The 57,671-nt window shown below is 73.0% G+C and carries 46 protein-coding genes and 1 pseudogene (1 of these 47 running past the window's edge); 30 read left to right on the top strand and 17 right to left on the bottom strand.

Features of this window, described 5'->3' with window-relative positions:
- The 7 genes from CUT44_RS23025 to CUT44_RS22995 all read left to right on the top strand — a co-directional run.
- Positions 1-394, top strand: partial view of an NADPH:quinone reductase gene (locus tag CUT44_RS23025; protein ID WP_100203846.1) — the 3' end only. 593 nt of this gene lie to the left of the window's left edge; 394 of the gene's 987 nt are visible here — the last part of the coding sequence; its start codon lies beyond the left edge, outside the window; its stop codon occupies positions 392-394.
- Positions 395-463: 69 nt separating this feature from the next.
- Positions 464-1,006 carry an SRPBCC family protein gene (locus tag CUT44_RS23020; protein ID WP_100203845.1) on the top strand — a complete coding sequence of 181 codons (543 nt, stop codon included), beginning with the start codon at positions 464-466 and terminating at the stop codon, positions 1,004-1,006.
- A gap of 37 nt (positions 1,007-1,043) precedes the next feature.
- On the top strand, positions 1,044-2,615 hold the full coding sequence (locus CUT44_RS23015; protein WP_100203844.1) for a class I adenylate-forming enzyme family protein: 1,572 nt from the start codon (positions 1,044-1,046) through the stop codon (positions 2,613-2,615).
- Between the two features lie 115 nt (positions 2,616-2,730).
- Positions 2,731-4,104: an MFS transporter gene (locus CUT44_RS23010; RefSeq protein ID WP_100203843.1), complete on the top strand. Its 1,374-nt coding sequence runs from the start codon at positions 2,731-2,733 to the stop codon at positions 4,102-4,104.
- Positions 4,097-6,229, top strand: coding sequence for a molybdopterin oxidoreductase family protein (locus CUT44_RS23005; protein WP_408646779.1), 2,133 nt, complete (start codon positions 4,097-4,099; stop codon positions 6,227-6,229). The genes CUT44_RS23010 and CUT44_RS23005 overlap by 8 nt, the downstream gene beginning before the upstream one ends.
- Positions 6,226-7,632: an NAD(P)/FAD-dependent oxidoreductase gene (locus CUT44_RS23000; RefSeq protein WP_100203842.1), complete on the top strand. Its 1,407-nt coding sequence runs from the start codon at positions 6,226-6,228 to the stop codon at positions 7,630-7,632. The genes CUT44_RS23005 and CUT44_RS23000 overlap by 4 nt, the downstream gene beginning before the upstream one ends.
- 81 nt (positions 7,633-7,713) lie before the next feature.
- Positions 7,714-8,982 carry an NAD(P)/FAD-dependent oxidoreductase gene (locus tag CUT44_RS22995; protein WP_100203841.1) on the top strand — a complete coding sequence of 423 codons (1,269 nt, stop codon included), beginning with the start codon at positions 7,714-7,716 and terminating at the stop codon, positions 8,980-8,982.
- On the opposite strand, the gene CUT44_RS22990 is transcribed toward CUT44_RS22995, so the two are convergent.
- On the bottom strand, positions 8,868-9,638 hold the full coding sequence (locus CUT44_RS22990; RefSeq protein WP_146252289.1) for a DsbA family oxidoreductase: 771 nt from the start codon (positions 9,636-9,638) through the stop codon (positions 8,868-8,870). The genes CUT44_RS22995 and CUT44_RS22990 overlap by 115 nt on opposite strands.
- 283 nt (positions 9,639-9,921) lie before the next feature.
- Here CUT44_RS22990 and CUT44_RS22985 point away from each other — a divergent pair, with 283 nt between their 5' ends.
- The 8 genes from CUT44_RS22985 to CUT44_RS22950 all read left to right on the top strand — a co-directional run bounded on the left by CUT44_RS22985 (position 9,922) and on the right by CUT44_RS22950 (position 20,135).
- A complete protein-coding gene (locus CUT44_RS22985; RefSeq protein WP_100203840.1) occupies positions 9,922-11,526 on the top strand; it encodes a carboxylesterase/lipase family protein in 1,605 nt (534 codons plus the stop codon).
- Between the two features lie 113 nt (positions 11,527-11,639).
- Positions 11,640-13,496 (top strand): asparagine synthase (glutamine-hydrolyzing), encoded by a 1,857-nt coding sequence (gene asnB, locus CUT44_RS22980; protein WP_100203839.1) that lies wholly within the window; start codon positions 11,640-11,642, stop codon positions 13,494-13,496.
- A 57-nt stretch (positions 13,497-13,553) separates the two neighbouring features.
- Positions 13,554-14,408 carry an arylamine N-acetyltransferase family protein gene (locus tag CUT44_RS22975; protein WP_100203838.1) on the top strand — a complete coding sequence of 285 codons (855 nt, stop codon included), beginning with the start codon at positions 13,554-13,556 and terminating at the stop codon, positions 14,406-14,408.
- A gap of 440 nt (positions 14,409-14,848) precedes the next feature.
- On the top strand, positions 14,849-16,021 hold the full coding sequence (locus CUT44_RS22970; RefSeq protein ID WP_100203837.1) for a 3-deoxy-7-phosphoheptulonate synthase: 1,173 nt from the start codon (positions 14,849-14,851) through the stop codon (positions 16,019-16,021).
- A gap of 99 nt (positions 16,022-16,120) precedes the next feature.
- Positions 16,121-16,891, top strand: a complete 771-nt coding sequence (locus tag CUT44_RS22965) for a 2,3-dihydro-2,3-dihydroxybenzoate dehydrogenase (protein WP_100203836.1) — start codon at positions 16,121-16,123, stop codon at positions 16,889-16,891.
- A gap of 149 nt (positions 16,892-17,040) precedes the next feature.
- The gene (locus tag CUT44_RS22960) at positions 17,041-17,664 is read left to right on the top strand and encodes an isochorismatase family protein (RefSeq protein ID WP_100203835.1); all 624 of its coding nucleotides are present in this window, start codon (positions 17,041-17,043) and stop codon (positions 17,662-17,664) included.
- Complete coding sequence (locus CUT44_RS22955) at positions 17,661-19,553, top strand: anthranilate synthase family protein (RefSeq protein WP_100203834.1); 1,893 nt, start codon at positions 17,661-17,663, stop codon at positions 19,551-19,553. The genes CUT44_RS22960 and CUT44_RS22955 overlap by 4 nt, the downstream gene beginning before the upstream one ends.
- Positions 19,554-19,634: 81 nt before the next feature.
- Positions 19,635-20,135 carry an RrF2 family transcriptional regulator gene (locus tag CUT44_RS22950; protein ID WP_100203873.1) on the top strand — a complete coding sequence of 167 codons (501 nt, stop codon included), beginning with the start codon at positions 19,635-19,637 and terminating at the stop codon, positions 20,133-20,135.
- 64 nt (positions 20,136-20,199) lie between these two features.
- Here the strand turns inward: CUT44_RS22950 and CUT44_RS22945 are convergent, their stop codons facing one another.
- Positions 20,200-22,890 (bottom strand): ATP-binding protein, encoded by a 2,691-nt coding sequence (locus CUT44_RS22945; protein ID WP_100203833.1) that lies wholly within the window; start codon positions 22,888-22,890, stop codon positions 20,200-20,202.
- Between the two features lie 156 nt (positions 22,891-23,046).
- On the opposite strand from CUT44_RS22945, the gene CUT44_RS22940 reads away from it, so the two are divergent.
- The 4 genes from CUT44_RS22940 (at position 23,047) to CUT44_RS22925 (ending at position 29,088) form a co-directional block, all read left to right on the top strand.
- Entirely contained in the window at positions 23,047-24,120 is a 1,074-nt protein-coding gene (locus tag CUT44_RS22940; protein ID WP_100203832.1) for an alkene reductase, read from the top strand.
- 49 nt (positions 24,121-24,169) lie between these two features.
- Entirely contained in the window at positions 24,170-25,402 is a 1,233-nt protein-coding gene (locus CUT44_RS22935; RefSeq protein ID WP_100203831.1) for an MFS transporter, read from the top strand.
- Between the two features lie 135 nt (positions 25,403-25,537).
- Positions 25,538-26,662, top strand: coding sequence for a transaldolase family protein (locus tag CUT44_RS22930; RefSeq protein ID WP_100203830.1), 1,125 nt, complete (start codon positions 25,538-25,540; stop codon positions 26,660-26,662).
- A 485-nt stretch (positions 26,663-27,147) separates the two neighbouring features.
- Positions 27,148-29,088, top strand: a complete 1,941-nt coding sequence (locus tag CUT44_RS22925; protein ID WP_233221588.1) for a helix-turn-helix domain-containing protein — start codon at positions 27,148-27,150, stop codon at positions 29,086-29,088.
- A 28-nt stretch (positions 29,089-29,116) separates the two neighbouring features.
- Here CUT44_RS22925 and CUT44_RS22920 read toward each other — a convergent pair whose 3' ends face one another.
- Positions 29,117-30,331, bottom strand: coding sequence for an IS701 family transposase (locus tag CUT44_RS22920; RefSeq protein ID WP_233221587.1), 1,215 nt, complete (start codon positions 30,329-30,331; stop codon positions 29,117-29,119).
- A gap of 457 nt (positions 30,332-30,788) precedes the next feature.
- On the opposite strand from CUT44_RS22920, the gene CUT44_RS22915 reads away from it, so the two are divergent.
- The 6 genes from CUT44_RS22915 (at position 30,789) to CUT44_RS22890 (ending at position 39,970) form a co-directional block, all read left to right on the top strand.
- Positions 30,789-31,886 carry a glycoside hydrolase family 5 protein gene (locus tag CUT44_RS22915; RefSeq protein ID WP_199185804.1) on the top strand — a complete coding sequence of 366 codons (1,098 nt, stop codon included), beginning with the start codon at positions 30,789-30,791 and terminating at the stop codon, positions 31,884-31,886.
- Between the two features lie 145 nt (positions 31,887-32,031).
- The gene (locus CUT44_RS22910; protein ID WP_100203871.1) at positions 32,032-32,853 is read left to right on the top strand and encodes an SDR family NAD(P)-dependent oxidoreductase; all 822 of its coding nucleotides are present in this window, start codon (positions 32,032-32,034) and stop codon (positions 32,851-32,853) included.
- 164 nt (positions 32,854-33,017) lie between these two features.
- Positions 33,018-33,434, top strand: a complete 417-nt coding sequence (locus CUT44_RS22905) for a CU044_2847 family protein (protein WP_100203827.1) — start codon at positions 33,018-33,020, stop codon at positions 33,432-33,434.
- A 386-nt stretch (positions 33,435-33,820) separates the two neighbouring features.
- Positions 33,821-35,584 carry a VMAP-C domain-containing protein gene (locus CUT44_RS22900; protein WP_332888285.1) on the top strand — a complete coding sequence of 588 codons (1,764 nt, stop codon included), beginning with the start codon at positions 33,821-33,823 and terminating at the stop codon, positions 35,582-35,584.
- Positions 35,581-36,528, top strand: coding sequence for an AAA family ATPase (locus CUT44_RS22895; RefSeq protein ID WP_100203826.1), 948 nt, complete (start codon positions 35,581-35,583; stop codon positions 36,526-36,528). The genes CUT44_RS22900 and CUT44_RS22895 overlap by 4 nt, the downstream gene beginning before the upstream one ends.
- Positions 36,464-39,970 (top strand): SAV_2336 N-terminal domain-related protein, encoded by a 3,507-nt coding sequence (locus CUT44_RS22890; RefSeq protein WP_332888284.1) that lies wholly within the window; start codon positions 36,464-36,466, stop codon positions 39,968-39,970. The genes CUT44_RS22895 and CUT44_RS22890 overlap by 65 nt, the downstream gene beginning before the upstream one ends.
- Positions 39,971-40,124: 154 nt before the next feature.
- On the opposite strand, the gene CUT44_RS22885 is transcribed toward CUT44_RS22890, so the two are convergent.
- The 3 genes from CUT44_RS22885 to CUT44_RS22875 are packed head-to-tail and all read right to left on the bottom strand — an operon-like array spanning position 40,125 to position 43,946.
- Positions 40,125-42,332 (bottom strand): xanthine dehydrogenase family protein molybdopterin-binding subunit, encoded by a 2,208-nt coding sequence (locus CUT44_RS22885; RefSeq protein WP_233221586.1) that lies wholly within the window; start codon positions 42,330-42,332, stop codon positions 40,125-40,127.
- Between the two features lies 1 nt (position 42,333).
- A complete protein-coding gene (locus CUT44_RS22880; RefSeq protein WP_100203824.1) occupies positions 42,334-43,302 on the bottom strand; it encodes an FAD binding domain-containing protein in 969 nt (322 codons plus the stop codon).
- On the bottom strand, positions 43,299-43,946 hold the full coding sequence (locus CUT44_RS22875) for a (2Fe-2S)-binding protein (protein WP_100203823.1): 648 nt from the start codon (positions 43,944-43,946) through the stop codon (positions 43,299-43,301). The genes CUT44_RS22880 and CUT44_RS22875 overlap by 4 nt, the downstream gene beginning before the upstream one ends.
- A 283-nt stretch (positions 43,947-44,229) precedes the next feature.
- On the opposite strand from CUT44_RS22875, the gene CUT44_RS34200 reads away from it, so the two are divergent.
- From CUT44_RS34200 to CUT44_RS34920, 3 genes and pseudogenes are all read left to right on the top strand, one after another.
- Entirely contained in the window at positions 44,230-45,282 is a 1,053-nt protein-coding gene (locus CUT44_RS34200; protein ID WP_233221585.1) for an NAD(P)/FAD-dependent oxidoreductase, read from the top strand.
- A gap of 144 nt (positions 45,283-45,426) precedes the next feature.
- Positions 45,427-45,660, top strand: a pseudogene (locus CUT44_RS34925) (class I SAM-dependent methyltransferase); the annotation flags it as partial.
- Between the two features lie 63 nt (positions 45,661-45,723).
- A complete protein-coding gene (locus CUT44_RS34920) occupies positions 45,724-45,888 on the top strand; it encodes a hypothetical protein (RefSeq protein ID WP_408646777.1) in 165 nt (54 codons plus the stop codon).
- Between the two features lie 122 nt (positions 45,889-46,010).
- Here CUT44_RS34920 and CUT44_RS22865 read toward each other — a convergent pair whose 3' ends face one another.
- The 7 genes from CUT44_RS22865 to CUT44_RS22835 form a co-directional block, all read right to left on the bottom strand.
- The gene (locus CUT44_RS22865; protein WP_100203822.1) at positions 46,011-46,439 is read right to left on the bottom strand and encodes an OsmC family protein; all 429 of its coding nucleotides are present in this window, start codon (positions 46,437-46,439) and stop codon (positions 46,011-46,013) included.
- 186 nt (positions 46,440-46,625) lie between these two features.
- The gene (locus CUT44_RS22860) at positions 46,626-47,363 is read right to left on the bottom strand and encodes a class I SAM-dependent methyltransferase (protein ID WP_100203821.1); all 738 of its coding nucleotides are present in this window, start codon (positions 47,361-47,363) and stop codon (positions 46,626-46,628) included.
- Between the two features lie 51 nt (positions 47,364-47,414).
- Positions 47,415-49,919, bottom strand: a complete 2,505-nt coding sequence (locus tag CUT44_RS22855) for a discoidin domain-containing protein (protein WP_233221584.1) — start codon at positions 49,917-49,919, stop codon at positions 47,415-47,417.
- A 246-nt stretch (positions 49,920-50,165) separates the two neighbouring features.
- Complete coding sequence (locus CUT44_RS22850) at positions 50,166-50,705, bottom strand: DUF6069 family protein (RefSeq protein WP_199185803.1); 540 nt, start codon at positions 50,703-50,705, stop codon at positions 50,166-50,168.
- A gap of 46 nt (positions 50,706-50,751) precedes the next feature.
- The gene (locus CUT44_RS22845) at positions 50,752-51,066 is read right to left on the bottom strand and encodes a hypothetical protein (protein ID WP_146252287.1); all 315 of its coding nucleotides are present in this window, start codon (positions 51,064-51,066) and stop codon (positions 50,752-50,754) included.
- Positions 51,047-51,493, bottom strand: a complete 447-nt coding sequence (locus CUT44_RS22840; RefSeq protein WP_100203819.1) for a MerR family transcriptional regulator — start codon at positions 51,491-51,493, stop codon at positions 51,047-51,049. The genes CUT44_RS22845 and CUT44_RS22840 overlap by 20 nt, the downstream gene beginning before the upstream one ends.
- Positions 51,490-51,825: a hypothetical protein gene (locus tag CUT44_RS22835; protein WP_100203818.1), complete on the bottom strand. Its 336-nt coding sequence runs from the start codon at positions 51,823-51,825 to the stop codon at positions 51,490-51,492. Before CUT44_RS22835 ends, CUT44_RS22840 begins: the two co-directional genes overlap by 4 nt.
- 272 nt (positions 51,826-52,097) lie before the next feature.
- Here CUT44_RS22835 and CUT44_RS22830 point away from each other — a divergent pair, with 272 nt between their 5' ends.
- Positions 52,098-52,706, top strand: a complete 609-nt coding sequence (locus tag CUT44_RS22830) for a VanZ family protein (protein WP_233221583.1) — start codon at positions 52,098-52,100, stop codon at positions 52,704-52,706.
- A 278-nt stretch (positions 52,707-52,984) separates the two neighbouring features.
- On the opposite strand, the gene CUT44_RS22825 is transcribed toward CUT44_RS22830, so the two are convergent.
- The 4 genes from CUT44_RS22825 to CUT44_RS33200 all read right to left on the bottom strand — a co-directional run bounded on the left by CUT44_RS22825 (position 52,985) and on the right by CUT44_RS33200 (position 56,121).
- A complete protein-coding gene (locus tag CUT44_RS22825) occupies positions 52,985-53,542 on the bottom strand; it encodes a hypothetical protein (RefSeq protein ID WP_100203817.1) in 558 nt (185 codons plus the stop codon).
- 4 nt (positions 53,543-53,546) lie between these two features.
- Positions 53,547-53,924, bottom strand: coding sequence for a hypothetical protein (locus CUT44_RS22820; RefSeq protein ID WP_100203816.1), 378 nt, complete (start codon positions 53,922-53,924; stop codon positions 53,547-53,549).
- A 594-nt stretch (positions 53,925-54,518) separates the two neighbouring features.
- Positions 54,519-55,913, bottom strand: coding sequence for a helix-turn-helix domain-containing protein (locus CUT44_RS22815; protein ID WP_233221582.1), 1,395 nt, complete (start codon positions 55,911-55,913; stop codon positions 54,519-54,521).
- Positions 55,914-55,971: 58 nt separating this feature from the next.
- Positions 55,972-56,121: a hypothetical protein gene (locus CUT44_RS33200; protein ID WP_158239649.1), complete on the bottom strand. Its 150-nt coding sequence runs from the start codon at positions 56,119-56,121 to the stop codon at positions 55,972-55,974.
- A gap of 603 nt (positions 56,122-56,724) precedes the next feature.
- Here CUT44_RS33200 and CUT44_RS22810 point away from each other — a divergent pair.
- A complete protein-coding gene (locus CUT44_RS22810) occupies positions 56,725-57,612 on the top strand; it encodes a CPBP family intramembrane glutamic endopeptidase (RefSeq protein WP_100203814.1) in 888 nt (295 codons plus the stop codon).
- Positions 57,613-57,671: the final 59 nt, after the last annotated feature.

Here is a 57,671-nt window from a genome sequence, read left to right as displayed (position 1 = left end):
CGGCGTCCTCAAGCGCCTGCGGGAGGCGTGCCCGCACGGCGCGGACCTCTACGTCGACACCTCCGCCGGGAACGACCTGGAGGGCGCGGTCGACCTGCTGGCGCGGCGCGGGCGGGTGGTGCTCCTGGCCGGAATGCGGACCCGGCCGGTGCTGCCCGCCGGGCCGCTCTACCTCAAGGACTGCTCGGTCGTCGGTTTCGCCATCTCCCAGGCCACGGTCACCGAACTGGCGGACGCGGCCGCGGCGATCAACCGGCTGCTCGCCGAGGGGGCGCTGCGCCCGCCGGCCGTCGAGCCGCTTCCGCTGAGCGCCGCCGCCGAGGCGCACCGCCGGCTGGAGACGGGCGCGGTGCGCGGGAAAATCGTTCTCCGCGTGACCGGGGCGGAGGACTGAGGATGACGACTTGACGGACCATTACGGCGCCCGTTGACCGGCCCCGGTGATTCTCGCAGCATTTTCAGCATGAGCGAATCAATCATCGACACCTCTCCTCTTTTCGAACTCCGCGCCGATATCCATGTGCCCGCCTCACCGCTGGAGGTCTACGAGGTCGTCAGCGATCTCGGCCGCAGCGGTGAATGGAGCCCGGAATGCCGGGGCGGTGAGTGGATTTCCGGCGAACCCCGCACGGTGGGGGCCGTCTTCCGCGGCGAGAACCTCCGCGGCGAGGACGTGGTCGGCTGGGCGCCGCTGGTCCGCGGCACCTGGTACACCGAGGCCAGGGTGGTGGCGGCCGAGCCGGGCCGTACCTTCCGCTGGATGATGCTCTCGCACGCCCGCGAGGACCAGGAGAGCGTCTGGGGCTTCGACATGGCGCCCGCGGCCGGCGGCTGCGTACTGACCCACCATTTCCGCATGGGCCGGGCCACCGCCGGAATTCACAAGATAGTGGCCGACCTGGACGAGACGGACCGCAAGAAGTTCGTCCAGGACTGGACGGAGAAGCTCGAAAAGGATCTCGACGAGACCCTCAAGCGCATCAAGGGCGTCATCGAGAAGCAGTGAGAAGGAAACTCCCGCCGGACGCACGAGAGAGCGAAAAATGCTTCTGCAGCGTATAGGAAACCGGGGAATCCGACTGGGCACTCTCTTCGACCGGGCGGCGGCGCGCCACCCGGCGAGCCCGGTGATCCTCGACCACGATCTCGACATCGCCCCCGAGCGCGGCCGCCGGCTGACCCTGACCGAGGTCGCCGATCTGGTCGACGACTTCGCGTCCCGGCTGTGGGCCGCCGGGATCCGGCCCGGCGAGTACGTCGTGGTCCACAAGACCGACGGTTTCGACATCTCCCTGCTGGCCTGTGCCGCGGCGCGGATCGGCGCGATCCCCGCGCTGCTGTCGCCCAAGCTGGACGGCGGGACCGTCGCCGAGCTGGTGCGCCGCGTGAACCGGCCGTACCTGGTGACCGACCAGGCCAAGCTGGACGGCGAACTGCCGGAGAAGGTCTTCGAGCTGTCCGAGCGGGTGCTCCTGACCTCCGGCGACCACCCGCGGGCCACCCCGCTCGCGGAGTTCGCCGGCGTCCGGCGGGTCTCCCCGGTGCGGATGGCGCCGGACCATCCGACCCTGATCACGCACACCTCCGGGACCACCGGCACGCCGAAGCTGGCCGTCCACACCGGTTTCACCTTCCAGTCCCGCTACCGGCCGCAGGCGACCGTGGTCCTCTCCGCCGTCCGCAGGCGCGAGCCGGTCGCGATCCACGTGTCCTTCGTGCACTCGCGGATGTTCACCGCCATGCCCATCTCGGTGCTCCAGGGGCACCCGCTGCTCATCCTGCGGGACGACGACCCGGAGAGCGTGGGCACGCTGTTCGCCCAGTGCCCGCCGGGGCTGATCGAGGCGCACCCCAACACCTTCCTGCGCTGGGAGGTGCTGGCCGACGACCCGCGCGAGCCGCTGGCCAACGTGAAGTACTTCTCCAGCACCTTCGACGCCATCCACCCCCGGACGGTGCACCGGCTGCTGGGCGCCTCGCGGCGCCGGATGCCGCTGTTCGCCCAGGCGTACGGGCAGAGCGAGGTCGGCCCGATCGCGGCCCGCACCTACACCCGCAGGCGCGGCGCCGAAGCCGACGGCCGGTGCGTGGGCGCCCCCTTCCCCGGCATGACGGACGTGCGGGTGGTCAGCCGCGACGGCAAGCCGCCCACCAAGGAGAACCCCGGGTACATCGAGGTCCGCAGCGACGGGCGGATCGTCACCTACCTCGGGGAGCACGAGCGCTGGAAGAAGCAGGTCAACGACGGCTGGTGGCGCATGGGCGATCTGGGCTACCGCACCAGGTGGGGCTGTCTGCACCTGCTGGACCGCGAGGTCGACCGGATTCCCGGCGTCGACAGCACGCTGGAGATCGAGGACAAGCTCTTCGCGCGGCTGCCGGAGCTGGTGGAGGTCATCATCGTCCCCGACGCCGACCGCCGCCCCGTGCCCGTGGTGTGCACCCGGGACGACAAGCCGCTGGACCCGGTCGCCTGGCAGGCCGCCACGGTGGGTCTGCCGGCGATGGCCGAGCCCGTCCACTGGCGGCTGGAGGACCTGCCGCAGACCGCCACGACGAAGATCAAGCGGCTCGAGCTCGCCCGCCTGCTGACCGCGGGAGGCGATCGGGCGTGAGCCGCGTCCGCCGTGTGGTCCGCCGGCCCGGTGCGCGGTGGACCGCGAGGGGAGTCCGCCGGGACCTGCCGCCGTGCGGGTCCGGCGGCCTCCCGCCGCTCCGGGTGGTGCGGCCGTGACCGTACGACGCACCTCCCGCTGGCTCACCGGCTGGGATCCGGAGGACGAGGAAGCGTGGCGGCGGGGCGGCCGGCGCGTCGCCCTGCGCAATCTGGCCCTGTCGGTCCTCGCCGAGCACATCGGGTTCTCGGTGTGGACGATGTGGTCGGTCCTGGTGCTGTTCCTGTCCCCGGAGATCGGCTTCGCCTTCGGTCCGGACGAGAAGTTCCTGCTGGTGGTGGTCCCGACCCTGGTCGGCGCGGCGCTGCGGCTGCCGTACAGCCGGGCGGTGACCCGGTTCGGCGGCCGGAACTGGACCGTGTTCTCCTGCCTGGTGCTGTTCGTGCCCACCCTGCTGACGCTGTGGGCCGTGCGGCGGCCGGGCACCCCGCTGTGGGTGTTCCTGCTGATCGGCGCGGCGGCCGGGGTCGGCGGCGGCAACTTCGCCTCCTCGATGACCAACATCGCCGCGTTCTTCCCTCGGCGGCACCAGGGCTGGGCCCTCGGGCTCAACGCGGGAGGCGGCAACCTGGGGGTCGCCGCGGTCCAGCTCGTCGGGCTGCTGGTCATCGCCACGGCGGGCGACACCCACCCGTCGTACGTGGTGGCGGCCTACCTGCCGCTGATCGCCCTGGCCGCGCTGCTGGCCGCGTGGAAGATGGACAACGTGGACGCCGTGCGCGCCGGCCCCGGCACCCTGCGCCGGGCCGTCGCGTGCGCCGACACCTGGTGGATCTCACTGCTGTACGTCGGCACCTTCGGTTCCTTCATCGGCTACGGCTTCGCCTTCGGCCTGGTGCTGCAGACCCAGTTCGGCGCCACCCCCCTGGAGGCGGCCGGCCACACCTTCCTGGGGCCGCTGCTGGGCTCGCTCTCCCGCCCGCTGGGCGGCTGGCTCGCGGACCGCTTCGGCGCGGGCCGGGTGACCCTGTGGAACTTCGCCGGGATGGCGGCGGGCACCGTGGTGCTGCTGGTGGCCGCCGGACAGAACTCCCTGCCCCTGTTCACGGCCGGCTTCACGGCGCTGTTCGTGCTCAGCGGGCTCGGCAACGGCTCGACGTACAAGATGATCCCGGTGGCCTTCGCCCGGCGTGCCGAGGAGGCCGTCACCGCCGGGCACGACGCGGCCACTGCCTTCGCCGAGGCGCGCCGGCTCGCCGGTGCCGCGATCGCCGTCGCCGGGGCGGTCGGCACGCTCGGCGGGGTGGCCGTCAACCTGGCGTTCCGCGCCGCGTACGGCGACGGATCCGGGTCCGGGGAGCCGGCCTTCGTCGCCTTCCTGTGCTACTACGCGCTGTGCGTACCGATGGTCCTGGCCCTCCGGCCGCGGCGCGGGCGGTCCGGTGCCGCCCCGGCCGCACCCGTACGGCGGGAGGTCACCCGTGTCTGAGACGACCGCCGGGGCCACCGCGCCGGGGGCGGACCGGGCGACGGCACCGGCGACGGCGCGGGTGGCGACGCACTGCCCGTACTGCGCCCTGCAGTGCGGCACGCTGCTGGGCCGCGAGCACGGCGCGGTGACGGTTCGTCCGTCCGCCTTCCCGGTCAACTCCGGGCGTCTGTGCCAGAAGGGCTGGACCGCCCCGTCGGTCCTGAGCGCCCCGGACCGGCTGCGCGCCCCGCGGGTGCGCGACGGTGACGGCCGGCCGCGGCCGGCGGGCTGGGACGAGGCACTGGACCTGGTGGCGGAGCGGCTGCGCGCCGTCCGGGCCGAGCACGGCGCGGACGCCGTCGCCGTCTTCGGCGGCGGCGGGCTGACGAACGAGAAGGCGTATCTGCTGGGCAAGTTCGCCCGGCTGGCGCTGGGCACCTCGCAGATCGACTACAACGGCCGGTTCTGCATGTCCTCGGCCGCCGCCGCGGCCAACGCCGCCTTCGGCGTGGACCGGGGGCTGCCGTTCCCCGTCACCGACCTCGGCGCGGCCGAGGTGATCCTGCTGGCGGGCGCCAACCCGGCCGAGACCATGCCGCCGCTGATGCGCCACCTGGACCACGCCGACCTGGTGGTCGTCGACCCGCGCCGCACCCGCACCGCCGAGCGGGCCGCCCTCCACCTGCAGCCCGCGCCCGGCACCGACCTGGCCCTCGCCCTGGGCCTGTTGCACATCGCGGTCGCCGAAGGCCACCTCGACAAGGAGTACGTGGCCGAGCGCACCACCGGCTTCGACGCCGTCTGGAGCCGGGCCGCGGCCTGGTGGCCCGAACGCGCCGAGCGCGTCACGGGCGTGCCGGCCGCGGAGCAGTACGAGGCGGTGCGCGCACTCGCCCGGGCCCGGCGGGCGTACGTGCTCACCGGCCGGGGCGTCGAGCAGCACAGCAAGGGCACCGACACCGCGGCCGCCTTCGTCAACCTGGCCCTGGCACTGGGCCTGCCGGGCCGCCGGGGCAGCGGCTACGGCACCCTGACCGGGCAGGGCAACGGACAGGGCGGCCGCGAGCACGGCCAGAAGACCGACCAACTGCCCGGCTACCGCAGCATCACCGACCCGGAGGCGCGGGCCCGGGTGGCGAAGGTGTGGGGCGTGGACCCCGGCTCGCTGCCCGGTCCCGGTCGCAGCGCCTACGAGCTCCTCGACGCGCTCGGCACCGAGGGCGGCCCGCGCGCGCTGCTGGTCTTCGGCTCCAACCCCGTGGTCTCCGCGCCCCGCGCCGCCCACGTCACCGAGCGGCTGGCCGCCCTGGACCTGCTGGTGGTGGCCGACTTCGTGCCCTCCGAGACGGCCGCCATGGCCGATGTGGTGCTTCCCGTGGCCCAGTGGGCCGAGGAGGAGGGCACGATGACCAGCCTGGAGGGACGGGTGCTGCGCCGCAGGGCACTGCTGCCGCCCCCCGCCGGGGTCCGCACCGACCTGGAGGTCCTGCACGGCCTGGCCGTCCGCCTGGGCGAACCCGGCCACCGCTACCCCACCGATCCCCGGGCGGTCTTCGACGAGCTGCGTGCCGCCTCCGCCGGCGGCCGGGCCGACTACTCGGGCATCACCTACGACCGGCTGGAGGCGGGCGAGGCCCTGCACTGGCCGTGCCCGCGGACGTCCGGCGCCCCGCACCCGGGCACCCCGCGGCTGTTCCTGGACCGCTTCGCCCACCCCGACGGGCGGGCCCGGTTCGCCGCGGTGGACCACCGCGAGCCCGCGGAGCCGGTCACGGCGGACCGTCCCCTGTACGCCACCACCGGACGCGTCCTGGCCCAGTACCAGTCCGGTGCCCAGACCCGGCGGGTGCCGGAGCTGAACGAGGCCGCCGGCGAGGTCTTCGTCCAGGTGCACCCCGACACCGCCGAACGCTTCGGCCTGGAGGAGGGACAGCTCGCGCTGGTGTCCTCGGCGCGCGGCGGCACCGTCGCGCGGGTGCGCCTGGACGGGACGCTGCGTACCGACACCGTCTTCCTGCCGTTCCACTTCCCGGGGCGGGGGCGGGCCAACCTGCTGACCCGTCCCGCGCTGGACCCGGTCAGCCGGATGCCGGAGTTCAAGGTGTGCGCCGTGCGCGTCGAGCCCTGGGCGGAGCCGTCGTGAGCGGCGTCCTGGTCGTCGGTTACGGACCGGCCGCGCACCGGCTGGTGGAGCGGCTGCGCCACCACGGCCACCACGGTCCGGTCACGGTCCTCGGTGCGGAGCCGGCCTGCCACCGCCCCCTGCTGACCTCCGTGCTCGCGGGCGAGCTGCCGCCGGAGGCGGCCGTGCCGCCGCCTCCTCCCGGGGACACCCGGGTGCTGCTGGGGGTGCGGGCCGTCCGCGTCGACCGGCGGGCCCGCGCGGTGCACACCGACGACGGGAGCGTCCACCCGTACGACACACTGGTGCTGGCCACCGGGGCCCGCCCGGACGTCCCCCGGCTGCCGGGCGTCCCGGGCGAGGGGGTGCGCACGGTGCGGTCCCCGGCCGATGTCACCGGCCTCGCCGACGGTCCGCGCAGTGGTCCCGGTGGCGGTCCCGGTGGCGGGCCCGGTGGCGGGCCCGGTGCGGGCCCGGTGGCCGTGCTGGGCGGCGGAGTCCTCGGCGTGGAGACCGCGTTCGCGCTGCGCCGCGCCGGACGCGAGGTCACCCTCGTCCATCCCGGCCCGCACCCGATGGACCACCTGCTGGACGCCCGGGCCGGGGCCCTGCTCGCGGCCCGGCTGGCGGAGTACGGCGTCCGGCTGTGCCCCGGGCGGCGGGCGGTGGAGTACGCGCCCGGGAAACTGACCCTGACGGACGGCCGGATGGTCGGGGCCGACACGCTGCTGCTGTGCACCGGGGTGGTCCCCGACACCCGGCTCGCCCGGCAGGCCGGCCTGCCGGTGCGCCGGGGCGTGGTCGTCGACGACCGGCTGCGCACCGGCGATCCCCGTATCCACGCGATCGGGGACTGCGCCGAGCACGCCGGACAGGTGCCGGGGCTGCTCTCCTGCGCCTGGGAGCAGGCCGAGACCCTCGCCCGGCTACTGGCCGGACAACGGGTCCGCCACCGGCCGGCCAGGACCGTCGTCCGGCTCCGGGCCCCCGGGACCGACCTGGCCGTCCTCGGTCCGCCCGGCGCCCCGGGCGACGAGTCGGTGACCCTGTCCGACCCGTCCCGCGGCCGCTACGCCGCGCTGACGCTCGACGGGGACCGGATCACGGGCGGGGTGCTGATCGGTCTGCCCCGGGCCATCGCCGCCGTCAGCCGGCTCCACGACCGCGACCTGCCGGTGCCCGCCGGACGGCTCGCCCTCCTGCTGGGCAGCGCCGCGCCCGGGCCCGGCCGGGTCGAACTGCCGGACGACACGGTGCTCTGCTTCTGCAACAACGTCACCAGGGCCGCGCTCGCCGCGGCCTGGCGCGCCGGTGCCCGCGACCTGCCCGCACTGGCCGCCGCGACCCGGGCGACCACCGGCTGCGGCACCTGCGCCGACGACGTCCGGCGCCTGTGCGAGACGCTGCCGGCCGCCGCGCGGTGACGTCCGGGACGCACGCCCCGGCGGACCGCCGCGGACCGGGGAACGCGAGAGAACGCGAGGAATCCGGAAGGACCGCCACCCATGACCCGCACACTCGTCGTCGTCGGCCACGGCATGGTGGGCCACCACCTCGTCCAGCACCTGCGGGCCCGTGACCCGGCCGGCACCTGGCGCGTCACCGTCCTGGCCGAGGAACCCCGCCCCGCCTACGACCGGACCCGGCTCTCCTCCTGGCTGGCCGGCCAGGGCGACCACGGTACCGGCGGCGCCGCCGGGCCCGCGCCGGCCGGACCGGACCCGGCGGCGGACCCGCGGGTGGAACTGCGGCTGGCCACCCCGGTCACCACCGTCGACCGGCACCACCGCGCGGTGCGCACCGCGCACGGCGACCTCGTCGGCTACGACGCGCTGGTGCTCGCCACCGGCTCGCGCCCCCTCGTACCGCCGGTCCCCGGCCGCGAACTGCCCGGCTGCTTCGTCTACCGCACCGTCGAGGACCTCGAGGCCGTCCGCGCCGCGGCCGTCCCCGGCCGTCCCGGTGTCGTCGTCGGCGGCGGCCTGCTGGGCCTGGAGGCCGCCGGGGCGCTGCGGCGGCTGGGCATGCGCCCGCACGTCGTGGAGCTGGCGCCGCACCTGATGCCGGCGCAGCTCGACGGGGCCGCCGGGCGGCTGCTGGCCGGGTACGTCACCGAACTGGGCCTGACGGTGCGCTGCGGTACGGCCCTCCGGTCCGTCGAGGCGGGTCCCGGCGGCCGGGTGCGCGCGGTGGTCCTCGGCGACGGCACCGAACTGGAGGCCGATCTGGTGGTGTTCTCCACCGGGATCCGGCCACGTGACGAACTGGCCGCGCCGGCGGGCCTGGAGACGGGCCCGCGCGGCGGCTTCCTGGTGGACCGGCGCTGCCGCACCGCCGATCCGCACGTCTGGGCGATCGGCGAGTGCGCGGCCGTGGAGGGCCGCTGCTACGGGCTGGTGTCGCCCGGCTACCGGATGGCGGAAGCCGTCGCCGACCAGTTGCTGGGCCTGCGCGACGCGTCCTTCCCCGGCGCGGACCTGTCCACCCGCCTGAAGCTGCTCGGCGTGGACGTCGCCAGTTTCGGCGACGCCCACGCCTCGGCACAGGGGGCGATGGAACTGGTCTACGCCGACCGGGCCGCCCGGACGTACGCCAAGCTGGTGCTCGCCCCCGACGCGGGCACCCTGCTGGGCGGGATACTGGCCGGGGACGCCGGTGCCTATCCCGTGCTGCGCTCGCTGGTCGGGCGGGAGCTGCCCGCCTCCCCGGAGCGGCTGCTGTCCTCGGCGCGGTGCAGCCGCCGCAGCAGTTCCCCGGCCCACTCGGGGCGGTAGTCGTCCAGCCGCGGGAAGCCGTCGCCCTTCAGCGGGTCGCCGTGCCAGGCGTACACCGCCCCGGGGTTGTGCGCGCGGTAGCCGCCGGGGGCGAACAGGTGCGGGCTGCCCTGGATCTCCGGTCCCCGCGCGGTGCGCCACTGCTCGTACACCTCGGCCCGCCCGGCGCCCCGGGCCAGTGCCTCGGCCAGCCTCCCGGCGTCCACGTGCGGGCACTGCCCGGCGACGTCCAGGATCACCGCGTGCATGCTGACGCACCGGCTGTCGGTGTAGTACGCCCGGCGCAGCGCGGCGTCCAGCTCGTCGCTGCCGCGCAGGCCGCCGATCTCCGGGTCCTTGGCGGCCTGGACGGCCTCCATGGCGGGCAGCAGGGTCACCGGGTAGGTCCACTCCGGCGCCGACCAGCGCCGCCAGCCCAGTTCGGGCAGCCGGCCGGCGATCACCGCCACCTCGGCGTCGACGATGTACTTCGGGTTGGGCACGCCGTTGAACAGCTCCAGCGGGAAGGCCCGGTGGTCCACCAGCACCGGCAGCGCCAGGCGCTCGGCGGCGCGGTGCAGCGTGTGCAGGGCGAGCGTCGCCCAGGGGCAGCTGATGTCCGACCAGACGGTCACCACCGGCGTGCCGTCGTCCCGCGCGGTCCCCAGGACGGTCATGGTGTGCGGTCTTCCTCTCTGCTCCTCCGGGCGGACCCCGGCGGGCCCGCCCGGTGACGGACACGGTCGTCGTGCCACGGCACCGTACGTCACCCGATGCGGCCCCGCCGTCCCGACCTGACACAGTGCCGCCGCGACCTGACACAGATGCCGCGCTGTGTTGGAGGCCGCCGCGGCACCGGTTGCACGATCGTTGCGGTCCCCCGACCGTCACGGCGCCCGCCGCCGACGCGTCCACCGTCGCACCGTCCCCGTCGCAACACGCTGAAGCGAGGATCGGCGAATGTCCCGACGAGAGCAACACCCACCGCGTGCCTCCTCCTCCGCGGCGGCGGGGCGGGGCGGCACGGTGGTCACCGAGACCACCGCCGGCCGGATCGCCGGAGTGCGCACCGGCCGGGTCACCGTCTTCCGGGGGGTGCCCTACGCCGCGCCCCCGGTGGGGCGGCTGCGCTTCGCCTCGCCGCGCCCTCCCGAACCGTGGGGCGGAGTGCGCGAGACCACCGCGTTCGCCCCGCCGTCCCTGCAGGGCGACTACCTGCCCGGCAGCGCCGAGGACAGTCTGTACGCCAACGTCTGGACCCCCGGTGTCCGGGGCCGCCGCCCGGTCCTGGTCTACGTCCACGGCGGCGGCTGGCTGCTGGGGGCGGGAAGCGAGCCGGACTACGACGGCGCCCGCACCGCGGAACGCGGCGACCTGGTCGTGGTCACCTTCAACTACCGCCTGGGCGCCTTCGGCTGGGGACTGCACGAGGACCTCGCGGACCCCGCCACCGGCTCCTTCGCCAACTGGGGCCTGCAGGACCAGGCGGCGCTGCTGCGCTGGGTGCGGGACAACGCCGAGGCGTTCGGGGGCGACCCCGGCAACATCACGCTCGCCGGCACCTCCGCGGGCGGTTCCAGCGCCTGGCAGCTGAGCCTGCTGCCCGAACTGCGCGGCATCGTGCGGCGGATCGTCGCCGTCAGCACCAAGCACGTGTGGGCGCCGGCGAGTTCGACCACGCCCGAGGAGTCCCGCGCCGTCTTCGAACGGCTGGCACGGCGGTTCGGCACGACGGTGCCGGGTCTGCGCCGGGTACCGGCCGCCGCGCTCCGCGACGCCTGGGACGGGACGTTCTCCGGTGATCCTGCCGGGCGCGCGGTGGAGGGCTGGCGCGAGTACCGGGGCCCGGTGGTGGACGGGCGGTGGATGCGCGGGTACGACCACGCGCTGCCCACCCCCGCCGTGCCGGTGATGTGCGTCTTCGCCCGCACCGAGGGGTCGTTCTTCACCACCGGTCCGGGCTACCCCTTCGACGGCCCGCTCCCGGCCGACGAGGCAGGGCTGCGCGCCGCGGTGCGCGCCGTGCTGGACAAGTGCGCCGCCAAGGTCGGCGACGAGCAGGTCGGCGAGTGCCTCGCCCACTACCGGGAGGCCCTGCCGGCCGCGGGCCGGGCCGCCGACCCGGTGTCGCTGTGGACCGAGGTGTGGGGCGACGCGCTGTTCCGGTACCAGATCGTCCGGCTGGCCGAGCGGCACGCGCGGGAGGGGAGGTCGCCGCAGTACGTCATGGAGTTCGCCCACCCGGTGCGCCCGCCGTACGCCGGCACGCCGCACGAGGCCACCTCGAAGTTCCTCTTCGGCACCCACCGGCTGCCGGTCCACGCCCCGGTGTACGGGGACGGGCCGCTGGAGCGGCGGATCTCCGACACCCTGATCGACCTGGTGGCCTCCTTCGCCCGGAACGGCAGACCCACCAGCCGGCACGCCCCCGCGTGGCCGGTCTTCGATCCCACGGAACCCACCGCGATGATCCTCGGCGGCGCCCCGGTGGCACGGACCGGCCGGCTCTCCGCCCTGCCCCAGCTGCGGTACTGGGACACCGCCGGCCTGGTGCCCCGGACCTGAGCGCCCGGGCCCGCGGCGGACACCGCCACAAGCCGCCGGGGACCGCCGGGGACCGCCCCCCTCTTCCCGTCGCTCGCCCTCACCCCCTCTCATCGGAAAGGAGCCCACCTCCCATGTGCGGACTCGCAGGCTGGGTCGGCTACGACCGCGACCTGACACGGCACACCGACACGGTGTCGGCCATGGCGCGGACCCTGGAGTGCCGGGGGCCGGACGACCACGGCACCTGGGTGTCGCCCCACGCCGCCCTCGGGCACCGCCGGCTGTCGGTCATCGACCTGGCGGGTGGCCGGCAGCCGATGCACGTCACCGGCGCGGACGACGGCCTGCCGGTGATCGTCTACACCGGCGAGGTCTACAACTACCGCGAGCTGCGCCGGGAACTGACCGGACTCGGACACACCTTCCGCACCACCAGCGACACCGAGGTCGTCCTGCACGCCTACCTGGAGTGGGGGCAGGAGTTCACCGAACGCCTCAACGGCATGTACGCGCTGGCCGTCTGGGACCCGCGCGTCGAGGAGCTGCTGCTGGTGCGCGACCGCATGGGCGTCAAGCCGCTGTTCTACTACCCCACCCGGGACGGGGTGCTGTTCGGCTCCGAGGCCAAGGCGATCCTGGCCCACCCCGAGGCCCGGGCGGCGGTCGACCGCGAGGGGCTGGCGGAGATCTTCGCCATCATCAACACCCCCGGCCACGCGGTCTTCAAGGGCATGCACGAGGTGGTGCCCGGCACCGTCGTCCGCTTCACCCGCGGCGGCCGCACCACCCGGACGTACTGGGAGCTGCGGGCCCGCCCGCACACCGACGACCTCGACACCACCGTCGCCCGGGTCCGCGAGCTGCTGGAGGACATCGTCGAGCGCCAGCTCGTCGCCGACGTGAAGGTCGGCACCCTGCTCTCCGGCGGCCTGGACTCCAGCGCCATCACCGCGCTCGCGGCGAAGGCGCTCCGGGACCAGGGCGCCGAGGAGCGCATCAAGGCGTTCTCCGTCGACTTCCGCGACAACGAGCGGGACTTCAAGGACAACGGCATCTGGCTGGACCCCGACACCCCGTACGCCGTGGAGGTCGCCCGGCACTGCGGGGCCGAGCACATCGTCGTCGAGCTGGAGAACTCCGACGTCCTGGACGAGGACGTGCGCCGGCGCGTGCTGCTCGCCCAGGACCTGCCGGTCTCCACCGGCGACATGGAGCACTCGCTCTACCACCTGTGCAGGGCGCTCAAGGAGCGGGTGACGGTCGCTCTGTCCGGTGAGACCTCCGACGAGCTGTTCGGCGGCTACAACTGGTTCTTCGACCGGGAGGCGGTGGAGGGCGACACCTTCCCCTGGTACGACGCCTGGCGCCGGCTCGGCGGCCTGGCCGCCGTCCGGGAGATCGGCCTGTGGGACCGGCTGGGAATGGAGGAGTACGTCAAGCAGCGGTACGCCGAGGCCCTGGCGGAGGTGCCGCGGCTGGCGGGCGAGACCGGGATCGAGGCGCGGATGCGCGAGCTGTCCTACCTCAACATCAGCCGCTGGGAGAAGTTCCTGCTGGACCGCAAGGACCGCATCAGCATGGCCACCGGCCTGGAGGTCCGGGTGCCGTTCACCGACCACCGGCTGGTGGAGTACGTCTTCAACGTCCCCTGGGAGATGAAGAACTTTGACGGCCGGGAGAAGAGCCTGCTGCGCGCGGCCACCGCCCATGTGCTGCCCGAGTCGGTGCTCAGGCGCAAGAAGAGCCCCTACCCCTCCACCCAGGACCAGGGGTACGTACGGGCGCTGCGCGACAAGGTGGCCGCCCTGCTGCGCACGGACTCGCCGGTACTGGAGCTGGTCCCGGCCGCCGGCCTGCGCGCACTGCTGGACAAGCCGCTCGAGTCCTACGCCGGGCTGGGCGGTCTGTGGGGGACCCGGGCCGTCATGGAGCGCCTGGTGGAGTACGACGCCTGGGTCAGGGAGTACGGCGTGCGGGTCGAGGACTGACGGGCCGGGCCCCGCCCGGTCCCCGGCCCGGCCGACGCCGAGAAGGGACACGATGCGATGGTCAACTCCGAACCCGCCGCCGTGGTCGACGACTCGCCGGAGTGGGGCAGCGCGCGGCTCGACCTGGACGCCTACCTCGCCCGGGTCGGCTACGACGGACCGCGCGACAACTCCGGGGAGACGCTGCGCCGGCTCCACCGGGCGCACATGGGCACGGTGTGCTTCGAGAACGTCGACATGGTGCTCGGCAGAACGGTCTCGGTCGATCTGGCGAGCATCGAGCGGAAGGTGGTGCGCGCGGGTCGCGGTGGCTACTGCTACGAGTCCAACCTGCTGTTCGCGGCGGCGCTGGACCGCCTCGGCTTCCCCGTCACCCGGCTGCTGGCGCGCATCCGCGAGGGCGACCGCAAACGCCGGTTCCGTTCCCACACCTGTCTGCTGGTGCGGGCCGACGACACGGTGTGGCTCGCGGACCCCGGCTACGGCTACGCGGGTCTGATCGAGCCCATCCCCTGGCGGGAGGGCGCCGTGCGCACCGTCGACGGCTGGACCTGGCGGCTGGTGGTGGACGAGGGCCACTGGGTGCTGCAGTCCCGGCGGCCCGGGGACTGGTTCGACCTGTACGCCTTCCGCCCGGAACCCCAGTTCGCGGTCGACTACCAGGCCGCGCACTACATCAGCTCGACCAGACCGGGCTCGCCCTTCGTCGGCCGGCTGGTGGTGCAGCGCGGTCTGGCCAAGGCCCGGTACCTGCTGCGGGACAACGTGCTGGTGACGGAGTACCCCGACGGGCGGGAGGAGCGCGAGAGCCTGTCCGCGCGGTCCGTGGTGGACGTCCTGCGGGGCGTCTTCGACCTCCCCCTGGACGAGGAGGACGAACGGCTCCTGCTGCGCTTCCTCGCCCGCTTCTGACCCACCGTCCGCGACCCGGGCACAGACCGGGCACCACAAGGGCGCGCTCCCCGGCCCGGGGGGGCGCGCCCCGCGCCGTTTTCCGGGGGCCCGTCCCGGGGAGCCCGGCATGAATCCTGGACATTATTCATCCGGAATCCGCTCGCGCAAGCTCCGGCCGCTCCCCGGGGGCCGCGACTTGACGGAGTCCCCGCCAGGTGACGAAGTGCCGCCACCGGCGTTGGCAGGCTCCGCGGCCCGGCCCAGGATCGAGATGACGGCCGAGGACCGCGGCCGGGACCGCCCGGCACCACCGCCGGCGCCGGCGCCGTCCGTACCGCCCGCCCGCCGTCCCGCCGCGACCGGACGGACGGCCCGGCGGCCGAACGCACGAGGAGTCCCCGGGGCGGCGCCCCGACGGGCCGGTCCGCCGTTCCGGCCCCTTCACCCCTGGAGGCACAGTGGAGACCCTTCTGCCCGATGTCCGGCGAAAACCGGCCCTGCAGCAGCCGGAGTGGGAGGACACGGCACTGCTGAGGCGGGTCCGGAAGGAACTCGCCACCCGGCCGCCGCTGGTGCGGCCCCGGGACCTGCGCAGGCTCCGCGCCCTGCTGGCCCGGGTCGCCGCGGGAGAGGCCCAGGTCGTCCAGGCGGGCGACTGCGCCGAGGACCCGGCCGAGAGCACCCCCGGGTACGTCGCCCGCAAGGCCGCCGTACTGGACCTCCTGGCCGGCACCCTGAAGATGATCACCCACAAGCCGGTGGTGCGGGTGGGCCGTATCGCGGGCCAGTTCGGCAAGCCGCGCTCCAAGCCCGTCGAGCGGGTCGGCGACCTCGAACTGCCCGCGTTCCGCGGCCACATGGTCAACAGCCCGGAGCCCGAGCCGGAGGGCCGGCGCCCCGACCCCCGGCGCCTGCTCACCGGGTACGAGGCGGCCGCCGCCGTCATGCGCCATCTCGGGTGGCACGGCCCCGGGCGGCGGGCGGCCGTCGAACCGCCCGTGTGGACCAGCCACGAGGCCCTGCTGCTCGACTACGAACTGCCCATGGTCCGCCCCGGCGAGGACGGCCGCCCGGTGCTGGCCTCGACGCATCTGCCCTGGATCGGCGAGCGGACCCGGCAGCCCGACGGCGCCCATGTCGCCCTGCTCGCCCGGGTCGGCAACCCGGTGGCCTGCAAGGTCGGCCCCGCCATGACCGTTCCCGAGCTGCTCGGCCTGTGCGAACGGCTCGACCCCCGGCGGGAGCCCGGCAGGCTGACCCTCGTCGTCCGGATGGGCGCCGAGGTGGTCGCCGACCGGCTGCCCCCGCTGGTCGATGCCGTACGGACCGCCGGGCATCCGGTCGTGTGGCTCTGCGACCCCCTGCACGCCAACACCGTCACCACCCCCGACGGCCTCAAGACGCGCTATCTGGAGACGGTCGAGCGGGAGGTGCGCGACTTCCAGGCCGCCGTCCGCTCACGGGGCGGCGTCGCCGGGGGGCTCCATCTGGAGACCACCCCGGACAACGTCACCGAGTGCGTGTCCAACGCCTCCTACGCCGACCGGGTCGGCACCAAGTACACGACCTTCTGCGATCCGCGGCTCAACCCCTCGCAGGCCGTCTCCGTCGCCTCCGCGTGGCGCGGCTGACCGGCGCACGGCACGCGTGCGGCACGCGTGCGGCACACCCAGCACACCCGGCCGGCACATCCGGCCGGCACCGTTCCAGCACTCTGGGAGGAACTCCACATGGACAGTCGGGTGGCCCTCGTCACGGGGGCGGCCGGAGGCATCGGGGCGGCCGTCGTCCGCGCCCTGGGCGAACGGGGCGCGGTGGTGGCCGCCGTCGACCGGGACGGGCCGCGGCTCACGGAGCTGACGGAGAAGCTGGCCGCGGACGGGCTGCGGGTGCGGGCGTTCCCCGCCGACGTCACCGACGGCGGCCGGGTGGCGGCGGCGGTCGACGAGGTCGAACGGGTCCTCGGCCCGGTGGAGTACCTGGTCAACGCCGCGGGGGTGCTGCGCCTGGGCGAGGCGCACACCCTGACCGACGCGGACTGGGCGGCCACCTTCGCGGTCAACGTCAACGGCGTCTTCCACGTCTGCCGGGCCGTGGTCGACCGCATGATCCCCCGCTCGCGCGGCGCGATCGTCACCGTCACCTCGAACGCCGCGGCGGTCCCGCGCACCGGGATGGCCGCGTACGGCGCCTCGAAGGCGGCGGCCGCCATGTTCACGAAGGCCCTCGCCCTGGAGGTCGCCCGGTACGGCATCCGGTGCAACCTGGTGGCCCCCGGTTCCACCGACACCCCCATGCTCCGGTCGATGTGGCACGACGAGTCCGGCCCGCGGGCGACCGTCGAGGGCCGGCCGGACGCCTACCGGGTCGGCATCCCGCTGAAGCGGATCGCCCGGCCTTCGGACATCGCGGAGGCCGTGGTGTTCCTGCTGTCCGACCGCGCCGGACACATCACCATGCACGACCTCACGGTGGACGGCGGGGCCTCCCTGGGCGCGTGACCGCCCCCGTGACTCCCCGCCCCACGGCACGGGACGCCCCCCACGGCACGGGCGCGCACCGGCCCCGCACGGGGCGGGCGGAAACCATCCGCTTCAGGGGAGCGATCCCCCGCCGGCCGCGGCCGGTGATTCCCCCACCAGGAGACTGTATGGCAGGCATAGGGGCCATCGAGCCCTATCCGATGCCGGCAGCGGGCGACCTGCCGGACAACACCGCCGGGTGGAGCGTCGACCCCGCCCGGGCGGTGCTCCTCGTCCACGACATGCAGCGCTACTTCGTGCGGTTCCTGCCCGAGGGGCTCCGCGACGAACTGCTGCGCAACACCGTCGCGCTGCGCGAGCACTGCGCCGCCCGCGGCGTCCCCGTCGCCTACACGGCGCAGCCCGGCGGCATGACCGCCGAACAGCGCGGTCTGCTCAGGGACTTCTGGGGGCCGGGCATGCGCGGCGAGCCCGGCCAGCGGCGGATCGTCGAGCCGCTGGCCCCCGCCCCCGGGGACTGGGTGCTCACCAAGTGGCGCTACAGCGCCTTCTTCCGCACCGACCTGGCGGAGCGGATGCGCGCGCACGGCCGCGACCAGCTCGTGGTGTGCGGGGTCTACGCGCACATCGGCGTGCTGGCCACCGCCGTCGACGCCTTCACCCGCGACATCGAGACCTTCCTGGTGGCCGACGCGGTGGCCGACTTCTCCGCGGCGGACCACCGGATGGCGCTCGACTACGCCGCGCGCCGCTGCGCCGTGGTGCTCGGCACCAAGGAGGTCCTGGGATGACCGGCGAGATGCTGGACCGGATCCTGGCGGCGGACCCGCCCGCCTTCGCCCTGCTCCACCGCCCCGAGACGACCGGGGTCGGCGTCCTGGACGTGCTGGTCGGCGAGGTGTCCACGCCGCGGACCCTGGCGGAGATCCCGCTGCCCGGCTGCCCCGGCGGGCCCGACTCCTCCGGCGCCCCCGGCGGACCGCGCCACGACGTACTGGCGCTGGTCCCCTACCGGCAGATCGCCGAGCGCGGCTTCGCCGCCCCCGACGACGGGACGCCGCTGGTCGCGATGGCGGTCACCGGGCAGGAGCAGCGGTCGGTGGCCGAGGTGCTAGCCCGGATCCCGGACGACCCGATCGAGCTGTCCGGCGGCCGCTTCGACGTCACCGACGAGGAGTACGCCGAGACCGTCCGCCGGATCGTCGCCGACGAGATCGGCACCGGCGAGGGCGCCAACTTCGTGTTCCGGCGCTCCTTCACCGCCGACATCACCGGCTACACGCCGCGCGCCGCCCTCACCTTCTTCCGGCGCCTGCTGGAGCACGAGTCCGGCGCGTACTGGACGTTCGTCGTCCACACCGGCGAGCGGACCCTCGTCGGCGCCACCCCCGAGCGGCACGTCAGCCTGCACGGGGGCCGGGCGGTGATGAACCCCATCAGCGGCACCTACCGCTATCCGCCGGGCGGGCCCACCCTGCCGGAGGTGATGGAGTTCCTCGCCGACCGCAAGGAGGCCGACGAGCTGTACATGGTGGTCGACGAGGAACTGAAGATGATGGCCCGGATCTGCGAGTCCGGCGGCCGGGTGGTCGGTCCGTTCCTCAAGGAGATGGCCCGTCTCGCCCACACCGAGTACTTCATCGAGGGGCACAGCACCCGCGATCCGCGGGAGATCCTGCGCGAGACGATGTTCGCGCCCACCGTCACCGGGTCCCCGCTGGAGAACGCCTGCCGGGTCATCGAGCGGTACGAGCCCGCGGGGCGCGGCTACTACAGCGGTGTCCTCGCCCTCGCCGGCCGCGACGGACAGGGCGGTCACGCCCTGGACTCCGCCATCCTCATCCGCACCGCGGACATCGACCGCGGCGGCCGGCTGCGGATCGGTGCGGGCGCCACCCTGGTGCGCCACTCCGATCCCGGCGCGGAGGCCGAGGAGACCCGGGCCAAGGCGTCCGGCCTGCTCTCGGCGCTGGAGACCCGCGGCACCGAACGGTTCTCCGCCCATCCCGGCGTCCGCGCCGCCCTGGAGCGGCGCAACCACGGCATCGCCGACTTCTGGCTGGCCGGGACCGGGGCGCGCGAGCGGCACGATCCCGCGCTCGCGGGCCGCCGGGTGCTGGTGGTGGACGCCGAGGACACCTTCACCGCGATGATCGCGCACCAGTTGCGCGCCACGGGACTGGAGGTGACGGTGCGCCGGTTCGACGAGGAGTACTCCTTCGACGGGTACGACCTGACCGTCATGGGCCCGGGGCCGGGCGATCCCCGCGCGGAGGACCACCCCAAGATCGACCGGCTGCGGTCGGCGGTGCGGAGCCTGCTGGCGCGGCAGCGCCCCTTCCTGGCGGTCTGCCTCAGCCACCAGGTCCTCTGCCGGCTGCTCGGCCTGCCGCTGGTCCGGCGCGAGGTGCCCAACCAGGGCGTGCAGCGGGAGATCGACCTGTTCGGCTCCCGCGAGCGGGTGGGGTTCTACAACACCTTCGCCGCCCGCTGCGGCGAGGACAAGATCGACTGCCCGGGAGTGGGCGTGGTGGAGGTGAGCCGGGACGCGGCCACGAACGAGGTGCACGCGCTGCGGGGCCCGCACTTCGCCTCCACGCAGTTCCACGCCGAGTCGGTGCTCACCCGGGACGGTGTGCGCATCGTCCGGGGACTGCTGGCCGGGCTGCCGGGTGTCTGACCGCCCGGCCGGCCGGGCCCGGGCCGCACCGCCGGCCCCGGGCCCGGCCGGCCGCCGGTACGTAGCATCTGTGCCATGCGGATGAGCGAAGGCGTGGAGTGGGCCCTCCACAGCATCCTCAACCTGGCCTGGGCCGGGCCGGAGCACGCGGTGTCCGCCGCCCGGCTGGCCGCCTACTACGACCTTCCGCCGGCGTACCTGAACAAGCAGCTCCAGGCACTGGTCCGGGCGGGCCTGGTCTCCTCCGGCAGCGGGCCGCGGGGCGGCTTCCGGCTCGCCCGGCGGCTGGAGGACATCACCCTGATGGACGTGGTGGCGGCCGTGGAGGGTCCCGAGGAGGCGTTCCGGTGCGCGGGAATCCGGCTGCGGGCACCGCGGGGCCGCCCCCACGAGGACGGCCCCGTGCCCGAGCCCGCCGAGGACTGCCAGATCCACCAGGCCATGCGGGAGGCCGAGCTGGTGTGGCGGCGGGAGCTGGCCGGGCGGACCCTGGCGGACGTCAGGGACCGGGTGGAGCGGGTCTCCCCCGGTGTGCCGCGGCGCGCCCGCCGCTGGTTCGCGGCGGCCCGGACCACGTCCTGAGTTCCCGGTCCGGGCCGGGACACCGGGGCCCCGTTCCCCGGCACCGGCACCGGCACCGGGGACCTCAGTCCAGCTCCAGCCGGACCAACTCCCGGCGGGACCCGACACCGAGCTTCGGGTAGGCCTTGTAGAGGTGGTGCTCGACGGTCCGGGGGCTGAGGAAGAGCTGCGCGGCGATCTCCCGGCTGCTGCTCCCCCGCGCCGCGAGCCGCACCACTTGCAGCTCCTGGGGGGTCAGCCGGTCGATCAGGTTCGCCGCGGCCGTCCGGGCCGCCGTGCCCGGCTCGCCGGTGGCCCGCAGTTCGGTCCGGGTCCGCTCCGCCCAGGGGGCGGCGCGCAGCCGTTCGAACGTCTCCAGGGCCGACCGCAGCGGTGCGCGGGCGTCGGTGCGCCGCCGGGAGCGGCGCAGCCACTCGCCGTAGAGCAGCTGGGTGCGGGCCCGTTCGAACGGTCTGCCGTCGCGCGCGTGCAGCCGCAGCGCCTCGGCGTAGTGCTCCTCCGCGTCTCCGGCCGCCTCCCCCGCCGCCCCGCCGACCGCCTCCTCGGTCAGGGCCCGGCAGCGCAGGGCGACCGCCCGCGCCCAGGGGCGGCGGCCGGCCGCCGCCCAGGTCTCGAACCGGCGCAGCGGCTCCTCCGCGCGGTCCCGGCTGCCCAGCCGTGCCGCCGCCTCGACCTGGTCCGCGGCCGAGGCGACGAGCAGTGCCGGATACTCCCCGGACCCGGCGCCGGACTCCCCGGACGTCTCCAGCCGCCGCAGCGCGGCCTCGTGGTCCCCGGTGCCCAGCTCCAGCAGGGCCAGGACGCCGTCGGCCGCCGCCCGGTCGGCCTCCGGCGCCTCCCGGGCCAGCCGGCGGCACCGCTCCGCGTCGCCCTCGACGGCCGCAACCCGGGCCGGTACGTCCCCGAACCAGTCGGTGCGCCGGTGCGGGCCGGTGTCGCGGGCGATCTCGGCCGCCTCGGCGGCCGACGCCTCGGCGTCGCGGTGCAGTCCGGCCAGCACCTGGGTCCGCGCCAGGATGTGCAGCACCTGCGGCAGCGCGCCGATCAGCCCGTGCTTGCGGCGGCGTTCCACCTCGGCGGCGGCCAGGGCCAGCACCGCGGTGTCGTCACCCAGGATCACGGCGCTGTGCAGGACGCGCATGCGCTCCGCCTCGTCGTCGGCCTCCCGGTCGGCCACCCGGTGCCGTTCCAGGAACTCGGCCACCAGCGGCAGCCCGCCGGTGTGGTCGCCGTCGGCCAGCCGGGCCATGCCCCGCACCAGGAGGTCGGGACGGCCGACGGCCGCCAGGTGCCGGGCGGCGCTGCGCACCGCGGACCGGTCGCCGCAGGACCAGGCGTAGGTGGCACCGGTGCGCAGCAGGGCGGCGGCCCGTTCCGGGTCCGCCCCGGCCGCGCGCTCGATCAGCAGCCGGGCGGCCCGGCGCTGGTCGCCGGTCTCGAACACGACGGCCGCGCGGATCGGGGCGAGGTCGGCCAGTGCCGCCGGCTCGTCGGCGCACGCCTCCGCCTGCTCGGCCAGTTCCCCGGCCGGCCCCGCCTGCCCGGCCGCGAGGGCGAGACCGGCCGCCTCGCCCAGCCATCCGGCCCGGGACGCGCGGTCGGTGGTGAGCCGGGCGGCGTGCCGGTACAGGCCGGCCGCGGCGGCGTAGGCGCTGCGGTGGCGGGCCCGCTCGGCGGCGGCGGCGAGTTCGGCGGCGATCCCCGGGTCGGGTGCCGTGGTGGCGGCGGCCAGGTGCCGGGCGCGGCAGTCGGGGTCCGTCGCCGCCTCGGCCAGGGCCCGGTGCACGGCGATCCGCCGGGCCAGTACGGCTCCCTGGTAGGCGGCGGACGCGATCAGGGGGTGGCGGAAGGCGACGCTGCTCTCCGTCACGAGCACCAGCCGTTCCCGTTCGGCCTCCTCCAGGTCCTCCAGCCCCACGTTCATCGACTGCGCGGCCTTCAGCAGCATGGGCAGGTCGCCCCGGCCCTCGGCCGCCGCGATCAGCATCATCAGCCGGGTCCGCTCGGGCAGCCGGCCGATCTGGGCGCGGAAGGAGGTCAGCACCCGGTCGGCGACCGGCAGGGGCATCGCGCGGTCGGGGTGCTGCCGCTGCGCGGCGGCGAACTCGATCAGCGCGAGCGGGTTCCCGGCGGACTCGGCGATCACCTGCTCGCGCAGTGCCGGGGCGAGCCCCCGGTCGGCCAGCAGCCGGGCCGCGTCCCGGGGGTCCAGCCGGGACGGCCGCAGTTCGGTGAGGCCCTGGGCGGTGAACCCCTCCTCCCGGGTCGCGAACACCATCGCCACCCGCTCCGCGGAGAGCCGCCGGGCGGCGAACAGCAGCGCCTCGGCGGTGGCCCGGTCGAGCCACTGGGCGTCGTCGACCAGGCACAGCAGCGGCTCCTCGTCGGCCAGTTCGGCGAGGAGGGTGAGGACCGCCAGACCGGTGAGGAAGCGGTCCTGGCCGGACAGCCGGCCGGCGCCGAGCACCGCTCTGAGGGTGTCGGCCTGCGCGCCGGGCAGCGCCGCCAGCCGGTCCTGGACCGGCCACAGCAGCTGGACCAGGCCGCCGAAGGCCAGGTCCGCCTCCGGCTCGACGCCCCGTACCCGCAGCAGGCGCAGGCCCCGCCGGGGCGCGGTCCGGGCCAGCCAGTCCAGCAGCGCCGTCTTGCCGATGCCCGCCTCGCCGCGCAGCACCAGCGCGGCGCTGCGGCCGGAGTCCACGGCGGCGAGCAGCCCCTCGAGCTCGGCCTGCTCGGTGGACCTGCCGTACAACACGAATCCGACCTCCGCTCGCCCTCGGTGATCCGGCGGACCGCCTCCGTAGGTGCCCTGCCAAATCTACGTAAGGAACATCAGAAAACCTACTGATTCGGTGGGCCTGACCTGCTCCTACCTTCGTTCCCAGGTTGTTCGGTACCCACGGAGGAGACCATGGACGAACTCTTCGAGCCGCTGCGGCTGGGCGGCCTGACCCTCCCCAACCGGCTCGTGATGGCCCCGATGACGCGCAGCCGGGCGTCCAAGGGAGTGATCAACGACCTCGCGCCCGAGTACTACTCCCAGCGGGCCGGCGCGGGCCTGATCATCACCGAGGGCACCCAGCCCAGCGTGATCGGACAGGGCTACATCGACACCCCGGGCCTGCACTCGCCGGAGCACGTCCAGGCCTGGCGGAAGGTCACCGACGCCGTCCACGGCGGGGGCGGCCGGATCTTCGTGCAGCTGATGCACTCCGGCCGGGTCGGCCACCCCAGCCTCTACCCGGACGGCGCGCTGCCGGTGGCGCCCTCACCGATCGCCTCGGGCGAGCGGATGTACACCCCGCAGGGGATGCTGGACCACCCCGTGCCCCGGGAGATGACGCTCGACGACATCGCGGCCACGGTCGAGGACTTCGTCTCCGCCGCCCGTCTCGCGGTCGAGGCCGGCTTCGACGGTGTGGAGCTGCACGGCGCCAACGGCTACCTCATCCAGCAGTTCCTCGCCGACGGCTCCAACACGCGCACCGACGGCTACGGAGGGTCGGTGGAGAACCGGATCCGCTTCGCCGTCGAGGTCGCCCGGGCGGTCGGCGACGCGATCGGCCCGGAGCGGGTCGGCATCCGCCTGTCGCCGGGCAACACCGCCAACGGCATCCGGGAGAGCGACCCCGCCGGGCTGTACGGGGCCCTGATCCGGGCGCTGGCGCCGTACCACCTGGCCTATGTGCACCTCATGGAGTTCGGCCACCGCGAGGTCACCGAGCTGATCCGCCGGGAGTGGCCGGGGACGCTGATCCTCAACCCGCACGCGACCGGCACGGAGGAGCGGGTGACCCCGGAGGCGGCCGCCGAGGTGCTGCGCGGCGGACTGGCGGACGCGGTCGCCCTCGCCTCGCTCTGGCTCGCCAACCCCGACCTGCCCGCCCGCATCAGGGCCGGCGGTCCGTACAACGAGCCCGACCCGTCGACCTTCTACGGCGGCGACCACCGCGGTTACACCGACTACCCCACGCTCGGCGGCTGATCCCGGCGGTCGCGCCCCGGCACAGCCTCCATTCCACGTAGGAGGAACGATGAGCGAATCACTGGCCGAGCCCGGCGTCGTCCCCTCCGCCGGACGCGGCCGGGCGGCGGCACCCGGTCCCGCCCGGACCGGAGCCTTCTGGCTGGCCCTGCTGGCCGGACCGCTGTCCTTCGGCATCGCGGGCCCGGCCCTCGTCCTGGACGACGTGGCCGCGGCTCTCGGTGTCCGGACCGGGGCGGCGACCTGGGCCGTGACGGCGTTCGGCTGGGGCATCGCGGTCGGCACACCGCTGCTGGCCGGGCTGCTGGGGCGCCGCGGGCTGCGGGCCGCCCTGACCGTCTGCGGCCTGCTGGTGGCGGCCGGCGCGGTTCTGGCCGCGGCCGTGCCGGTGCTTCCCGCCGTGGTGCTGGGCACCGCCCTGCAGGGCCTGGGCACCGCCGGGCTGACGGCGACCGCCATGAGCCTGGCGGTGACACCACTGCGGATGGGCTGTGTCACCGCCTCGCTCGCTGTGGTCGGTTCGACGGCCCCGCTGGTCGGATCGCTGGTGAACGACGTGTTCTCCTGGCGGGCCACCCTCGCGCTGCCGGTGCTGAGCCTGCTGGCGCTGCCCGCCGTGCTGCGGGGTGCGCCGCCGGACACGGTGGCGCGGGGCCGGTTCGACGCGACCGGTGCCGTCCTGATGACGGCCCTGGTCACCGCGCTGGTCTTCGTCCCGCACCAGCCGCCGGCCGCGGGGGTCTGCGCCGTCGCCGCCGCCGTGCTGCTCGGGCTGCACCTGCGCGCGCGGCCGGACGGCTTCGTCCCGGCGGTGCTGGTCCGCACGCCCGCGTTCCTGTTCTCCGCGGGAACGGCGTTCGCCCTGGCGGTCGTCAACTTCGGCCTGATGTACGCGATACCGGAGCGGCTGTCGGAGCACACGGACTGGACGAGCAGCCAGATCGGGGTGGCCATGGTGTGGCCGCTGCTGCTCGGCGGCACGCTCTCCTGGTTCGTCGTGGCGGCCTCGGCCCGGGTGGGCCGCGTCCCGGTGGCGGGCGTCCTGGCGGCCATGGGCGTCGCGGGTGCCGTGACGGCGTGGCTCGCCGCCGCGCCGCCGGTGCTGCTGGTCGCCCAGGGCCTGGCGTCGATCGCCGCGGCCTCCGGGCAGGGTGTGCTGGCGGTCCACGCCACCTCCGCGGTGCCCGACGGCCACCGGCCGGCGGCGATCGGGCTGTTCAACCTCTGCTATCTGCTGGGGGCGGCGTTCGGTCCGGCCGTCGTGGGGCTGCTGGCACTGTGACCGCCGCCGGTCCGCGGGGCGGACCGCCGGCCCGGGCCGGCGGTCCGCCCCGCGGTCCGTTCCGGAAGGACCCGGGAAGGGCCCGGGAAGGGCCCGAGAGGACCTGAGAGGACCTGAGAGGAGTCGCATGCGCCCATGGCTTCCGAGCGGGCGGCACCGTACGAGGAGCACCGGTTGGAGGAGCTGGTCGCGGAAGGGGTCTCCCCCTGGGTCGAGGGGGTCACCCGCGACCGGATCGCCTCCGGGTATCTGGCACGTCTCGTCCGGCGGACCGGGGTCCGCGGTGCCACCACCGAGCTCGCCGCCCTGCTGCGGGCCCTGACCCGTACGGCCGCCTACCGCGAGCAGCTGGTCCGGGACGGCGCGCGGGGCGCGTCCGCCGAGGCGGTCCTGCGGGAGATCCTCGTCCAGGACGCCCGGTCGGCCTGTGACTGCCTCCTGGGGGTGTTCGAGGAGACCGGCGGCGCGGACGGGCTGGTGTCGGTGGACCTGGATCCCCGCCACGCCCACGACGCGTCGGCGACGGTGGCGGACGCCGTGGCCGTGGCCGGTGCGGTGGACCGGCCCAACGCGCTGGTCAAGATCCCCGCCACGCCCCAGGGCCTGCGGGCCGCCGCCGACTGCCTCGGCCGGGGCATCGGGGTGCAGATCACCGAGATCTTCTCGGTGCGCCGCTACGAGGCGGCCGTCGCGGCGTACTTCGAGGGGCTGGAGCGCGCCCTGGCGGCCGGCCGGCGGCTGTCCGCGATCGCCTCGGTGGCCGCCTTCCCCGTGGCGCGGCTGGACGCCGAGGTCGACGCACGGCTGGCGGCGTCGGCCACCCCGGAGGCGGAACGGCTGCGCGGGACGGCGGCGACCGCGACCGCCCGGCTGGCGTACGAGGTCTACGAGGAGTGGCTGGGCCGGAGCCGCTGGCGTCCGCTGCGGGCGGCCGGGGCCCGACCGCAGCGCCTGATGTGGATGGACACCCTTGCCGGGTCGCCGCCCCGGGCCCGGTACGTCGACCGGCTGGTGGCCTGGGGCACCGTCAACGCGATGCCCCCTCCGGTACTCGAGGCCGCCGTCCGTTCCCGCGCGCTCCGGGGCGACACGCTCTCCGGGCAGGCGGAGGCGGCCCGTACCGTCTGGGAGCGGCTGGAGCGGGCCGGCGTACCGGCCGGGACGGTCGCCGCGGAGCTGTCGGCCGACGGCTTGCGGCGGCTGGCGGACCGGTGGCGGCGACTGCTCGCGGTGGTGGCCGACGAGCTCGCTGCGGCGTAGCGCCCGGGCCGGCCCCGGCGGGGACCGGCCCGGAGCCCGGCACCGGAAAGCATTTCTGCGATCCACTCGCATATGAGACGGACACCGGAATCACGCATTCCACACACCGCGCGATACGCCGCTTATGGCCTCGAAGCGTAAAGTCACGGAGCCCGTCCCACCGGGAATCCCCGGCGAGTGAACGTTACGGCTCCCTCTTCCGGGAATAGCTGCCGCGGCCACCCTTTTCCCTCCGCCCCCCTTCCGCCGCCACCTCGGCAAATCCGCCGTCAAGCGATGTTCCCCTGTTCCCGCAATGACGCGGCCGACGGTGCTCTCCTCACACCTTCGAAGGTCTCCGGCGGTGGTCCCGCCACCTCCCGCGCTTCCCCGGACCAGCGCCTTACCGTCCTTGATCATGGCCGGTTGACTAGTTCGTCATGTGGTGCGTAACTTCCAATTCATGGCCGAACAGCCAAAGACTCGAATACGGGGGAAGGGCTATCGTGGCTCAGCAGCAGCCCGCAACAGGTCCCAATGCCTTTGCCGTACTGGAGCTGTTGGCCAGCGAGGCACCGGCTGACCGTTTCGAATCCCTGGTCTCCCAGGCCCGGGGGGCGGGGGTTTCCGAGGCGGATGTCACGCAGTTGGAGAACGCCCGCCGACTGGCACTGCGCGTCCAGTCGCAACTCGACAGGAGACAGCAGCGCGAGGCGGATCTGTCCGCCCTGGTCGACACCGCGCGCGAGCTCGCCGCCCCGTACGACCTCGACACCGTACTGCGGATCGCCATCCGGCGCGCACGGTTACTGCTGGGCACCGACCTGGCCTGCGCCGGCCTGCCCGAGGGCGATCGGGAGACCCTCCGCATACGGGCCTGCGACGGCAACGTCTCGGCGCTCCCCCTGGAACTGCGGCTGCCGCGGGGGCCGGGGGCCGACCGCGACGCCCTGACCGGTCCGGCCCCCGCCTGGACCCCCGACTACCTCGCCGACACCAGGTTCCGGGACGGCGACGCCTTCGGCGAGATGGTCCGGGCCGAGGGACTGCGGGCCGTCCTGGCGGTGCCGCTGAGCCATGGCCGCGCTCCGTTCGGCACCCTGTACGTGGCCGACCGGGACGTCCGGCACTTCACCACGGACGAGATCTCCCTGCTGACCTCCCTCGGCGACCTGGTGGGCGCGGCCGTCGAGCGGGCCCTGCTGCTGGAGCGGACCGCCGCCGAGGTGGCCGCGCTGGAACGGTACGCCGCGCGGACCGAGGCGGGCCTGCGCGAGCTGCGCGAGATCGGCGAAGTCCAGGACCAGCTGCTCGACCGGGTGCTCCGCGGCGGCAGCCTCCCGGCCCTGGCCGAGGAGGCGTCCCGGAGCCTCGCCGGACCGCTGCGGGTCCACGCCGCGGACGGCACCTTCCTGGCCGGCGCCGGAGACCTGCCCGAGCCCGACGGGACGGCCCTGACCGCCGCGACGCTGGATGCCTGCGCCGCCCGGGAGCCCGTGGAACTCGACGACGGTCTCCAGGTGGCCCCCGTCTTCGCGGGCGACGAGTACCTGGGCAGAGTGCTGTTCCGGCCCGCCACCCCGGTCACCGGCCACGCCCGGCGGCTGCTCGGCCTGGTCACCCAGACGGTGGCGGTCCTGCTGACCCTGCACAACGGCAGGTCCGCGACCCTGGCGGACCAGGGCCGCGACGAACTGCTCGGCGATCTGCTGGCCGCCGCCGGCCGCCCCGTGCCGCATCTGGAGAAGCGGGCCCGGCGGCTCGGGCTCGACCTCCACAGGCCGCATGTGGTGGCCGTCGTCCACCCCGAGAACGGCGTCCGGGACAAGGAGCCCGTGTGGGCCGTCTCCTACGCCCACCGCAGGAGCGGGCTCGGGAACACGCACGAGGGCCACCTCGTGCTCCTGCTCCCGGGCGAGGACGCCGGCGCGGTCGCCCGGGAGGTGTTCGACGAGCTCTCCCCACTGCTGCGGAAGGCGGTGACGGTGGGCGCGGCGGGCCCGGTGTCGTCCCCGGAGTCGGTTCACCGGGCCTTCCTGGAGGCACGGCGCTGCCTCGCCGCCATGGCCGCGCTCGGCATCACCGGGCAGTCGGCCTCGGCCCGCGAACTGGGTTTCCTGGGACTTCTGCTGTCCGAGAAGCACGACGTGGAGGGCTTCATCGAGTCCGCCGTCGGACCGGTGCTCGACTACGACCGGCAGCGTCTGACCGAGCTCGCCCGCACTCTGGAGGTGTACTTCGAGGCCGGGAGCAGCCCGACGCACGCCGCCAAGCGGCTCCATGTGCACCCCAACACCGTCGCCCGCCGTCTGGAGCGCATCGGCGAACTCCTGGGCGCCGACTGGCAGCAGGCCGACCGGTCCCTGGAGATCCAGGTGGCCCTCCGGCTGTCCCGGCTGCGGCATGTGCTGCGGGTCCCCGGCCCCCCGCCGGCGGTACGGGAGTGACGCGGCGGCGGGGGGCCGGGTGCGCGGGTCAGCATGCCTCCCGGTACTCGGGGACACCGCCCAGCGCGGCGACGGCGTGGGCGGCCGACGCCAGGGTGATGTGCCGGTGCCATCCGCCGAAGGAACGGCCCGTGTAGTCCCGCAGACCCACCCGTTCGGCGATCCCGGAGAAGTCCCGGTCCACCCGGCGGACGGTCTTCGTCAGACGCAGCAGTTCGGCGGGGGAGGCGGACACCAGGTCGGTGAGCCACAGTTCCCCGGGCCAGGACCGGCCCACCCCGCCCACCGCCAGCAGCAGCAGTTCACCCCGCGCCGCGGGACGACCCGCGCGCACCGGACACGGGGAGGTGCCGACCCGCACCGCCGCGGCGAAGCCGTGGCGGGCTCCCCCCGGCAGTCCGGGGTCGCGCCAGATCACCGGACGCCGCATGTCCCTGGCCTCCCGCATGATCTGGTGGCACGGCAGTCGCCGGCCGCGCACGCGCAGCGCGGGATCGGCCGCCCACAGCCGGACACCGCCACCCACCCGGACCAGGAACGGCGCACGGGCCGCGCGGAGCAGGCCGACCAGGACCGGCGTGTCCACCTCCTGGATGTCCGCCACGACGGGCCGCACCGGCAGACCCCAGCCTCCGGCCGTTTCCAGGTAGGCGCGGGCCGCGCAGTCGGTCGGCGTCTCCGGGGAGATGTCCGCGGGGATGGCGGCCCTGCCGCGCCGCTCGCCGTCGCCCAGCCAGGCCGGGGAGAGGTGCAGCCGCCAGTTGACGGGCACGCTCGCCCGGTCGGAGACGGCCCACACGCCGAAGGCCTGCTGCGCGTTGACGATCTGGCCCAGTGAGGGGACGTAGCGCCGCTCCACCCCGACCGAGTTCTCCCCGGCCTTCGGAATCGTCATGGAGTGCATCACCCATGCCGTCGGCGGTGCGGTGTCCGTCACATGGCGGGCCAGCGCGCGGCGGACCGGGGCCCAGTCCCAGGTGGAGCCGGAGACGAAGTGGTGCAGGCTCTGTTCAGCCGCCCGGCCACCGGTCACCGCCGCTATGTTGCGGATGGTCTTGCGCCCCCGGGCGTTCAGCAGTCCCTGGAGGTACTCCATTCCTCTGCGCCGCTGGTCACTGCGGGGAAGGGAGACGAACAGCGCGGAACCGAGTTCCGCGAGAACGTTTTCGTGAGCCGCCGCCAGGCGGCTGACCTGCGCGTTCCGTGCTTCGTTGCGCGTCGCGTGCAGGACGGCGCCACTCATCCTCTCTCCTTGGGGTAGTCGGCTTCCGGCACTGGGACAAGCGTGCGGAAACCGCCCCGGACCGGCCAGGTGCGCCGGGCACACGGTCCGCGGGCGGAACGGGTGGCGTACGCACCTCCCCCGTGCCCCCGTACCCCCGTGCCACCCGGAGGCGCCGTGCACGGCGCAACGGGACGGCGGGGGCCGGTGCCGGGACCACCTCGGAGCGCGCCCGCGCGTACGGCGGGTCGCCGGATCCTCCTGCCGCCGCCCCCAGGGCACCCCTTCCGAGCAGCCTTTCCGGGGGGTGCCGCGGCATGGCCGGTTCGCCACCGTCCCCTCCGGGCGGCTCCGGACCGGACCGCCGGCCGCTCCCCCGGGAACCTCCGCCCCCATTGACAGGAAACCTAACTGACGGTTACCTGCTGGTCTGACCGAAGCACCTCCCCCACAACGCTCGGCCAAGGAGCAGTCAGCGATGCCCGCTTCTCCCCGATTCCGTGTCAGGTCCCTGCCGACCGCCATGGCGGCGCTCACCTCGACCGCCCTTCTCGGCGCCCTGCTCGCCCTCGCCCCCACCGCCGGGGCCGGCGCCGCCACCACCACCGCCCCGCCCGGTGCCGGCGAGGCCACCGCGCCGCCCGGCTCCCCCGTCGCGGCCAACGGCCCGCTGGAGGTCTGCGGCGTCCGGCTCTGCAACAGCCACGGCACGGCCGTCCAGTTGCGCGGCATGAGTACCCACGGCACCCAGTGGTACGCCCAGTGCGTGACCGACGGATCCCTGGACGCCCTGGCGACCGACTGGCGCGCGGATGTGCTCAGGGTCTCCACCTACGTCCAGGAGGACGGTTACGAGACCGACCCCCGGCGCTTCACCGACCTCGTCCACCGGATCGTGGAGCAGGCCAGTGACCGCGGAATGTACGTGATCGTCGACTGGCACATGCTCAGCCCCGGCGACCCGCACCACAACCTGGAGCGTGCCCGGACCTTCTTCGCCGAGATCGCCGAGCGCCACGGGGACCGCCCCAACGTCCTCTACGAGATCGCCAACGAACCCAACGGGGTGAGCTGGAGCCGGATACGGGACTACGCCGAGCAGGTCGTCCCGGTCATCCGCGACCGGGACCCGGACGGTGTCGTCCTGGTCGGCACCCGGGCCTGGTCCTCGCTCGGTGTCTCCGAGGGCGCGGACGAACAGGAGATCGTCGACGCTCCGGTGCGCGCCGACAACATCATGTACACCTTCCACTTCTACGCCGCCTCGCACCGGGAGGAGTACCTGGCGACCCTCTCCCGGGCGGCCGACCGGCTGCCGGTGTTCGTCACCGAGTTCGGCACCCAGGACTACAGCGGCGAAGGGGCCAACGACTTCGCCATGGCACAGCGCTACCTGGACCTGATGGAGCAGAAGAAGATCAGCTGGGTCAACTGGAACTTCTCCGACGACCACCGCTCCGGGGCGGTCTTCCGGCCGGGCACCTGCGCCGCGGACTCCGGCTGGGCCGGGACGTCGGCACTGAAGGAGGCCGGCGTGTGGATCCGGGACCACATCCGCACGCCCGACGACTTCTGACCGCGGACACGCGGTACGCACACCGTGCGGGCCCGGGGACCCGGGCCCGCACGGACGCGGACGCAGCCGCAGACACGGACACGGACACGGACGGAAAGATGAGACGGGAGGTGAGGGAGAGCCGCCACGGGATACCCGGGTGGACATGAGCGAATACCGCACCAACGGCACCCGTCCCCTGGCCCTGGTCACCGGTGCCTCCAGCGGCATCGGCCTCGAACTCGCCCGGCAGTTCGCCGAACACGGCTTCGACCTGGTGGTCAACGCCGAGGACGACCGGCTGGCGGACGCCGCCGAGGAGCTGCGCACGGCCGGTACCGACGTCCTTCTCGTCCGGGCGGACCTGCGCGGCTACGACGAGGTCGAACGGCTGTGGTCCGCCGTCACCGCGACGGGGCGGCCGGTCACCGCCGCCGCCCTCAACGCCGGAGTGGGGCAGGGCGGCGCGTTCACCGACACCGATCTGGCCGACGAGCTCGACATCATCGACCTCAACATCACCTCCACCGTGCACCTGGCCAAACGGCTGCTGACCGGCATGGCCGCCCGCGGCGAGGGCAGGCTGCTGATCACCTCGTCCATCGCGTCCACCATGCCCGGCCCCTTCCAGGCGGTCTACAACGCCTCGAAGTCCTTCCTGCAGTCCTTCGCCGAGGCCGTCCGCAGCGAGCTGAAGGACACCGGGGTGACGGTCACCTCGCTGATGCCGGGGCCCACCGACACCGACTTCTTCCGCCGGGGCGACCTGGAGGACACCAAGCTGGCCGAGCTGGCCACGGACGATCCGGCGCTGGTCGCCCGGCAGGGCTTCGAGGCCCTGATGGCGGGCGAGGAGAAGAAGCTCGCCGGCTCGGTGAAGTCACGGGCGCAGGCCCGCGCCAACGCCGTCCTCCCCGACCGGCTCAAGGCCGCCGGACACCGCAGGATGGCCGAACCCGGCTCCGGCGACGCCTCGGACCGGTCCTGAGGCAATCTGCGCGCCCCGGGGCTCGGTGAAGAACGTGTTTCCCACGGTTCTTCCCGAGCCCGGGTAGGCGGCTCGTTCCGGTGGTACGGGACCGCCAGGCAGAAGCCAGTGGGTCTTTCCTCATTCCCCTGCGATACAGGTGACGTGATGGACACAATGGGTGAATGCCAGAGATCTCCGACTTGCAGCTCGCCGACGGCACATCTGTGCGTATGCGACTGACACCGGTCACCACCGCGGGCCCCGGAACCGCAATACCCGGACACGTCGAACCCTCCGGACAGGATCTGCCCGACGGCCTCGGCCGCAGCGTTCCCGTGGCACGCCGGGCCCGCAGGGAGGGAGCGGTGACCGAGTTGGCCGTGGGCACCTTGCGCGCAGCTCTGCGACCTCTGGGTCCGGTACTCCAGGAGGTACACGAAGCGATCACAGCGTCCGAGCGCCCTCCGCACGAAGTGACTGTGGAGTTCGGCGTCGAGATCAGCCAGGACCTCAAGCTGGGCATCGTCGAAGGCGGTGGTCAGGCTCACCTCCAGGTTTCGGCCACTTGGCATATCTCGGAACCCAGCACCGAGCCGTGAAGCAATCCGATCCGGCCTCCGCATACGACCCCCGCCACGCCGTGGTGTCGGTCTTGGGCTCTCGGGACGGCATGGCCGCCGGAGCCGGCGCACTACTGACCCCGGAACACCTGGTGACCTGCGCTCATGTGATCAACGGCGCTCTGGGTCGGGAGCCCTTCGACCCGCGCCGTCCCGGGACGGCCACCGTGACGGTGGCCGTCCATGGCCGGGCGGGTTCCAGGAAGTACACCGCCCGCATCGCTCACTGGATTCCCGCCTGCCGAAGCGATAATTCGGACACGCCTCCACATCAAGACGATCTGGAGTGGTATGGGGATCTGGCCGTCCTCCACCTCACCGGACAGATCGGCGGTGATCCTCTGCTGCCACCACAGTGGCGGCCCATGCACGAAGGCCGCACCGTACGGGCGTGGCACGGTACGGCACTGCCCGGATCCTTCGCCGATGCTCTCGTCAAGTCCTGCGACGGACGCATCGGTTATCTGGACGGAGACTCCACCGGGATGGCAGTCGGCCATGCCTACAGCGGGGGGCCTCTGTGGTCCGCAGTGGACAACGCAGTAATCGGCCTGGTCGCCGCGCGGATGGCGCCGCAGGCCGACCCTGTGACAGGAAGTCCCGCCGTCCACGATCCCCAACACGTCATTCGACGCAGCTGGGCCATTCCCTGGCAACGCGTCCAAGAGGAACTGCGCACGGTGGGAGCGGAGTACCTCTTCGCCGGTACTCCAAGCCTGGACCGGGGGCGGGAAGATCCGGCGTACCCCCTCCTGCGGAATCTGCTCGAGCGGCATCTGAGCAGAGGGGAGCTACGGGAAGCCACCGCGGAGGTCATGGATCGCTGCGGACTCGTCTCGATACCGTCATCCGTGGGGTGGGACGACGACCAACTCGCCCTACTCCTGCTGACGGAGCCGAGGGCACTGGCGGCCTTCACTGACTCGCTGCAGTGGCGTCTGGGCTCGGTCCTGCCCGAGTTCCTCTCCGTCGGACGTCTGTCCACCGTGCCGCTGCTTCTCTCGCCAGGAGAACACCGCGCACTGCATACGCTTCTGAGTAGTCTTCCCGACGGCGCCGTGGACCGTTTCCCGGAAGCGGTACGGGCCGCACTGCCCCTGGCCGCCGCCATGCCCCACGGCAGCGACCTGGATGTCCTGCTGCGATGGCTGGAACAACTCCCGGGAGACGGCAGGGCGGATTCGTCCGAGCAGCGGATGCCCGCGCTGCTGCGCGTGATCGAGTACTTCGCAACGCTGTGCTCGGCGAGCCCACGGGCCAAACTGCGGCTGTGGAACGACGGAGTCGCAAACCGACTGGAGATCTCCCGTCCGGCATTGCGGGAGCGGCGGGCCGACGCCGAGGAGTGGGAACGCCACACTCGGTCGATGGTCTCGGCTCCGCGTGTACTGGTCCATGTGGAGACGGTGGAGGGGAACCACCGGCTGCGCATCTGGTGCGACCGTGGGGACGGTCTTCGGCAGATGTACCACTCGGGTGAGAGTGTCTGCACAGCGCGGCAGGCCGCCCGGGAGGTGCTGGGCGTGGTGGAACCCCTCGCCCGACTGGCGCCGGAGGGCCAGCGCCCACTGGTCGAGGTACTGGTGGATCGGACGGGACTGGACGTTCCTGTCGACGAGTGGGAAAGTCCAGGGCCGGACGGCCTGGTCCCCGGAGTACTGGGTGCGGAGTACCCCCTGGTCGTGCACTGCCCGGAACTTCTGCGCCGCTACGAACGCTTCCTTACCGACTGGCGGCGCAGATGGCGGCGGCTGGACACTGGCACGGTCCTTCACATCTCCGACAGCACGGCCAGCCCTCGCACCGTGTACGGGGCACTGATGGAACGGCTGGACACTGTCCAGGTCGTCGTGGACCTGCCGGCCCGGATCCGCGCCGAAGTGGTACAGGTGTGCATCGCCGTCGGAGTGCCGGTTGTCCTGTGGGACCGGAGCCCGCAGGGCAATTCCCACGCCCTCCGGCACACCGCTCGCCATGCCACGCGAGCGCTGCCCGAGGAGGTACGCGCGTACCGGGCCAAGACCGTCCACCGACCGCAGGACCACCCGGGGCGCCCTGTGCTGGCCTGGGCCGACGCCGATCGGCCCGTACCTGCTCTCCACCTGTCGGAACCAATGGAGGCACCATGAGTACCACTCCCGACGAAAACTGGCGGCTCTTCCATGGCGACGGTGTACGGCGTCAGGTCGCAATGCCACCGGCCCCGCCGTGGCGCCGGTTCCGGGACATGCGAAGCACACCCCGGCCCTTGCCGTACCTGATCTCATCGGAACACGCCAACGTGGTGAACGCCGCGCTCCACCTGCGTCGTCCGCTGCTGGTGACCGGCCCCGCCGGAACCGGCAAATCCTCTCTGGCCTTCGCGATCGCTCATGAGCTGTGCCTCGGGACGGTACTTCGCTGGCCGGTGAACAGCCGGTCGAGCGTCCGGGAGGCTCTGTACCAGTACGACGCCATCGGAAGGCTACGGGAGACGAACATCAGCCGGGACCAGGGCAAGGAGGAGCCGACCATGGGCAGTTTTATTCGCCTGGGCCCGCTGGGCACCGCACTGGTTCCCCAGGATCGGCCCCGTGTCCTTCTGGTCGATGAGATGGACAAGGGAGATGTGGATCTTCCCAATGACCTTCTCACGGTCTTCGAGGAAGGCTACTTCGAGATTCCCGAACTCGTCCGGCTTCCGGAGGAGCAGTCCGTGATGCAGGTGCGCTCCGCCGATCCCGGTCATGAGGTGCGGGTGGAGAGCGGACACGTGCACTGCACGGAGTTTCCCATCGTGGTGATCACCAGCAACGGGGAGCGGGAATTCCCACCGGCATTCCTGCGCCGTTGCATCCCGCTGGTTTTCCCCGTCGCAGACGAAGGACGACTGCGTTCCATCGTCGCCGCGCACCTGGGCGAGGAGACGCTGAGTGAGGCCCAGGACCTGATCGAGGCTTTCCTGCAGCGCAGAGCACCGGGCGAACTGGCCACCGACCAACTGCTCAACGCTGTCTTTCTGCGCACCAATGGCGTCAACCTGGGTGAGGATTTGCTGGACGCGGTACTGCACCAGCTCACCGGGACCGGATGAGATGCAGGACCACCACGACGGATTTTCTGCTGTCTCGCCCGAGGAAGACGCTCTGAGCACATTCCTGCGGGTGCTGCGGACCGCAGGGTGCTCCCTGGAACCGCACGAAATCCTCGACGTGCTATGGCTGGCCACTCGACTGCCACCAGGGGCTCTGGTATGGGAACTGTCGCTTCCCGGGCACTCTGTCGAAGCTCACGAGTCCCGGCGGAGCACGAGGGACACGACGGAGGAGCCGAAGCGGCACACAATCGACGACGGGATTGGGGAGGCTCCCCGGGGACCGACCTCTCCACCGGGCGCCGAGGAACACCGGGTGCGGCTCCACGCCGCACCGCGTCCCGGCACGACGGAGGACCGGCTCGCCCTGCCACCGCCTCCCCCGTTCAAACGGGCACTTCCTCTACGAGTTCCCGAAAGAAAGGCCATTCCCGAACAGTTAAAAATGAGCCGGGCCCTGCGTCCTCTGAAGCAGCGCAGACCCAGCTCGCACGCACGGGAAATCGACGAGTCCGCCACAGCGGACGCACTGGCCGAGACGCGACTTCCTGACGTGATACTAAGGCCGGCCCGGGAGCGGTGGCTCAATCTGATTCTCGTCATCGACGACGGTCTTTCCATGCTGCTGTGGCACCGCCTCAGCAACGAACTCGGAAAAGTCCTGCAACGCCTGGGGGCCTTCCGGCTGATGCGCTCCTACGGCCTCGACACCCGCAGCCCTGATGCTCCACTACTGCGGACTCGTCCCTACTCCACCGCGACAGCCACTCTGCCACCCTCAGTTCTCGACGATCCTTCCGGACAGACCCTGGTCATTGTGGTCAGTGACGGCATGGGAGCCGCCTGGCGCGACGGTTCCCTGCACGGCGTATTGAGTCGCTGGGCCTCAACCGGCCCCGTGGCGCTCTTCCACGCACTTCCACCCGCCTTGTGGGGGAGCTCGGGAATCCGGGCCGAACGGTGGCAGGTCACCACTCGTCATCGTGGGGCGGCCAACTCCTCCTGGCACATCACAGATCCGGTACTCCCCGGCGAACTCGGCGTCTTCCACGGTGTCCCCGTACCAGTGCTGGAGCCGGTTCCGTCCGCCGCCCACCAGTGGGCCAGGTTTCTGGCCTCTCCTGGTGGCACCGTGGAACTTCCGCTGTTCGCCCAACCTGGTGGAAGTCCCTCTACACCGCCGCAGGAACGTGGAGACGACCTTCAGCGGTTCCGCGACGCCGCATCCCCCGAGGCGTACCGCCTCGCCGCCCATCTGGCCGCTGTGGCGCCGGTCTCGATTCCGGTCATGCGGCTGATCCAGTCCGCTCTCCCCTGGCAGGCCAGTACGAACCACTTGGCAGAAGTGTTCCTCGGAGGGTTGCTGCATCCGGCACCCGCACCGGTGCCCGGGACCCTGCCTGCGCAGCATCGGATCTTCGACTTCAGCGACCACATCAAGAACACGCTGCTCGATGCTGTGCCCACCGCGGAGCTGATGCTCACCAGCCGCCGCATTGGCCGCCAGCTGGAAGCACTCGCAGGCCGGTCACCGGACTTTCCCGCCTGGTTGGCCCACCCGTCCGGACACGACGCCCTGCCTCAGCGCCAACAGGGCTTCACCACCATCGAGGAACGGCTGATGAGACGCCTCGGCATCGCCGTCCAGCCGCCTCGCGCGCATGAGCCGCAACCGTCCCACTCGGAATGGGCACCACTGACAGGCCAGGACCCCCGCCAGCTCGGTCCGTATCGATTGCTTCTGCGCCGCCCCGAAGGAAGCACCGTTCTATACCTGGCGGAGACGGCGGAAGGCAGGGTGATCCTGCGGACGGTCGCTCCGGGCAGAACCACCGACGCGGCTCGGCGGCTTGTCACCGTCGAGGCCGAGGTCCTGCGCAGGCTGCGCGGCCGCTGCGCACCAACCTTGGCCGGTACCGGAACAGACCCGCAACGACCCTGGACCGCGATGAGTTCCGAATGGTTCATCGACGATGCGTCGGCGAAAGCCCAACGGCTGAGCGATGTACTGCACAACATCGCCTGGCGTCAGGCTGAGACATCACTCGACCTTCTGACCAGCCTGACGCTCGGTTGGCGGCTAGCGAGGGCGCTGAGCCTGTGCCATTTCCATAATGTGGTTCTGGGTGGCCTCTCCCCGTACGGCGTTATCGTCACCGAACGGGAGGTCATTCTGGACGGCCTGACCCGGTGCATCATCGACGATGACATCGACAGTTACACCGATGCGGGTCCCGTACCGACACGCACGGACAACATCCGCGCTCTGGGCGAGATCCTCGGGAAAATCAGCGCCAAACACACCGCGCTCTCACCGCGCGGCAGGCCGGAGGAAATGACTCTGTGGAGAAGCGGCAGTTGGCGTCCTCTTTATGATCTGGTGGCGTCCTGCGCCGCTGATGACCCCGCCCTGCGTCCGACCGCCGGGGATGTGGAGCGTGCACTGGCCCGTTACGTCTCCCTCGCCGCGGCCAGCACCACCCGGACACCACCGACGCCCTATGCGTCCCGCGAGACGGGGTCCCCGAACCTGCGCCCGCAACTAGCCGCGGAGAGCCTGGCCGGGGCGCTGCCGCAAGGCTCCCTCCCCTCCCGTACCAGACGGCGGGTCGCGCGCTTCCGCAGGAGCCACCCCGAAATCGGTACCCGGCTCCTGCACAGCCATCGCATCACCGTAGTGGGCGCCCATCCAGGTTCCGGACGGGCAACGGTGACGATCACGCTGGGCTCAATCCTGGCTGCCGTACGCGGGGATCGGGTCCTCGCCCTGGACGGCGCTCCCGGCATTACGGACTTGGCAGGCAAAATCACCGATCCGGTGGAGGCCAGCCGATACCGGCTCGCTACCTTGCCCACCCCGGTGACCTACGAGCAACTGCGGTCCTTCACTTCCGTGACCCGGAACGGGCTGGAGGTTCTCAGCCTCGCTCCTACACGGCCGGCGGCCAGCACCAACTTCGCCGACGAATACCAACGGATCGTCGAGCACGCCCAGCATCACTACAGCATCCTGCTCACGGATTGGGCCGTGCCCTACCCGGCGACGCGCCGATTCGGCGAGCATGAAACCGCCGTGCTGGACACCACTGACGCTTTGGTGGTGTGCTGCATCGCCAGCCGATCCTCCACGGAAGTCGCCTTGAACCTGCTCGAAGCCCTCGACGAGAGCTACCCCCGACTGGCCTCACGGGCACACCTTGTCCTGAGCCTCATCGGTGTGCCCGCCCACGAGAGCGACATCAGCAGATGGCTACCGCCACAGCACGCTTCAGCCACCGTCATCCCCTACGACTCCCGCCTCACGGCGGAAGATAAAATAGACATCGGCCGTCTGCGCAACGACACCGTACAAGCGCTGCTGAGTCTCGCCGCGGCGATCGCCGCGGACTTCCCCAGCCTGCCTGACGATTTTCCCGGCAGTACCCGGCCCTCAGGCCCTTGAGACGAACACAGAAGGCCGGTGACCGCAGCGTGGAAACACAGGATGAAATCCCGGCAGCGCAGACAGCCGATGCGCCAGGAGGACGGCTGCCTGTGATCGTGGAGAGGCCGAAGTGGTGTTCTCTCCGGCCGGAGGCGGCGGACGGCACCGGCACTCAGTCGAGCAGCTTGTCCAGGGTGATGGGCAGCTCCCTGATCCGCCGGCCGGTGGCGTGGTGGACCGCGTTGGCCACCGCCGCCGCCGTCCCCACCGTGCCGATCTCGCCGACGCCCCGGGCGCCCAGCGGGTTGTGCAGGGTGTCGGGGTGGTCCAGGAAGTGCACCTCCACCTCGGGGATGTCGGCGTTCACCGGGATCAGGTAGTCGGCGAGGGAGCCGTTGCCCCAGCGGCCGGCGCCGTCGGCGCGGAGCCCTTCGTGGAGCGCCGCGGACACCCCCCAGACCATGCCGCCGAGGATCTGGCTGCGGGCCGTCTTGGGGTTGACGACGGTGCCCGCGTCCATCACCGACAGCAGCCGCGACACGCGGATCTGCGAGGTCCACCGGTTCACCCGGACCTCGCAGAACTGGGCCCCGAAGGAGGCGAAGGCGTAGTTCTGCGTCTCCGCCCCCGGGCCCGACGACCCCTCGGCCTCCACGCCGTCGCGGCCGACCGCGGCGAGCAGCGCGCCGAAGTCCTCGCCGCGGCCGGACGCGGTGAGCCTGCCGTTCTCGTAGCGCACCTGGCCGGGGTCCATGCCCTGGAACGGGGAGCGGGCGTCCCGCACCGCCAGGTCGATCAGCGCCTTCTTGGCGTTCTCCGCCGCCACCAGGATCGCGCCGGAGACGGTGGAGGTGCCCGAGGAGCCGCCGACGAACCCGGCCGCCGACAGCCGCGAGTCGCCCAGGTCGGGCCTGATCCGCTGCACCGGGATGCCCAGTGCCTGCGCCCCCACCACGGACAGCACCGTCCACATGCCCGTGCCCAGGTCGACGGTGGAGCCGGAGACGTCGGCGGTGCCGTCCGCCCGGAAGCGGACCTTCATGGTGGCCTGGAAGCGGTAGGCCGGGAAGGAGGCGGTGGCCATGCCGGTGCCGACGTACCAGTCACCGTCGGCCGTCCCGCCCGGTGTGCGGTCGCGGCCGTTCCAGCCGAAGCGCTCGGCCCCGGTGCGGTAGCACTCCAGCAGGTGCTTGCTCGACCACGGCCGGCCGCTGCCCGGCTCGGTGTCCGCGTGGTTCCTGACGCGCAGCTCCACCGGGTCCATCCCGAGCTTCACCGCGAGCTCATCCATGGCGCTCTCCAGCGCGAAGGAGCCGGGAGCCTCCCCCGGGGCCCGCATGATGGTGGCCTCGGGCACGTTCAGCGGCACGTACTTGGCGCCGACCTCGATGTTCGGCGAGGCGTACCAGCGGCGCGAGGTGGTGTGCGCCGCGGCCTCGACGGTGGTCGACCCCGGCGAGGCGCTCGACCAGGAGTGGTGCTTGACCGCGGTGAGGGTGCCGTCCCGGCGGGCCCCCAGCGCGACGGTCTGCCGGGTCTCGGGGCGGCCCGCGGTCGCGGTGAAGACCTGCTCGCGGGTGAGGGCCACCTTCACCGGGCGGCCCAGCTCCCGCGCGGCGGCCGCGGCGAGTCTGGTCTGCGCGTAGGTGTAGAACTTCCCGCCGAAGGCCCCGCCGATGTACGGGCTGACGGCGCGTACCTGGGAGGCCTGCAGCCCCAGCGCCGCGGCGATGTCCCCCGCCAGGAACGACGGGCCCTGGGTACTGCTGTGGACCGTCATCCGGTCGTTCTCCCAGACGGCCACGGCCGAGTGGGGCTCCATCGCCGCGTGGTTCTGCGCGGCGGTGCGGTAGGTGGCCGAGACGGTGACCTCGCTGCTCTCCAGGGCCCGGTCGATGGTGGGAACCCCGTCGGCGAGGATGGTGACCACGGCCGGCTCCCCGCTGACGCTCCGGGGTGCCTGCGCCCGGGAGAGGTTGTCCTCCAGGGAGTGGGCGGGGGTCCGCTCCGCGTAGTCGAACCGGATCGTCCCGGCCGCCTCCCGGGCCAGTTCGAAGCTCTCCGCGACGACGAAGCCGACCGGCTGCCCGTGGAAGGCGACCTCCTTGTCCCGCAGGGGCGCCCACGCCGGGCCCATCGCGCCCTGCGGGAGGATCGGCAGCGGGTTGAAGGGCGTGTAGACGCCCAGGACCCCCGGGGTCCCGGTGGCCACCCGGGTGTCCACGGCCGTGATGGTGGCGTTGGCCACCGTGCTGACGACGACGTACCCGTGGGCGGTGCGGGCCGGGAGCCGGTCCATGGCGTAGTCGGCCCCGCCGGTGACCTTGAGCCTGCCGTCCACCCGGTCGACGGGGGCGCCGTGTGCCCTTCTCCTGGCCACCTCAGCCTCCCACTGTCAGCAGGGCCCGTACCAGGGCGCGTTGGACAAGGGTGGTCTTGAAACGGTTGCCGCTCAGCGGCCGGGCCCCCTCGACGGCGAGCGCCGCCGCCCGCGCGTAGCTCTCCTCGGTGGCCGGGCGGCCGGTGAGCTCCGCCTCGACCGCCGGCAGCCGCCACGGCCTGGTGCCGACCCCGCCCACCGCGACCCGGGCCCGGGCCACGGTGTTCCCGTTCAGTTCCAGGGCCACGGCGGCGGAGGCCAGGGCGAACGCGTACGACTGCCGGTCGCTGATCTTGAGGTAGGCCGAGCGGGCCGCCCACGGCAGCGCGGGGACGGTGATCTCGGCGAGCAGTTCGCCCGGCTCCAGCACGTTCTCCAGGTGGGGGGTGGCACCGGGCAGCCGGTAGAAGTCCGCCAGGCGCACCGTGCGCTCCCCGTCCCGGCCCAGCAGCCGGACCGAGGCGTCCAGGGCGACGAGGGCGACGGCCGCGTCGCTGGGGTGGGTGGCCACGCAGGCGTCGCTGGTGCCCAGGACGGCGTGGGTGCGGTTGACGCCGGTGACGGCCGGGCAGCCGCTGCCCGGCTGCCGCTTGTTGCACCGGGAGCCGGTGTCGCGGAAGTAGTCGCACCGGGTTCGCTGGAGCAGGTTGCCGCCCATGCTCGCCATGTTGCGGATCTGCTGGGAGGCGCCCCGCAGTGCCTGGGCGAGCGCCGGGTAGTCCGCCGTCACCCGCGGATGTCCGGCGACGTCGGCCATCTTCTCCAGGGCGCCGATGCGCAGCCCGCCGTCGTCGGCCCGGATGCCGCGCAGTGGAAGGGCGTTGATGTCCAGGACCCGCGCCGGGGACATCACCCCGAGCTTCATCAGGTCGACCAGCGTGGTGCCGCCGGCGAGGAACGCGGTGTCCTCCCCGGCCCCGCCGAGTGCCTGCTCGGTGGTGGCGGGCGCTGTGTAGACGAACTCCCTCATCTCCGCACGCCTCCCTGCTCCATGGCCTGCCGGACGGCGTCGACGATGTTGGGGTAGGCCGCGCAGCGGCACAGGTTGCCGGACATGTACTCGCGGATCTCGCCGTCCCCGGCGGCGCCGCCGCCGTCGACCAGCGCGGCGGCGGACATGAGCTGGCCGGAGGTGCAGAACCCGCACTGGAAGGCGTCGCGGTCGATGAACGCCTCCTGTACGGGATGCAGTTCCTCGCCCCGGGCCAGGCCCTCGACGGTGGTGATCTCCCTGTCCCGCACGGTCGCGGCCAGCGTCAGGCACGCCAGTACGGGCCGGCCGCCGTCCTGCACGGTGCAGGCACCGCACTGGCCGCGGTCGCAGCCCTTCTTCGGGCCGGTGGTCCCCAGTTGCTCCCGCAGGGCGTCCAGCAGGGTGGTGCGGGGATCGACGGTCAGGGCCCGGCGCTCCCCGTTGAGGGTGAACACCACCTCGACGGGATACTCCGGGGCGGCCGCCGACCGGGCCGCGGGCGTCGCGGCGGCGGCCGGCGGCCCGCCGTGCAGCAGGGCGCCGGCCGCCGCGCCGGCCGCGGCCGAGCCGCGCAGGAATCCTCTCCGGGACGCCGCCAAGGGGGCGCCGTCTTCCGCCGTGTGCCGCGCGGGAGGTGACATGGGGACTCCTTCGGGGGCGCGAGCGCGCCGTGGTGTGGGGGGTGTGGGGGACGGACACGGATGCCCGGGGCCGGACGGAGCCCCTGTGAGCCGTGTCACAGGGAGTGAAGCATGGGCCGGCGGCCGAGCGCTACGGCGCTTTCGGACCTGCCGTCGGCGCTCCACCCCCTCCGCTCTTCTTGCCGTTCCGGCAAGATTTCTTGTCCGTGGAGGGTGGTCGGCGCGAGGCTTCCGGTGAGCACAGGGAACAGGACACGGCACACGAGAACCGATGAGGTGGAGCATGACGGCACACAGCCACCGCTCCCCGGCCGCCGCCGGGGACGCGCAGCACCGCTACGACGTGGTGGTCGTCGGAGGCGGCGCCGCGGGACTGGGCGGGGCGCTGGCCCTGGTCCGGGCGCGGCGCTCGGTACTGGTGATCGACTCCGGGGCGCCGCGCAACGCCCCGGCGGACGGCGTCCACGTCTACCCGGGGCACGAGGGCACCCCTCCCGCGCGGCTGCTGGCCACCGCCCGCGCGGAGGTGGCCGGCTACGGCGGCGAGTTCCTGGCGGGCACCGTGGTGGCCGCCGAGCGCCGGGGGTCGGGGGACTTCCGGCTCGTCCTCGACGACGGCACCGCCGTCGAGGCCGCCCGGCTGCTGGTGACCACCGGCCTGGTCGACGAGCTTCCCCCGGTGCCGGGGCTGGCCGAGCGCTGGGGCCGCGACGTGCTGCACTGCCCGTACTGCCACGGCTGGGAGGTGCGCGACACGCCGATCGGCGTGCTGGCCACCGGGCCGCTGGCGGTCCACCAGGCCCTGCTGTGGCGGCAGTGGAGCGAAGACGTGACCCTCTTCCGGCACACCGCGCCGGAGTTCGGGGACGAGGAGTACGAGAAACTCGCCGCCCGCGGCGTCTCCGTCGTCGACGGCGAGGTGACCGGACTGGAGGTGACCGGCGACCGCCTCACCGGGGTACGGCTGGCCGGTGGCCGGATCATTCCCCGCCGGGCGCTGGCCACGGCCTCGCGGCTGACCGCCCGCGCGGACTTCCTCGACGGGCTCGGGCTGAAGCCGGCCGAGCAGGAGTGGGGCGGCCAGGTGATCGGCACGGCGATCCCCGCCGACCCCACCGGGGCCACCGCCCTACCCGGGGTGTGGGCGGCCGGCAACGTCACCTCGCCGACCGAGCAGGTCGTCGGCTCCGCCGCCGCGGGCGTACGCGCCGGTGCGGCGATCAACGCCGATCTGATCGCCGAGGAGACCGACCGGGCCGTCGCGGCCCGCCGCGCCATGGGCACGCCCCCGGCGGCGGCCGGGACCGGAAGCGGGACCGGAGCCGGGGAGTTCTAGGACTCCTTCTACGGCGCGGAGGAGCGGATCTGGAGCGACCGGCCCAACGCCGCCCTGGTCCGCGAGGCGGCCGGACTGCCCCCGGGCCGGGCCCTGGACCTGGGCTGCGGCGAGGGCGCCGACGCGATCTGACTCGCCGAGCGGGGCTGGCGGGTCACCGCCGTCGACGTCTCGCAGGTCGCCCTCGACCGCGGCGCCCGACACGCCCGGGACGCGGGTGTCGCCGACCGGATCGACTGGCAGCGGCACGACCTGGCCGAGTCCTTCCCCGAGGGCCCCTTCGACCTGGTCTCCACCCACTTCCTCCACTCCCCCGACCCCGTCGAACTGCCCCGGGCGCAGATCCTGCGCACCTCCGCGGCGGCCGTCGCACCGGGCGGGGTACTGCTGGTCGTCGGGCACGCCGGGGCCCCGCCCCGGGCGGACGAGCACCAGCGGAAGGTGGAGCTGCCCACCGCCGGGGAGGCCCGGGAGTCGCTCGGCCTCCCGGAGCGGGAGTGGGAGACGCTGGTGTGCGAGGACCGGCCGCGCGAGGTGACCGGCCCCGACGGGCAGCGCGCGACCGTGCCGGACGCCGTCGTCAAGCTCGGGCGCCGCTCCGGCTGAGAGCCGAAGGGCCCGCCGCCCCACCGGAAGCACCGGTGGGGCGGCGGGCCCTTGTGCGGCACCGGCGCGGCCGCCGTGTCGGCCGCGTGCCGGCGCCGCGCCGTCACCACGCCGCCTCGGCGTCAGACCAGCTGGGCGTCCAGGGTGATGTTCTTGACCCCGGCGAGGGCCTGGCTGACCGGGCAGTTGGCCTTGGCGTCCTGGGCGGCGGCCTGGAAGTCCTCCTCGGACAGCCCCGGAACGGTGGCGCGGACGGTCAGCTTGATGCCGGTGATGCCCTCACCCGGCTGGAAGGTGACGTCGGCCTGGGTGTCGACCTTCTCCACGGTGTAGCCCTTGCCCGCCAGGCCGTGCGAGAAGGCCATGGAGTAGCAGGAGGAGTGGGCCGCGGCGATGAGCTCCTCGGGGCTGGTCCTGCCACCGGGCTCCTCGGCGCGGGCGGGCCAGCTCACGTCGTAGGTGCCGATCCTGGAGGACTCCAGGGCGACGGTGCCCTTGCCCTCCATCAGGTTGCCTTCCCAGTGGGTCTTGGCCGTGCGGGTGGTTGCCATCGTGATCACTCCCGGTGATATGGGCGACGAGTGGAAGATAGAACAACTGCGTTGATCAGTTTAGGCAGTCGGCCTGTCGCGACCGGGCGTACGGCACGCCCCCGGCCGCCTCCGGGCTGCTTTCCGGACCACCGTACGGGCAGCAGCCCCTGCCCGCGCGGCTGCCCGGACCGCTGCCGGACCCGCTCACTTCCGCCGGGCCACCACGAGCCGGGCGCGGGGACTGCCGTCCGGCCGCCGGCCCAGGTCCTCCAGTGGCAGGGTCTCCACCGCGAACCCCGCCCCGGCCAGCTCCCGGCGCACCTCGGGGAGCCGGAAGGTGCGGTAGTACATGACGAAGCGCGGGCGCCACAGCGCGTTGCGCACCCGCATCGCGGCGTCGAAGCCCCACAGCGTCCAGTAGAGCGGCGAGCCGATCCGCGGCGGCGCGCCGACGGGGAAGGCGAACCGGCCACCGGGCCGCAGCGCCGCGTGCACCTGCCCGAACAGTGCGGGCCGTTGTGCGGGCAGGAAGTGGCCGAACGCCCCGAAACTGACGGCCAGGTCGAAGACCGGCGCGAAGGGCAGCCGCAGGGCGTCGGCGCGCACCCAGTGCACCGGCGGCCCGTCCGGCCCGTCCGGCCCGTCCGGGTGGGCGGACCGGGCCGCGGCGAGCATGCCCGCGCTGAGGTCCACCCCGGTGATCCGCCGTTCGCACAGCCGGGCGAGGACGTCCATGCCCGCCCCGGTGCCGCAGCAGACATCCAGCCCCGACTCGAACGGCCCGAGCGGCCGCAGCGTGTCCGCCACCGCGTCCAGCACCTTCTCCGGGGTCCGGAACGGGGTCCGGTCGAACTTCGGCGCGAGCAGGTCGTAGCCGCGCTCGACGGACGACAGCGCCTGCACGGTCAGTTCGCGGAGGGTCGGGCCCTGTGGGTCGAACATGCGCTCACCGTACCGGTCCGGTGGGGGCGGCGCGCCGCCCCCACCGGGCGGTCACGGCCGCCCGACGGTGACCTGCCGGGCCACGCTGGGCACCCCGTCGGCGTCCAGCGCGAACAGCATGTACCGGCCGGGCAGGGCCACCCCGGGATCGTCGGGGACGTCCAGCGCGTAACTGTTGCCCCCGGTGGCGCGGAACTCCAGCGGCACACGCCGCTGGTCGTTGTCGACCGAGTGGGTGGCCGCCCCGGTGCGCACCAGCGAGAAGGCGGTGACCGGCTTGTCGGTCGTCACCGTCACCGTGGTCCCGTGCTCCAGTCCGGCGGGCACGGACCCGGTGATGGCCGGCCGGGGCTTCGGGGTGCCGTCGGAGTTGAGCAGGTGGGGCGGGGTGAAGACGGCCCCGTCGAAGTGGTTGGTGGCGCAGTCGCCGCACAGCCCGCCGCCGCCGGAGAAGATCCGGCCGTCGGGCAGCAGGTTGGCGACGCTGTGGTAGTTGCGCGGCACCGCCATGGTGGCCAGTTCGGTGAACTCGCCGGTGGCCGGGTCCCAGATCTCCGGGGTCAGCACCGAGGTCGCGTCGCTGAAGGGGACGGGGCGGTGCTGCCCGCCGAAGACGGCCACCTTTCCGTCCGGCATGACGACGCTGTTGGCGAAGGCGCGGGGCTGCGCCATGTCGCCGGTACGGCGGCTGACGGGCTGTCCGCCGCCGCTGACGTCGACGGTGTGGGCGCGTCCGGTGGCGGTGACGTTCTCGTAGGCGGTGGCGCCGCCGAGGGTGAGGAGCTTGCCGACGTCGTAGGAGACCGCGTTGCCGTTCATGGCGTCCTGGCTGTCGGCGCGGTTCCCGGCCGGGGTGACCGACCCGTCTCCGCCGGTGTCGATCCAGTTCATCTGCCGGCTGGGGCCCAGGTGCAGGACACGGCCGTTCGAGGTGGCGTACAGCCACTGGTGGTTGTCGGCCCGGTAGGGGCCTGCCGGGTCGGCGGTCATGGTGCCGGTGACGGGCACACCGGGCAGTTCGCGCCAGGTCTCGGTCTCCGCGGACCACACCTCGCCGTTCTTGTCCCGCGCCGCGTCGCCGCTCCAGGAGCCGCCCAGCACGAAGACGTCGCCGGTGGAGAGCGGGGTCATGGCCTGGTAGCCGCGGGGGATGTTCATCCGGTCGGTGGCGGACCAGGTGTCGGTGCGCGGGTCGTAGAGGCTGGCGCGGTCCGCGTTGCTGCCGCCGGTGACCAGCACCCGGCCGTCGGCGAGGATCGCGGTGCCGGGGCAGAACATGTCGTGCCCGGTGTTCTCCACCCGCCGTCTGCTCACCTCGCCGGTCCGCAGGTCCATCACGGCCGTCTGGGTGTAGCCGTTGCTGCCGCCGAACCGGTCGGTGGCGTACGCCGACCAGGCCAGCAGCTTGTCGCCCGGCAGGACGGTGGTGGCCACCGGGACGAGCGGGAAGCCGATCAGCGGGCCCCAGGAGCCGTGCCGGGCGGGGTCGGCCGGGCCGGCGAGGCGGATCTCGGCGGCCGAGGACCACGGGCCGCGCCCGCCCGCCTCACCGGTGGCCGTCAGCCGGACGTACCGGGCGGTGACCGGCCGGGTGAAGGTGGCGGTCTTGACGGTGTCGTCGTCCCGCCAGGTGCCGGTGGCCACCGGGTCCGTGAAGGTGGTGCCGTCGGCGCTGGTGGTGACGGTGTACGCGCCGATCCGGCCGTTGGCCCCGCCCCGGCGCGGCTGGTAGGTGAGCGCCGAGACGGTCCGGGCGCGCTGCATGTCGACGGTGAGGGAGTGCGGCAGCGGCGCCGCGGTGCCCGACCACCGGCTGTGCCAGATCGTCTCCGCGTCCCCGTCCAGCACGTTGGCCGCCCGGCCGTCCTCCCCTTCCGTCTCCTCATCGCTCGCGGCGGCCGTCCAGCCGGACCGGGGCAGGTCCACCACTCCGGCCGGCCGCCCCGGGTCGCCCAGCAGGTCGATCTCGGCGGCCGAGGACCACGGGCCGCGCCCGCCCGCTTCGCTCGTGGCCGTCAGCCGCACATAGCGGGCGCCCTGCGCGGCGAAGCCGAGTGTCTTGACGGTGGCGTCGTCGGCCAGCGTGCCGGTCGCGACGGGAGGACCCCAGTCCCGCCCGTCGGTGCTGAGGTCGACGGTGTACGTGCCGATCCGGCCGTTGGGACTGTCGGCGCGCGGCCGGTAGACCAGCGCGGAGACGACCTGGACGGCGCCCATGTCGACGGTGAGGGAGTGCGGCAGCGGCGCGGCCGTGTCCGACCACTTGCTGTGCCAGATCGTCTCGGGGTTGCCGTCCAGGACATTGGCCGCCCGGCCGTCCTCCCCTTCCGTCTCCGCGTCGCTCGCGGTGGCCGTCCAGCCGGTCCGGGGCAGCGTCTCGGCCGCCGGTTCCATGGCGGCCGCCGGGAGGAGCGGGGGCGCGGTGTGGTGGGCGGGCGGCGGGGCGGCGCGGTCCCCGGCGGCGGGATCCAGTAAGGGCAGGAGCGCGACAGTGACCGAGACCAGGGTCACCGGGACGAGCGCTCCGACACGCAGGCGGGACAGGACTGATCGCACGACGGCTCCCCCCGTATGGCCGACCGCGCCGTAGGCGCCCGGCCGGTCGGACCGACCGGTCCTGGTATGGACCGGTCGCGCTGACAGGGCCCTGACGTTGGCAGCGCGGGGGCGGGGTGTAAAGGGCGCGTTCCGGCCAGTCCCGGCCCATCGGGGCGCGCACCGGGACGCCGTCCGGAACCGGAAACCGGACCCGAGGACATGCGTGTCAGCTCGCGTGCCAGGCGTTCGCCGGTCTGGCCGGTGCTATGACCTGCGGTGGACCCCGTGGCCCGGCTCCGGGACCGTTGTCCCGGGCCGGGGAGCGAAGTTCCCGGAGACCGGACCTGCCCGGCCGGCCCGCTGCCGGCGGGCCAGTGCTTCCAGGGCGAGGACCACGAGCACGGCGATGACGACATGCATGACGGAGAGCGCGATCGTGCTGGGCGTGTCGAAACCGGCGGTGAACGTCCGCGCTGTCGTGGCCAGGGCGGCACCCGCCCCCACGGCCTGGGCCGACCGCAGGACAAGACGCCGCTTCCCGGCCCCCGCCAGCAGTGCGGCCAGCGCCAGGCCGCCGCTCATGGGAAGCACCGTCATGGTGATGACACCCTGCGGCGCCGTGGTGGTGTGCGGCGACCCGTCGGCCTCGACGTACTGGAAGGACCCGTCGAAGCCCAGGCCGATCAGCCACAGAGCGAGGTTGACCCCCAGGGCGGCGGCGACCGCTCCCACGATGACCGCCGCCGGACGCCGGGCCGCGGCCCGGTGGAGGAATCCGCCCCCACCATGTACGCCCACAGGCATTGAGATCTCCGATCCGGAAAGACGATGTCGGCACAAACGTCTGGCCCTACCGTGCGTCCAAGCCTCCGACAACCAGCGGATCGGCGGGCGCCTTGCAGCCGCACCCGTCCTCACCTGCAGCCTTCGGTGCGCAAGAGCAGGAGCGGCGGCGCTGCCCGAGCCACCAGGTTCCTGCGGCGAGAGCGGCCAGGACGGCGGCGAGGGCGGGCAGCCGGCCCACCACCGCCCCGGCGCCGGCTCCCAGGAAGCCGGCCGCGATCAGGACCGGCAGCGCGCAGCACGCCACGCAGACCAGCGCGGCCAGGCCCCCGAGCACCTTCGGGACCCGCTGGGGACGTCGGTCAGCAGCAGGGTCCGGCATGGCGGTTCTCCTCGGCGAGGCCGGTGAAGGGGATGGGGCAGCAGGCGCTGGACGCACAGACGGTCAGGTCGTCGCAGCCCGCCTCCACGGCGGCGGCCAGGGCGGTGCGGATGGTGGTGAGGTCGGCGATCCTCGCGTCGACCTCGGCGAGCTTGGCGGCGGCGCGGTCCTGGAGCCCGGCCACGGGGCGGCCGTGCCGGTGGCGGCCGGCCTCCAGCAGCTCGGCGACCTCCTCCAGCGTGAACCCGAGCCGCTGGGCGGCCTTGATCACCCGCAGTACGGTCACCGCGTCCTCGCCGTACAGGCGGTGGCCGCCGTTGCTGCGTTCCGGCTCGGCCAGCAGGCCGCGCCGCTCGTAGTAGCGCAGCGTCTGGATGTTCACCCCGGCCGCCTCGGCGACCTGCCCGCTGCGCAGCCCCGCGCTCACCGCTGCTCCCCGGCGGCAGCGGCCCGTGCCGCGAGGGCGTCCAGGACCGCCTCGTGCGCCCGGTCCACCGAGACGTCCAGCCGGATCAGGTCCCGGCCGCCGGTGGTGGTGAAGGTGAAGAACGAGCAGCAGCCGCTCTCGCGCTCCGCCAGGTCCCGGACCCGGTCCGCCGCGCCCTCCCCGCCGGCCAGGTCGAGGCGCAGGTGGAGCGGCTCCGGCCGCGACAGCGAGGCCAGCCGCTCGGAGAACAGCGCTTCCCACTCCGCGACCCGCAGGGGAAGCTCCCCGGTGGGCAGGGTGCAGGACCGCGGCACCCACGCAGGATCACTCATCGCGTTCACTCCCGTCGCCACGTCCCCGATGGCGGGGACGTCTCCGACGGTAAACCTGTACCTGGGTACTGGTTGCAAGCCCGGACGGCGACGGATCAGCACACAGCCGGACGCGCTCCCGCAGGCCGTGTCCGGCCCGCATGCGTCCCCTCACCCCGGGTATCCGGTCGGCTGTACGGCCGGTGCCACCGGGCACCGGCCGGAACCGATCAGGACCGACCGGGACCGATCGAGGCCGTCGGGACCGACGACGAGCATGCCGGGGGGAAACAATGGGGTTCAGCCCGCTCGCCAGGGGGAAGGACCGCGCTCCGGCCGACGGTCGGCACGGGGACGGCGATACGGACACGGCGGTGCAGCACGACCGGCCCGGACCGCCACCGGTGGTGCGGGCGCTGGTGATGCTGGTGGCGCTGGTCGGAACGGCGCTGTTCGCCGTGGCCCTCGCCCGGCTCACCCTGACCCCGTCGTACGCCTCCCAACCGCTGACGCACAGCAATCTCCAGCCCGGCGACTCCATCCGCGACTACCTCTCCCAGCCCGCCTTCCGCGACACCCTCAAACAGCTCGGCGGGAACATCGCACTGGGCGTGCCCTTCGGCCTGCTGCTGCCCGTGGCCTGGCCGCGCGCGGGGGGACTGCTGCGGATCGGCGCGCTGACCGTGCTGGTGATGACCATGGTGGAGCTGGTGCAGGGGGCAGTCGTCACAGGCCGGGCGTTCGACATCGACGACGTCATCCTGAACACCACCGGCGCGCTCCTGGGGTACCTGCTGCTCGGCCGCCGGCTGGGCCGCGCGGTCCATCCGCCCCGCCGCCACTGGTGGCAGCGGGGCGGTGGGCGGGAGCGCTCCGGGGCGGCCCGGGGCGACGGGAGCTGAGCCGCCGGGAGTTGAGGACCCGGGAGGCCGGGCAGCCTGGCGGCCCCCGGAAGGAACGGCGGGCCCGGGCGGGGTCCCCGTTGGATGGCGTTCCTCTTCTGTGAATGCCTACAGCCGCACGTGAAAGTTGAGGGCGACTTCAACGGCACCCTGGAGCGCCACGAGAGCACCGGGTGTCAGCAGAGAATCGGTCCAGTACGTACTCACACCAGACCCATGACCTGCGGCTTCACGATGCACGCGACTCAATGAGCTCACGCATCACCCCTGCCGAGAGGTTAAAATCGAATGGGTACGGTTGCGGGTAAATCAGGATAGACAGTTGGCCATTCTCCCGTCACGCAGTTCACGACGGGCACCTCATCCTTGGCGGCGGCGGAGTAATCCTTGAGGTTGCGCTCCTTGCCCGTCAGCGACACCCCCTGGCGTCGCAGGCAGTCAGTTACCGCAGTCCGCAGCACCTCGTCCATAACCTGCTGCTCAGACTCTACAAAAGTAGGCTCGACAAGCGACAGATGGGAAAGGTTGCAGGCTTGTACAGCCTCGTTGTAGACGTCCGGTTTACCACTGGGCTTTATGTCGTAGATCAGCGTGAGGTTGTCCACCGGGCTGCGCACGGGATCATCGACCGCGTAGCCGGCGTCCCGAATGCACGAGACGAACCGATCCACCGCCGCACGGTATTCTTCCGCAGTTACGACTCCGTCTTTGAGTGCCCAGGATTGTCCGGGAAGCGGTATGTCAGCGAGCCTTTCCTGGCCGCCACTCGTTGCAGCTGGGGTGCAGCCCGAGACGGCGGCCAGGATGCCCGCGACGGCAAGCATCGCTTTACGCATACGGTCAGGACTTGGTCACGTTGCAGTTGTCACAGCCCCAGTGCAGACCGTACTTGGCCGCCATTCCAGAACCCGTGTTGAAGGAAGCGTAGGCACGGCTTTTTGTTCCGTACACACGCTGGATCCTGTAGCCGTCCACCAACTCGAGAGCGGCACTCAGCCGACCCGCACAGGTACCCGACTCCTTCTCGGTCTGCGCCCAGCTCTTTCCGTTGTTGAGGCCACTGGACACATGGTTCTTGCCGCAACTGCGGGTGACCGTGCGATTGTCACCAAGCGCCTCAGCGCCGGGCGCGGCGACCAACGGTACGATCGCCATCAGCGTTGTCATGCCGAGCACTGCCGCTGCCTTTCGAGCAGGTCGAGTGATTTTCGTGGTCATTTTTCGTCACGCTTCCTTCCGGGATCTCGGTGTTTCTGGAAGATCGGGAGTTAAACGAGAGGAGCAGCTCCAGACAGCACACCTGGCGGTCGAGTCGACGGGGCTGCACAAGGCATAAAGCGCTTGCAGGTGCTCCTGGAAATCCCCGTAGTCGGTCTGCAGCGCGCGCCGGGACTTACGTGAACGGTGCAACGCCAAGGAGACAACAGACGTTCCGGGAACCTGTAACTTTGCGGAGCCAAAGAGCCTCTTTCATCCTGAGTTCACGCAGATCAGGAGAGTGTGAACTGCACGGATGATGCGACTGAGGCGATTGGTTGAACAGCGCGCCTTTCGGGGCAGGTGCCAGGACTAGCCTCGATCTACACCGCAGACTGCCGCCCTCGACCAGCACGAGCACCCCGAACCGGCGTCACATCAGCACCCTGGCCAGTTGCTTCAAGATGGTGCAGCTTCAATGAATCAACTCCTCGTTTTGGTCTCAATGGGTACCCGTCGGTCAGACACACCCGACTGTCCCCCGGGTACAGATGCTGGGGTATCTACAACTGCTCAGGCAATGCGCACGGTGCGTAGTTGGAGGGTCGGGACTGTTCACGGTGCACGGTCGGCGATGTGGAACGCGTGGACCAGTTCGTGGGTGCCGGGGCCCGGGGGCAGGAGGCTGCGTTTCAGGAGCTGTTCGGCGGTGCGCAGGTGCGCGCGAACGGTAGCGCGGCTGATACCGAGGTTCTGGGCCGTTCGCTGGGCATCGGTGCCGGCCTCGATCCAGGCTCGCAGTGTCTGGTGCACGGTGCGGTCCGTACCGGGCTGGAGGGGCTGGAGGAAGGCGTGGGCCCAGGTGATGGCGGCTTCGGTGGACAGCAGACTGTCCACCGACGGCGGCGGCACCTGCTCAGCTGCGGTGTTGCCGTCGGGTAGCGGGAGGTCGGCGATCGCCAGGGCCAGGGCGAGTTCGGCGCGGCTGCGGGGGTCCTGCAGGTCGAGGCCGAGGGCGTCTTGGGCACGCCTCAGATGGGTGGTGACGGTGTTGCGGCTGATGTCGAGCAGCCGCGCCACACCGGAGCGGGGAAAGTTCAGGGCAAGGCTGGTGATGTCGAAGGTGAGCCGGGGGGCTGCCCTGATCGGTTCCAGGAAGGCGTGGGCCCAGGCGAGGGCTTGTCGACGGGGGAGCAGCCCGGCCAGCGGTGGCCGGCCGTGGTAGTCGGCGACCCGGTCGGGCGTATGGCCGGCGACGGCCAGGGCATGGCGGGCTTGATCGTAGGCCTGGGCAGTGGCCGGCAAGGGCACGGGGGCGCTGATGCCCAGCGCGTAGTGCGGGTTGTCCCGCACCAGCGTCCGCAGGGACGTGGCCAGGCGGTCGTCCATGTAGTTGCCGTCGTGGTCCAGGGGCAGGAGACAGATGAGGTGGTGGTCGTAGACAGGACAGCGCACCATCAGGCCGCGACCGTGATAGCCGGACGCGTCCTGGTGGGCGTCGATGAGCCTGCCGCGGTCCGAGGGCGGGCAGCGCAGCAGGTGGATGCGCAGACGTTCAGCGTCCAGTAACGGCGGAACGGCGCCGGCTGTCATCCGGCGGGCCAGTGTCGGTTCTCCGGTCATCAGGGCCATGAAGACCGCCAGGCGCAGCCGCGCTGCCGCCTGCTGATAGCGCAGTGCGAGGTTGTCGGCCTGCCGGGCTTGTCGCAGCACCTCGACCATGGCGCCGACATGGGATGCCAGCGCCAGCGCCTCGCGTGTCAGCGGTAATCGGCTGCTCACCACCAGCACCGGACGCGGCACGTGCCGTCCCAGCGCCTCACACCGCACATGGAACACGCCCACCTGCGAGGCCGCAGCGGCCAGCTGTCCGCTTGACAACTGCGTCAGCACCGGCTGGAGACTGGCAAGGATGTCCGGCGTAAGCCGGGTGGTGGACACCTCCACCTCGCCCGCGCGGTCGAGCAAGGCGATCTCCGCTTCGAGCTGCCGCCCCAACCAGACAATCAACGTCTGCGGATCAAGGTCAGCACCCTGGCAGATACGAGGCCTTAGTTGACGCAGCAATTCATCGAGTACCTGAGGTGTCGGCACGGCTCTCCTTCGCCAGCTCGTCGGGCGCCTTGCCCGGGTCAACCAGCGCGCACTCCTGGATCCTGACGTACCGGCGGATCTCCGTGCGGTACTCCTTGAGTGCCTGGTCGGCCCGCTCACGCAACACCCGATCCTAGGTGGAACCTTCCACCGTCAGAACGACGAAGGCCTCACCCGCAGGTGGACCACGCCGGTCCGTCCTGATGCTTCCACCGAAGCCCGCCCTAGCCACTCCGGCTCGCCTGCACCGATGCCCTGGAAGGCGAACGCGCGATCACCACTGACGCGTTCTGGCACCGGGCCGTCGCGTTCTGTCCGCCCGCGACATCACGCCGATCCGCCGCTTCCCAATCGACAACGGCGCCTGCTACCGCTCCCGGACCTGGGCCGCCGAGCTGGTGGTGGGCGGCGGTCGGACCGCCGCCTTGCGGCTACCTCACCCCACCGGCATACCGCAGGGATCGAGAACCGTCAGCCCCTACGACTCCACGAGTTCAACCTCAGTAACCGGACCGTGCCTCGGACGGCGCGGACGGGTGGCGTTCCGGGGCCGGGGCCACGGCCGGCGGGCTCTGGGGATCGGCGCAAGCGGGTGGGCGGGTGTGAGTGGCGCATCCCCCGTGGGAGCTACCGGGGCTGTCGATGCGTGGGGGATTCGCGGAGGTCGGCGGTTTTCTAGCGTGGTCCTCAGGTCGCCGCAGGTGCGACCACCACAGGGAAGGTCGCCATGGACACGATATCCGCCACACAGCACGACACGGGCTCCGGCCCGGACGAGGACCGCGGCGGACACGACCGGCGCGGTGGCCGGTTGGGGCGGGTCGCGCGTTCTCCGCTGGGCTGGATGCTGACGGGGATGGTCGGCATCGGCCTGGTCTCGGGCCTGACGGCGACCGGCCCCGGCCCGGTGCCGGTGCTGGGCGCGGTCGCCGCGGTGGCCGTGTACTGGCTGGTCATGCGCCGTGTCGCACGACGCTCCACGCCGGAGATCGCCCGGGCCGGGGCCGGCCGGGAAGTGCTGCTGGGCGGTGGGATCGGCCTGGGCTTCATCCTCGTCTCCGCCCTCCTGATCACGGCATTCGGAGGCTATTCGTTCTCCTGGGCGGGTGATGGCTTCATGTCGGTCGTCTGGACCGCGGTGGTGGTCCAGATCGGCGCCGCGGTCACCGAGGAGTTGCTGTTCCGCGGTCTTGCCCTGCAGGCTCTGGAGCAGTTGTGGGGCAGCCGGGCCGCCCTCGTGATCACCTCGCTGTTCTTCGGTGTCGCCCATCTGGGAACCCCGGGCGCGAACGCGTGGAGCGCAGTGGCGATCGCTCTGGAGGCGGGCGTCCTGCTCGGAGCCGCGTTCCTGTGGCGGCGTAACATCTGGTTCGTCGTGGGGCTGCACTTCGCCTGGAACCTCACGCAGCAGCTGCTCGGCATCCCGGTCTCCGGACACGCCCCCGAGGGTCTGTTCACCGTCGACACCCACGGCTCCGCCCTTCTGACCGGCGGCAGCTTCGGTCTGGAGGCGTCGATCATGCCCGTCCTCATGGGCGTGGCCATCGCCGCCCCGATGCTCGTCCTCGCCCGCCGGAACGGCGGAATCAGGACCCGCCGGCACACGAGCCGCTGAGACAGACCGACCGGAGGAAACCGACATGATGTCCCGTCAGGCGCCCTGGAGCCTCCCGC

This window comes from Streptomyces carminius (assembly GCF_002794255.1).
Taxonomy (GTDB): Bacteria; Actinomycetota; Actinomycetes; order Streptomycetales; family Streptomycetaceae; genus Streptomyces; species Streptomyces carminius.
Note: the sequence above shows the minus strand (reverse complement) of the source record. Positions and strands in the feature narration are given on the sequence as shown.

What these genes read in the sequence shown, in the direction of transcription:
- CUT44_RS23020 (WP_100203845.1), top strand. Translation starts at nt 464, where the DNA reads ATGAGCGAATCAATCATCGACACCTCTCCTCTTTTCGAACTCCGCGCC.
- CUT44_RS23015 (WP_100203844.1), top strand. Translation starts at nt 1,044, where the DNA reads ATGCTTCTGCAGCGTATAGGAAACCGGGGAATCCGACTGGGCACTCTC.
- CUT44_RS22995 (WP_100203841.1), top strand. Translation starts at nt 7,714, where the DNA reads ATGACCCGCACACTCGTCGTCGTCGGCCACGGCATGGTGGGCCACCAC.
- CUT44_RS22990 (WP_146252289.1), bottom strand. Translation starts at nt 9,638, where the DNA reads ATGACCGTCCTGGGGACCGCGCGGGACGACGGCACGCCGGTGGTGACC.
- CUT44_RS22985 (WP_100203840.1), top strand. Translation starts at nt 9,922, where the DNA reads ATGTCCCGACGAGAGCAACACCCACCGCGTGCCTCCTCCTCCGCGGCG.
- asnB (WP_100203839.1), top strand. Translation starts at nt 11,640, where the DNA reads ATGTGCGGACTCGCAGGCTGGGTCGGCTACGACCGCGACCTGACACGG.
- CUT44_RS22975 (WP_100203838.1), top strand. Translation starts at nt 13,554, where the DNA reads ATGGTCAACTCCGAACCCGCCGCCGTGGTCGACGACTCGCCGGAGTGG.
- CUT44_RS22965 (WP_100203836.1), top strand. Translation starts at nt 16,121, where the DNA reads ATGGACAGTCGGGTGGCCCTCGTCACGGGGGCGGCCGGAGGCATCGGG.
- CUT44_RS22960 (WP_100203835.1), top strand. Translation starts at nt 17,041, where the DNA reads ATGGCAGGCATAGGGGCCATCGAGCCCTATCCGATGCCGGCAGCGGGC.
- CUT44_RS22955 (WP_100203834.1), top strand. Translation starts at nt 17,661, where the DNA reads ATGACCGGCGAGATGCTGGACCGGATCCTGGCGGCGGACCCGCCCGCC.
- CUT44_RS22950 (WP_100203873.1), top strand. Translation starts at nt 19,635, where the DNA reads ATGAGCGAAGGCGTGGAGTGGGCCCTCCACAGCATCCTCAACCTGGCC.
- CUT44_RS22940 (WP_100203832.1), top strand. Translation starts at nt 23,047, where the DNA reads ATGGACGAACTCTTCGAGCCGCTGCGGCTGGGCGGCCTGACCCTCCCC.
- CUT44_RS22935 (WP_100203831.1), top strand. Translation starts at nt 24,170, where the DNA reads ATGAGCGAATCACTGGCCGAGCCCGGCGTCGTCCCCTCCGCCGGACGC.
- CUT44_RS22930 (WP_100203830.1), top strand. Translation starts at nt 25,538, where the DNA reads ATGGCTTCCGAGCGGGCGGCACCGTACGAGGAGCACCGGTTGGAGGAG.
- CUT44_RS22920 (WP_233221587.1), bottom strand. Translation starts at nt 30,331, where the DNA reads ATGAGTGGCGCCGTCCTGCACGCGACGCGCAACGAAGCACGGAACGCG.
- CUT44_RS22915 (WP_199185804.1), top strand. Translation starts at nt 30,789, where the DNA reads ATGCCCGCTTCTCCCCGATTCCGTGTCAGGTCCCTGCCGACCGCCATG.
- CUT44_RS22910 (WP_100203871.1), top strand. Translation starts at nt 32,032, where the DNA reads ATGAGCGAATACCGCACCAACGGCACCCGTCCCCTGGCCCTGGTCACC.
- CUT44_RS22905 (WP_100203827.1), top strand. Translation starts at nt 33,018, where the DNA reads ATGCCAGAGATCTCCGACTTGCAGCTCGCCGACGGCACATCTGTGCGT.
- CUT44_RS22900 (WP_332888285.1), top strand. Translation starts at nt 33,821, where the DNA reads ATGCACGAAGGCCGCACCGTACGGGCGTGGCACGGTACGGCACTGCCC.
- CUT44_RS22895 (WP_100203826.1), top strand. Translation starts at nt 35,581, where the DNA reads ATGAGTACCACTCCCGACGAAAACTGGCGGCTCTTCCATGGCGACGGT.
- CUT44_RS22890 (WP_332888284.1), top strand. Translation starts at nt 36,464, where the DNA reads ATGGCGTCAACCTGGGTGAGGATTTGCTGGACGCGGTACTGCACCAGC.
- CUT44_RS22880 (WP_100203824.1), bottom strand. Translation starts at nt 43,302, where the DNA reads ATGAGGGAGTTCGTCTACACAGCGCCCGCCACCACCGAGCAGGCACTC.
- CUT44_RS22875 (WP_100203823.1), bottom strand. Translation starts at nt 43,946, where the DNA reads ATGTCACCTCCCGCGCGGCACACGGCGGAAGACGGCGCCCCCTTGGCG.
- CUT44_RS34200 (WP_233221585.1), top strand. Translation starts at nt 44,230, where the DNA reads ATGACGGCACACAGCCACCGCTCCCCGGCCGCCGCCGGGGACGCGCAG.
- CUT44_RS22865 (WP_100203822.1), bottom strand. Translation starts at nt 46,439, where the DNA reads ATGGCAACCACCCGCACGGCCAAGACCCACTGGGAAGGCAACCTGATG.
- CUT44_RS22860 (WP_100203821.1), bottom strand. Translation starts at nt 47,363, where the DNA reads ATGTTCGACCCACAGGGCCCGACCCTCCGCGAACTGACCGTGCAGGCG.
- CUT44_RS22850 (WP_199185803.1), bottom strand. Translation starts at nt 50,705, where the DNA reads ATGCCTGTGGGCGTACATGGTGGGGGCGGATTCCTCCACCGGGCCGCG.
- CUT44_RS22845 (WP_146252287.1), bottom strand. Translation starts at nt 51,066, where the DNA reads ATGCCGGACCCTGCTGCTGACCGACGTCCCCAGCGGGTCCCGAAGGTG.
- CUT44_RS22835 (WP_100203818.1), bottom strand. Translation starts at nt 51,825, where the DNA reads ATGAGTGATCCTGCGTGGGTGCCGCGGTCCTGCACCCTGCCCACCGGG.
- CUT44_RS22830 (WP_233221583.1), top strand. Translation starts at nt 52,098, where the DNA reads ATGGGGTTCAGCCCGCTCGCCAGGGGGAAGGACCGCGCTCCGGCCGAC.
- CUT44_RS22825 (WP_100203817.1), bottom strand. Translation starts at nt 53,542, where the DNA reads ATGCGTAAAGCGATGCTTGCCGTCGCGGGCATCCTGGCCGCCGTCTCG.
- CUT44_RS22820 (WP_100203816.1), bottom strand. Translation starts at nt 53,924, where the DNA reads ATGACCACGAAAATCACTCGACCTGCTCGAAAGGCAGCGGCAGTGCTC.
- CUT44_RS22810 (WP_100203814.1), top strand. Translation starts at nt 56,725, where the DNA reads ATGGACACGATATCCGCCACACAGCACGACACGGGCTCCGGCCCGGAC.